Origin of the sequence: Marinobacter halodurans (assembly GCF_004327985.1) — a bacterium.
GTDB classification, from domain to species: domain Bacteria; phylum Pseudomonadota; class Gammaproteobacteria; order Pseudomonadales; family Oleiphilaceae; genus Marinobacter_A; species Marinobacter_A halodurans.
The window spans coordinates 57,672-115,342 of record NZ_SJDL01000009.1; the positions used below are offsets into that span (position 1 = coordinate 57,672).

Consider the following 57,671-nt stretch of genomic DNA (forward strand, 5'->3'; position numbering starts at 1 on the left):
CCAGCCCCAACGCATGCGCCAGCTGGAGCAGGCCGCACGACGCCTGCGTCCGCACCAGATCCGCCAGGCCCTGATCCAGTGCAGCAACATCGACCGCAGCGCCAAGGGCTACGATAGCCTTTCCCCCTGGCACCACCTCCGTACCCTGACCAGCGAACTGGCGGCCGTTCGCCGCTGAATCCTTGATTCAGGACAAGAAATGGTCTGAAAAGCCGGCCAATCATCCGCCACAACCGGGATCCTGTTGACAGGTTCAGGGCACCGGGCGCATCGTTGAATCAGTCCTGAATACTCTGCCGGAGGAACGACGATGGGCTGGAAAGACGATCTGCACAAACTCTCGGATACCCTGAAACAACAACGGGATGAGATACGCCTGCAACTCCATCTTGCCCGCCAGGATGTGCACGATGAGTGGGAGGACCTGGAGGACTACTGGAACCAGTTCAGGCGCAAGCTGGATGACCTGAGGCGGGATGCTTCCGATGCCTCGGACGATGCCTATCGCACCGCGCAGGAGATCGGTGAAGACCTCAAGGAAGGTTACCAGCGGATTCGCTCCCGCATGAAGAACCACTAGTATCCCCACCTCTTGGCCGATCCGGCCATTTCGACGCTGACTGCCGGTTTTTGTGAAAAATGCGGTACCGCCTCACAGACGAGGCGGTCCCATTGCCTAATATTTATACACGTAACCACCCATCCACGGGACAGGCCGATCACACGGCAACTCGAGTCAGGTTGGAAAAGACACCATGAAAGCACGAGCTATTCTGATGACAGTGGCTCTGGTGCTGAGCAGCCAGGCCAGCTCACAAACCACCCTCTCCGATCCGGACCAGGTGGCCAACGATATTTTCTGGAACAGGCTCTATCAGGATGGTGGCAAGACGTTCTTCTGCCAGGAGCCTTTCAATGGCAAGTCGTTCCTGTTGTCGGTGGGCTATATCTACCCGCTTAGCCATGTCCGCAACGCCCTGCATTGCGGGTCACCCACCCAGTGCGAGCGGGAGAGCGATGCTTACCGCTACATCGCCTCGGACCTGCACAACATGATCCCGGTGGAGACTCAGGTGGAGATGCGGCGGCGCAACGCCAAGTACGCGCAGCTGGATGAGCGGGTCAGCGCCAACGAATGCGGTATCCGGGAAAGCCTGCAGAATATCGAGCCACCGGATGCGGTCAAGGGCGATGTCGCCCGGGGTGTGGCCTACATGGTCCAGACCTATGACCTGCCCCTGATCGCGTCACCACAGGTTCTGGCAAGCTGGAATGAGAGCGATCCCCCCGACGACCAGGAACTGGCCCGCAACCGCCGGATCTCGGAAATCCAGGGCAGCGACAATCCCTTCATCAGCCACCCGGAACGGCTCGACGGCAACATCTGACAGCAGGCTGGAACGACGCTTCATCCAATAAAAAAGGGCCGCCTGGCAATCCGGGCGGCCCTTTTTCCTGACAAGGGCGTCGAGGTACGGGTCAGAACTCTTCGGCAGTCAGTGCCATCATCGAGGCACTGCCACTGCGAATGCCTTCCGCCAGGGAGACCGTCTTCGGCAACATCCGGTCGAAGTAGAAGCGCGCGGTCTTCAGCTTGCCGGAGTAGAAGCCGGAGGTGTCGCCTTCGGCCTTCGGTGCCGCGGCCTTGACGATCCGCGCCCACATGTAGGCCAGCGCCGTCAGGCCAAACAGGTCCAGGTAGTCCACCGACGCCGCCCCGACTTCGTTCGGGTTCTCGGCCGAGGCCTCGACAACGCTCTCGGTGACGTCCGCCAGACGTTCCAGGGAAGCCGCCAGCGGCTCCAGGTAAGGCCGCAGGGCGGCGTCGTTCTGGTTGGCTTCGATGAATGCGCCCACGTCCTCGGCGAACAACTCGAAGAAGCGGCCGCCGTTGGCCACCACCTTGCGCCCCATCAGGTCCAGCGCCTGGATGCCGTTGGCGCCCTCATAGATCTGGGTGATGCGCACATCACGGACCAGTTGCTCCTGGCCCCATTCGCGGATGAAGCCGTGGCCGCCGAACACCTGCTGGCCGATCACGCAGGCGTCCAGGCCGCGGTCGGTCAGGAACGCCTTGGCCACCGGCGTCAGCAGCGCCACCATGGCCTCGCCGTGCTGACGACGCTCGTCGTCCTCGGCGTACTTGGCGACGTCCAGCCACTGGGCCACGTAGGTGGAGAAGGCGCGGCCGCCCTCGACATAACCCTTCATGGTGAGCAGCATGCGGCGCACGTCTGGATGGACGATGATCGGGTCGGCGGCTTTATCCTGCTCCTGCACGCCGGTCGGGGCCCGGCTCTGCAAACGCTCCAGGGCGTATTCCCGGGCGCTCTGCAGGGATGCTTCGGCGGCGCCGATGCCCTGGATGCCCACGCCCAGGCGCTCGTAGTTCATCATGGTGAACATGGCAGCCAGGCCCTTGTTGGGTTCGCCCACCAGCCAGCCCCTGGCGCCGTCGAAGTTCATCACACAGGTGGCGGACGCCTTGATGCCCATCTTCTTCTCGATGGAGCCACAGGCCAGGGTGTTGCGCTCGCCCAGGGAGCCGTCCTCGTTGACCAGGAACTTCGGCACCAGGAACAGGGAGATGCCTTTCGGGCCCTTGGGGGCGTCCGGCAGCTTGGCCAGCACCAGGTGGATGATGTTCTCCGCCATGTCGTGCTCGCCCCAGGTGATGAAGATCTTGGTCCCGGTGACGTTGTAGGAACCGTCGTCATTCGGCTCCGCCCTGGTGCGGATGATGCCCAGGTCCGTACCGGCGTGGGGCTCGGTCAGGTCCATGGCGCCGGACCAGGTGCCCGGGTACAGGTTGGGCAGGTATTTCTCTTTCAGCGCCTGGCTGCCGTGGGCGTCCAGCGCCAGGCAGGCACCGGCCGTCAGCATCGGCGCCAGGCCGAAGGCCATGTTGGCGCCCTGGATCATTTCCTCGAACTGGGCCACCAGGGTCTTGGGCATGCCCATGCCGCCGAACTCGGGGTTACCCCCCAGGCCATTCCAGCCGCCTTCCACGATGGTCTGGTAGGCCTCCCTGAAGCCTTCAGGCGTGGACACCTCACCCTCGTTCCATTTGCAGCCCTGTTCGTCCGCTTCGCGGTTCAGGGGGGCCAGCACGCCGCCGGCGATCTTGCCGGCTTCCTCGAGGATGGCGTCCGCCGTCTCGGGATCCACATTTTCCGCCACCTTGGGCAGGGAGGCCCACAGGGTCGGGGCGTCGAAGACTTCGTTCAGTACGAACCGGATGTCACGCAGGGGTGCCTGATAATCTGCCATCAATAAATTCCTCTCTGTACGAGCGTGAACAGACGTAGTCGTTGTTATAGGTCGGGAGTTTAACCGAAAACCGGACCGCCTCTCACGGCCTGATTCCCGTCGCCAAAGCGTCTCTGCGAGCGCCGGACAACGGAAACAACCGGGGACCTACGAAAAAGCCCGCCTCCACGGGAGAACGGGCTTTCCTTGCCTCATGACCGTCGCGTCGCTTAGAACGCGAAGTGCTCTTCCGGCAGGTCCATCAGGCTGTCGGCGCCGGCCAGCATGCTTTCCGCATGGCCTTTGGCGCGCGGCAGCAGGCGCTTGAAGTAGAAGCGCGCGGTCTGGACCTTGGCGTTGTAGAAGGCTTCCTCGGAGGTGCCTTCCGCCATGGCGTCCAGCGCTACCTTGGCCATGCGGGCCCACAGGTAGGCGAAGACCGCATAACCGGAGTACATCAGGTAGTCGACGGACGCCGCGCCCACTTCGTCCCGGTTCTTCATGGCGTTCATGCCAATCTTCATGGTCAGGTCGCCCCACTCCTTGTTGATCGCCTGCAGCGGCTCAACAAATTGCTTCAGCTGTTCGTTGTCGGCGTTTTCCTTGCAGAACACGTGAACCTGCTTGGTGAAGCCCTTCAGCGACTCGCCCTGGGTCATCAGGACTTTACGGCCCAGCAGGTCGAGCGCCTGGATACCGGTGGTGCCCTCGTAGATCATGCCGATCCGGGCGTCACGGACGTTCTGTTCCATGCCCCACTCGGAGATGAAGCCGTGACCACCGAAGACCTGCATACCCAGGTTGGCGGATTCGTAACCAATCTCGGTCAGGAACGCCTTGGCGATCGGGGTCAGGAAGCCGAGCATCTCGTCGGCGGCCTTGCGCTCTTCCTCGGTCTTGCCCTGGTGCACGATGTCCGCCTGCTGGGCGGCCAGATAGATCAATGCACGTGCGGCTTCGGCCACGGACTTCTGGGTCAGCAGCATGCGGCGCACGTCCGGGTGGACGATGATCGGATCCGCCGGGCCGTCCGGGTTCTTGGCACCGTTCAGGGAACGCATGGCCAGACGCTCTTTGGCATAGGTCAGTGAACCCTGGAAGCCCAGTTCCGCCGCGCCCAGCCCCTGGATCGCAGTACCGATACGGGCGGTGTTCATGAAGGTGAACATGCAGTTCAGGCCCTTGTTTTCCGGCCCGATCAGCCAGCCCTTGGCGCCGTCGAAGTTCATGACACAGGTGGCGTTACCGTGGATGCCCATCTTGTGCTCGATGGAACCACAGGAAACGGCGTTGCGCTCGCCCACGGAACCGTCTTCGCTCGGCAGGAACTTGGGCACGATGAACAGGGAGATGCCCTTGGTGCCTTCCGGCGCGCCCGGCAGGCGCGCCAGGACGATGTGGACAATGTTCTCGGCCATGTCGTGCTCACCGGCCGAGATGAAGATCTTGGTGCCGGAAATGCTGTAGGAACCGTCGGCGTTCGGCTCAGCCTTGGAGCGCAGGATGCCCAGGTCGGAACCACAATGCGGCTCGGTCAGGCACATGGTGCCGGTCCACTCACCACTGGTCAGCTTGGTCAGGTACACCTGCTTCTGCTCTTCGGAACCGTGCTGCTCGATGGTGTTGGTCGCACCGTGGCTCAGGCCCGGATACATGCCCCAGGACCAGTTGGAGGTGCCGACCATCTCGCTCATGACGATGCCGATGGAGCTCGGCAGGCCCTGGCCGCCGTAGTTGGGATCGGCGGTCATGGAAGGCCAGCCGCCTTCCACGTACTGCTGGTAGGCTTCCTTGAAGCCGGTCGGCGTCTTGACCCCGTCCTCGCTCCAGGTACAGCCTTCCTGGTCACCCACCTGGTTCAGCGGAGACAGGACCTGCTCACAGAACTTGGCACCTTCCTGGATAATCGCATCAACCATATCCGGAGTCGCGTCTTCGGCACCTTCCAGGTTGGCGTAATGCTGTTCGCTGTCCAGAAGCTCGGACATTACAAATTTAATGTCACGCAGGGGCGCTTTGTACTCAGGCATGGGTTACACCTCATTCTCGGTCGTGTCCGGCGGGATCCGCGGGAGCACCGGCCTTCGGTTTGGCACGTGGGTGGGCACAGATGCCCAACCCGTTAATTAAACAGTTGTTTGAAACATACGTTTGTAAGTGGGCGCGTGTCAAGAGTCCGGTGAGCAATTTATGCGATCCGTATCATGCGTTGGAGAGAGCGCCCGCCGGGCCGGCAGGCCATGCGGGGAGGGATCAGGCGGTTGCCTGGAACGCCGTGGCCGGCGTGTCCGATTCGAGACCGGTCAGCCCTTCGACACGGCGGTAGGTGGCCCCGGCGGCACGGCTGGCAGGCGCCGGACTGTCGCCGTCCTCAGCGCCCGCCGGCGATGTTGCGCGACCGCCTTCCTGCGCCCTTTCGACCTGGGCCTGCAGCAGGATCTGCATAGCCTGCGCTGCTACCTGCCGATCCTGGGACGACGGCTGTGCCGGTGCCAGGGCCGCCGCCCGGACCGTGCGCATTTTGTCGATGGTCGCCTGGGGATCGCCGGAAACCGGCGCGATATCGATGGGGACTTCGCCTTCGGTGGCGTACTGGGCACCGTCCGGCCCGCGGGTGTAGGTGAAGCTGGCGGCTCCGGCATGCTGGCCACCCGCCGACTGGTGCGCCGCTTCGTGGGCCCGGACTTCCCGGTCGCGCGCTTTCAGGTCACGCAGTTCGGCCAGATCCGAATCATCCAGCGATGCGTCCGATTTGGTGCCCCGGGCGCGAGCTTTAATAGCTTCTGAAGGAGGATCCGCCTGGGCGGGGCGGGAATCCGCCGGATCCGACAGCGCTCCAGAGCGTTGGCCGGATGCCGACGACACGGCGTAGGGGAGCAAGGCTCCAATGGACGCGAGAGAAGCGGTCACCGCAGGCCTCCATCAGCTGTGCGGATCAGGCCATAACGTCGAGCAGTGTCCCGAGGGTCTCGTCGGCGGTTTTCACCACCTGCGCGGAAGCCTCGACATTGCGGGCATAAAGCTTCATGTCGACGATGGGTTCGATCAAGTCGTTACTGCTTTCGGCACTGCCCTGCGGGCCATCCGTACCGGCACGGGCGATCTTGCGGGCGGACATTTCCATCCCCGCCATGCCGTCCTGAACACCCTGAACACCGATTGCGAAACTGTTGTTGCTGATCATCATGGTGACCGCCTATTGGACCATGCCTGCATTGAAGCAGAGCACTGGTCAATTATCAATCAACGGTTTCAAATCGATACAATTTATCAGCGCTTCAATATCGGGCTCCTCCTGCCAGGGCAGTTCCCCCAACAGGGGTGCCGGCACATGCTCGCGCAAGTAGACCAGGTTTTCGGCTTCAACCGGCATGGGCTCCGGTGCCAGCCGGTTGGCGACCCAACCCGCCAGGGGCAGGCCATCGGCGCGGATGGCCTCGGCGGTCAGCAGCGCATGGTTGATACAGCCCAGTTGTAAAGGCACCACCATGATCACTGGTGAATTCAGTTCCTGGGCCACCCGGGAATAGGTTTCCCGGTCATTCAGCGGCACCCGCCAGCCGCCGGCCCCTTCGACCAGCATCAGGTCGGCCGGCCGCATCTGCATTCCCCGACACAATCCGGCCAGACGCTGGGCCGTCAACTGGCGCCCGGCCTGGACCGCCGCAATATGGGGCGCAATCGCCGGCGCCAATGCGACCGGGTTGACCTGGTCGTAAGGCAAGGCCTCGGTCATTGCCGCCTGCAATGCCAGGGCGTCTTCATTGCGCAACCCTTCGGGCGTCTCCTCACAGCCGGAGGCCACCGGCTTGATGGCGACGGTGCGCAGCCCGGCCTGGGCCGCCGCGCGCAGCAGAACAGCGGATACCAGGGTTTTCCCGACACCGGTATCGGTGCCGGTGACAAAAAAGGTACGTTTAGCCATGGTTTGATCTGAATCCTAGTCAGCGGCGCCTGGCGGTCGCCGGGCCATCAGGTAGCCGGCCTCGTAGCTGGCCACCACATGCCCCCCGCCCTGGCGCGGATAGCAGCGATAGAGTTGTTTGAGACGGCGCGCCCCGGTCAGCGACCGCCGCCGGTCCGGCGCCTTGTGGTGGGCGCCAAGGTCCTTGAGCTCCCGCAGCAGGTCGGCCGGGTGCGGGTAATCCAGGACAACGCTCTCCTGCCGGACTTCACCTCCGCCAAAGACACGCACCAGTGCGTGACGCATCGCATCCGGCGTTTCAAAGTCGTTGATGTGGGCACGCCCGGGATCCACCGCCTGCCAAGCCGCATCGAGCTCACCCAGCGTGCCGTCAAGTAAGGTGGAACACACCAGCCAACCGCCAGGGCGCAGAACCCGGAAACACTCGCGCAGCACCGGCTCCGGGTCATCGCACCACTGGATCATCAGGTTGGAAAACACCACATCCTGACTGGCGTCCGCCAGTGGCAGCGCTTCGGCATCCGCGGCCAGCCAATGCGCATCCAGGGCGCGATGGGCGCGGGCGTAGTCCAGCATCTCCGGCGACAGGTCGACGGCGTTCAGGCACTCCGGTTGAAATCGTTGCTGCAACGTCTCGAGGAACAGGCCCGTTCCGCAGCCCAGATCCGTCACCGAATCCGCACGGCAAGCCGGCAACAGCTCCAGCAGACGACGCCCCATGTGCCTCTGAAGACGAGCGGCCCGATCATAGCTCGCCGCCGCAGCGCCAAAATCCCGGGCGATCGTCGACCGGGTACCGCGACGCGGATCGGTCACCTTATTGTGGTCAGGCCGCCTGGCCAGCGCGGTATTCATCCAGAAACGCCTCGATTTCCCAACGAACTTGTGTTGCCGTATCGCCGAAGGGCCAGTGGAAAAGGTCATCAAGCTGACGGGCATCGCCCCCTTGCGCCCGCAAGCTGTCGGCGCAGGCCGGATCGACCAGCGGGTCGCGACGGCCGAACAGGTGCCGCACCGGCACCTTCCCATTCACATCGGCCCAGGTACGGCGCTGGTCCACTTGCGCGAGCCACTCCAGGGTCCTGGACAGTACGGCTTCACTCGCCGGCGCCCCCGACTCAAGCCAGGGCGCCAACTGGCGCCGCCCATCCGGTGTCCCGTGCACCTGCAACCGCATGAACCGCTGCCACTGCCGGTCCGCGTGGCGTTCGAGGCCTTCCCGGAATCCGGCAAAGGTACCCGGCGCCATGCCGGTATCGCCGTCGTCCCGGGACACAAAACAGGGATGGGTGCAGACCGTGATCACACCGGCCACCCGCTCCGGGGCCCGCTGCGCCATCGCCATGGCCAACAGCCCGCCCAGTGACCAGCCAACCAGCCACTGGCGACCGCAGGTGCGGGCCAGGAGGGTATCGACGGCGGCATCGAAGGTGGGGCTATCGGCCAGCAGGGCATCGTCGAGGGACAGCGCCGCCACTTCAGCCGCCAGTCCGTCGACCCAGGACTCGATCATGCCGACCGGCGCGCCCCAGCCACTGATCAGCGTCAGTTGGTCAACGGGCGTGCTCATGCGGCGGTGCCGGCGATCGCTTCCCGGCATTCGGACAGGGCCCGCAAAAGCCGGTCCAGATGGGCTTCCGTGTGGGCCGCGCTGAAGGTTACCCGCAGGCGGGCCTCCCCCTCGGGGACCGTCGGCGGCCGAATCGCCGTCACCCAGATGCCACGCGTTTCCAGTGCCTGACTCAGGGCCAGGGCCGACCAGGCATCGCCCACCAGGATGGGCTGGATCGGGGTATCCGAGGGCATCAGCGTATAGCCCATGGCACTCGCCTCCCGGCGGAACCGGGCGATCATTCGCGCCAGGTGGGCACGGCGGTCGTCGCCCTGCTCCACCAACTGCACACTGGTACAGCTGGCCCGGGCCACCGCCGGCGGCATGGCAGTGGTGTAGATATAGGTCCGCGCCTTCTGGACCAGGTAATCCATCATCAACTGCGATCCGGCCACAAAGGCACCGCTGGTTCCAAAGGCCTTGCCCAGCGTACCGATGACGACGGGAACGTCCTCGGCGGACAGACCAAAGTGATCAATACTGCCCCGGCCTCCGGCGCCGATACAGCCGAAACCATGGGCATCGTCCACCACCAGCAGGGCCTCGTGCCGGCGGCAGGCGGCGGCAATCTCCGGCAGCGGCGCCACATCGCCGTCCATACTGAAGACGCCGTCGGTGACCACCAGCTTGTGGCCCTCGGTCTCGGCCAGCATCGCTTCCAGGAAGGCGACATCGGCGTGGGGATAGCGCCGCACGCGGGCCCGGCTGAGGATGCAACCATCGATCAGGGAGGCGTGGTTCAGGCGATCGGAGAAGATGGTGTCACCTCGCCCCGCCAGCGCGCTGATCACGCCCATATTGGCCATGTACCCCGTAGAGAAGAACAGCGCCGCCTCACGGCCGGTAAAACGCGCCAGCGTCTCTTCCAGCTCATGGTGGGCGCTGTGGTGGCCGCAGATCAGGTGAGAGGCGCCGCCACCCAGGCCCGTTTCCAGCAACGCATCGCGAGCCGCGGCTACGCTGTCAGGATGATTGGCCAGCCCCAGGTAGTCATTGCTGCAGAACGAGAGTACGGACCGGCCGTCGACCACCATGTCCGGTTGCTGGGGCGTCTGCACCTCGCGCCGCCAGCGGTAGAGGCCATTCGCCTGACGCTGCTCCAGTTCAGCCCGAAAATCACGCACGGGACACCTCAGGCGGTTTGACGCTCGGTCGCGTCATAGAACAGGTGGCGATTACGTTCCTTTTCCAGCGCGTCGACGAGACCAGCCTCCCGCTCTTCGTCGGTATGGGCCTCACCGCGCTGCTCCGGACGGATGCCGAGGCGCTTGAACAGTTGGCGATCGTGATCCGCTTCCGGGTTGGCGGTGGTCAGCAGCTTCTCGCCGTAGAAGATGGAATTGGCGCCGGCCAGGAAGCACAGGGCCTGCATCTGGTCGTTCATGTTTTCGCGACCGGCCGAGAGGCGGACGTGGGATTCCGGCATGACGATCCGGGCAACCGCGATGGTGCGCACGAACTCGAACGGATCCAGGTCCTCGACGTCCTCCAGCGGTGTGCCGGCCACCTTAACCAGCATGTTGATGGGCACGCTCTCGGGATGGTGTGGCAGGTTGGCCAACTGCATGATCAGACCGGCACGGTCATCCTCATCTTCGCCCATCCCCATGATGCCGCCACAGCAGACCTTCATGCCGGCCTTGCGGACGTTGTCCAGGGTGTCGAGGCGGTCCTGGTAGGTCCGTGTGGTGATGATGTGGTTGTAGTACTTTTCAGAGGTGTCGAGGTTGTGGTTGTAGTAGTCCAGTCCGGCCTCGGCCAACTGGTTCGCCTCGTCCTGCTGGAGCATGCCCAGGGTCATGCAGGTTTCCAGGCCCAGGGACTTCACCTGCCGCACCATGTCCAGCACGTAGGGCATGTCCTTCCGGGACGGGCTGCGCCAGGCTGCCCCCATGCAAAAGCGGGACGCACCCTTGTCTTTTGCTGCACGGGCCTCAGCCACCACTTTCTCGATTTCCAGCAGCTTTTCCTTTTCCAGCCCCGTGTTGTAGTGGCCACTCTGAGGACAATACTTGCAGTCTTCGGGGCAGGCCCCCGTCTTGATCGAGAGCAGCGTGCTGACCTGTACTTCATTGGGATCGAAATGCTCCCGGTGTACGCTTTGCGCCTTGAAGACCAGGTCATTGAAAGGCAGGTCAAAGAGGGCGCGGATCTCGTCCAGTGTCCAGTCGTGGCGGATCGGGGATGCTGTCATGGGAGTCGGTCCTGTAAGATTCTCACCAGGGCGGGTCGGTGCCGGCCCGTCTTTCTGTTCAAGGATTGAACGCATGATAAATTGCCTGACCGCGCTGTCAACCTTCATACAACGAAAGGTTAACAGCTGGCCGCGTTCCGGCCACCCCTGCATCACCTGCCTTGCCACGACCCGGGAACCCGGGCTATGCCCGGACTGCGCGGCCGACCTGCCCCGCAATTCGCTGGCCTGCCGCCGCTGCGCGCTGCCCCTGGTCAGCCCCGGTGTGGTGGTCGGCGATGAACTGTGTGGCCGCTGCCTGACCAGCCCCCCGGACTTTGAGGCCACCGTCGCGCCGTGGCTCTACGGCTTCCCGGTAAACCAGTTGATCAGTGGTTTCAAGTTTGGCGGACACCGCGCCTATGGACGACCGTTGGCGGAGATGCTGGCCACGGAGTTGGAAGCGGGGATCATCGATCGCCCGTCCTGCCTGATCCCGGTACCGATGCATCGCCAGCGCCTGCAGGCGCGGGGATTCAACCAGGCTGAGGACATTGCACTGTGGCTGTCGGACCGTTTGGGTATTCCGGTGTGTACGGATATCGTCAGGCGCCGACGGGAAACCAGCGCCCAGTCCGGCCTGAACCGACGCCAGCGCCTGCAGAACCTGCGCGGGGCCTTTGAGGTCGACTCAAGTGTCCCGGACCATGTCGCCATTGTGGACGACGTCATGACCACCGGTGCCACCGTGCAACAGATGGCGCGGGCCCTGAGAAGGGTCGGTGCAGCGCGGGTGCAGGTCTGGGCGCTGGCGCGGACGCCACAGGTGCCCGAGCACGCTATGTAAGGCGCGCCGCCACATCTTTCGCCAACGCCAGGCAGGCTGTCAGCCCCGGGGACTCGATGCCGAGAAGCATGACCGCGCCCGGCAGCCCGTGATTCCGCTCGTCCTGGATCAGGAAATCGTGGAAGCCGGTACCGGGACCGCCCAGCTTGGGACGGATACCGGCATAGGCCGGCTGCAATCGGTCCGGATCCAGTGCCGGCCACCAGGTGCGGATGGACGCGGCGAAGCGCTCGCGGCGGCCGGGATCCACCCGGTAATCGATGTCGTCGACCCACTCCACATCCGGTCCGAAGCGCGCCTGGCCCGCCATGTCCAATGTCAGGTGAATGCCCAGACCGCCGGGCTCGGGTACCGGATACACCAGCGTGCCGAATGGATGGCGCCCCGAATAGCTGAAATAGCAGCCACGGGCAAACCAGGCTTGCGGGCGTGCCGCCACCGGGTAACCGGCCCAGCGATCCAGCAAGGCAATGGCATCGAGACCGGCGGCATTGATCACCCTGGGTGCCATCAGCTCGCAAGGCGAGTCGCCGCCGACCTGTACCCGGTGCTCACCGTCACTGGTGACCACCACTGCCGGTGCCCGGCAGATCACGTAGCCTCCCGCGGCCTCCAGATCGCCCAACAACGACAGCATCAGCGCATGGCTGTCGACAATGCCTGTGGTCGGCGAAAACAGGCCGGCATGAGCGGAGACATCTGGCAGCGCCTCCTCCAGCGCCCTGCTGGTCCCCCGCTGCAGGGGCACGTCGCAGGATCGGGCCCGCGCCTCAATGTCCGTCAGCGCGCCAGCCTGCTCGGGCTCGGTGGCGATAATCCACTTGCCGGTGCGGCGGCAGGGAATCCGGCGCTCCTCACAGTACCGGTAAAGGTTCTGCTTGCCCTCGATGCAGAACCGGGCCTTGAGCGAGTCCGGCGGATAGTAAAGACCGGCGTGGATCACTTCGCTATTGCGCGATGACGTACCCTCTCCCCAGTGATCGCCGGCCTCCAGGACCACAACGCCCTGTCCGGCCAGGGCCAGCTCCCGGGCGCAGGCCAAACCGACCACACCCGCCCCGATCACCACCGCGTCCACGGAAAATTGTTCTACACTCATGGGCCTTGCCCGAACCTCGCTGTTTGACCTGTCGGGTTATCCATACAAGCATCGGCGCATCTTCCTGACAATGCTACTATGCGCCGTTACCGAGAGTGATAGAGGGGAATGGTGTGATCAAGTCTGGGCGGCAATGGGCCATGGCAGGCCTGGTTTTGACGACGCTGTTCTGGGCCGGCAATGCGCTGGTTGCCCGCGGCACATCGGAATCGATACCGCCGTTTGCACTGTCGTTCTGGCGCTGGCTGATCCCGACACTCTACCTGGCCCCCTTCACCTTCCGGGCGGTGCAGCGCTACCGGGAGACCCTTCGCGCCCACTGGATCCAGGTTATTGCCCTCGCTCTCTTCAGCGTGGGCGCCTACAACACCATCCTCTACCTGGCGGCCCAGAGCACCGGCGCGATCAACATTGCCCTGGTCAGTTCCACCATGCCGCTGATGATCGTCCTCTTCTCCGCCATCATCCTGCGGACATTGCCCCATCGCCGGCAACTGGCGGGCCTGGTTCTCGCCTTCGGCGGGGTGCTGACGATCCTCACCCGGGCCAACCTGGACACCCTGCTGCGAGTCGACTTCAATCCCGGCGATCTGCTGATGATCCTGTCGATCAGCAGTTGGGCGCTGTATTCGGTGCTGCTGAAGCGCTGGCCGCTGGATATCCCGCTGTTCCCGCTGCTCTGCATCCTCATCACGCTGGGCACACCGATGATCCTGCCGTTCTACCTTTGGGAACTGCATCGCGAAGGTGGCTTTACCCTCAACGCAGGCAACCTGTCCGCCCTGCTCTACGTCGGCACCCTGCCGAGTGTTGCGGCGTATTTCCTCTGGAACAACGGCGTTCGCACGCTGGGCCCCGGCATGGCGGGACTGTTCGCCTACCTGATCCCGGTCTTCGCGGCGCTGATCGCAGTGCCGGTATTGGGGGAATCCATCGAAGGCTACCATGCCATTGGCGGCCTGCTGGTGCTGGCGGGGTTACTGGCGGCGTCCCGACGCCCGAAGTCGGAAATCATCGCCGATCGACTGACCCACCCCTGAGCCACAGGATTGGACATTCACACACAACAGGCGGCCAAGCCGGTATACTCTGGGTTGAGTCCATACGGCCGTAACGACGCCAATGGATGCGTATGCAAGGAGTGCAGTATAGATGTCGGATCGTAAGCAGTTCCTGATCGTGATGCTGGTCGCTGCCATCTTTATCGGATGGCTGAGTTGGCGCGGTATCGAAGTGATCTCACTGAATAACCATTTGCAGGACGACCCGAAGCTGAGCGGCTATCCCTACCAGTTCCGGGTACTTCGGGTCGAAGGCGACACGGCCATCATGTCGTCACCGCGCTCCTACGAAGTCAGCACCCAGGATGCCCTGCGGGCGCTGTTCCCCAGCTTGCGCTCACTCAGCGACGACCACCGGGACTGGCAGCGGGCCGAACGGGAGTTCGCCCACCTGCAGGCCCACGCCGGCAATCTGGTCCTGGCTGACGAGCGTATTGACAAGATCCGCTGGGAGTTGGACAGGAACTGGTACCACCTGAAACAGATGGATCCCAGTGGAAAGCCAGCCTACTGATCCGGGCAGCCGAATCACTGTGAGCCGGCCTGCCCTGTGGTATATTGCCACGCCATACTCCACGATCCGTTGATTTATGTCTGACACTGGACACGACACTACTGGACACCCTTACGACCACCTGACGCCCGACGTCTTGCTGGACGCGATGGAAGAGGCCGGCTTCCATATCAATGGCCGCATCTTCCCGCTCAATTCCTACGAGAACCGGGTCTATCAGGTCGGCATCGAGGACAGCCCCTCCGTTATCGCCAAATTCTACCGCCCGGGCCGCTGGAGCCGGGAGCAGATTGCCGAGGAGCACGCCTTCTCGCTGGAACTGGTGGAGGCCGAAGTGCCCATCGTGGCGCCGCTCACACTGGCGAACGGCGATACCATCGGCGAACATAACGGCTTCTGGTTTGCGGTCTTTCCACAGCGCGGCGGCCAGGCGCCAGACACCAGCGAGCCGGACATGCTCTGGCGGCTGGGGCAGTGGCTGGGGCAACTGCATAACATTGGCGCCCGCACCCCTTTCCGGCACCGCCCGACCCTGGACCTGATGACGGGCCTGGAAAACGAAGCCCGCTACCTCACCGAGAGTGGGCGGATTCCCGACGATTTGCGACCGGCCTGGGACTCGCTGATTCCCGATCTGCTGACCCACGCCGGGCAGCGGGTGGACGACGCCGGCCAGGTCGACACGGTACGGCTGCACGGCGACTGCCACGCCGGCAACATCCTCGTGCGCGACGAGCAGATGCTGTTTGTCGACCTGGATGACTGTCGCCAGGGACCGGCGATCCAGGATCTCTGGCTGCTGCTCAACGGGGACGAGAAAGAACGCGCCCTGCAGTTCAGCGAGTTGATGGAAGGCTACGAGACCTTCCGCGATTTCAACCGTCGCGAGCGCTACCTGATCGAGCCATTGCGCTGCTACCGCCAGATCAGCCACGCCGCCTGGCTGGCGCGCCGCTGGGACGACCCGGCCTTCCCCAAATTCTTTCCCTGGTTCGCCCAGCCCCGGTTCTGGTCCGACCAGATCCTCGCGCTGAGAGAGCAGCTTGCGGCCCTGCAGGCGCCGCCGATCAATCCCAGCGGGCCTTACTGACATGCCACAAGACGAGCGCCGCTACAGCATCCGCGCCCTGTTCATCGTCGCTTTCGTGGCCATACTGGGCACCGTCCTGGCACTGGAAACGGTCGGGCTGATCGCCCATACCCGGGACAAGGACAAGGTGCAGGTCGGCGACTTCCGGGCCATCTACGTCGGTCCCCGCGAGGACTACCGGATGTCGCCCAAGCCCTCGGAACTGCATGCCGAATGCTACGACGGCTACCTGGCCGTGGGCTCCGATACGGACGTCACCCTCAAGGGCGTACTGGTGGATTACAGGAACCGGGGCATCCGCTGCACCGTGGCACCGCGCCCGCCGCAGGTCGCCCCGGAAGCACCTAACCCGGACACCTCCCCAGAGACGGGAGGCAGCGATGAGCAAAACCAATAATCCGAAATCCCGCGAGCCCCTGTTCGAGGCGGACCGCATCTACACCGACACGACCTCCGAGGGAGGCGATTTCCGCTTTGATGCGGCCGTCGCCCGGGTCTTCCCCGACATGATCCGGCGCTCGGTGCCCGGTTACACCACCCTGATTCCCATGATCGGCATCATCACCGCGCGTTTTGCCCAGGATGGCACCCGCTGTTATGACCTGGGTTGCTCTTTGGGCGCATCGACGCTGGCCATGCGCCATGGCGTGGGCGACCGGGACTGCCAGGTCATCGGCATCGACAACTCCCCGGACATGATCGAGCGGGGCCGTCACTTCGTCGCCCTGGACGATCATCCCGCTCTGGTGGAGCTGCGCTGCGAGGATATCCTGGACACCCAACTGGAGAATGCCTCGGTCACCACCCTCAACTTTACTCTGCAATTCATCGAGCCCGGGCAACGGCCGGAGCTGCTCAGCCGAATTGCCCGGGCAACGCAACCCGGTGGCGCGCTGATCCTGTCGGAAAAAATCCGCTTCGAAATGGACTGGGAACAGACCCTGCAAACGGACCTTCACCACGACTTCAAGCGCGCCAACGGTTATTCGGACCTGGAGATCAGTCGTAAACGCTCGGCCATCGAGCAGGTGCTGATCCCCGAAACCATCGGCACCCATCGGGAACGCCTGCTGGATGCCGGTTTTGACCGCGTCACCCTGTGGTACCAGAGCTTCAATTTCGTATCCCTGCTGGCCCTTAAACAGGCCTGACCCGCCGGAGACTGCACCCCGTGTTCGACTGGAAACATCGCTATCAGCCTTTGCTCAGCGACCTGGAAGCCAATGACCAGGAGGACTGGGCCAGCCAGATCGCCGACCAGCTTTATCGGCGCTTCGAATCCAATCCCCACGGCGACTTGGCGCGCTGGAACGCCGCCCTGTCGGCACTCCCCGTCCTGCACGAGGTGGAAGCGGATCTCAACGCACCCGCCGTCACCCTGCAGACCCAGGCGCCGCTGAACCCGACCCAGCAAAAGGATCTGGAAACGGGGTTGCGGGGCCTGATGCCCTGGCGCAAGGGACCCTTCGATTTTTTTGGCACCTATATCGATACCGAGTGGCGCTCCGACTGGAAATGGGACCGGGTGGTGCCCTATGTCAGCCCCCTGGATGGGCGGCGCGTGCTGGACGTGGGCTGCGGCTCGGGCTACCACCTCTGGCGCATGGCGGGCGCCGGCGCCGAGGAAGTGATTGGCGTCGATCCGGGCCTGCTTTTCCTGATGCAGTTCTTCAGCGTCAAGGACTACCTCAGCGAACCCCGGGTGCACATGCTGCCGGCCCGTCTGGAAGACCTGCCGCCCCAACTGGCCTGCTTCGATACCACCTTCTCCATGGGCGTGCTGTATCACCGCCGCTCACCCCTGGATCATTTGCTGGAACTGCGGGATACCCTGCGTGACGGCGGAGAACTGGTGCTGGAAACCCTGGTGGTCGACGGCCCCGAAGGCTATAGCCTGATGCCCGAGGACCGTTACGGCATGATGCGTAACGTCTGGTTCCTCCCTACCTGCGACACGCTGCTGCGCTGGCTCGATCGCACCGGCTTCCGGGACGCGCGCGTCGTCGACGTCTCCGTGACGACCACCGAGGAACAGCGCTCCACCGACTGGATGCGATTCCAGTCCCTGCAGGACTTCCTGGATCCGGACGATCCCACCAGGACGGTCGAAGGCTACCCCGGCCCCAGGCGCGCGACCCTGGTGGCCAGCAAAGGCTGACCCCAATAGCGCGCCCACAGAAAAGGCGAAGCGCCGAACGCTTCGCCTTTTCTGTTTCGATTCACCCGTTACGGGTCAATCTCAGTTCTCGCCAAACGGATGCCGCATGACGATGGTTTCCACCCGGTCCGGACCGGTGGAAATGATGTCGATCGGCGCCTCGATCTGCTGCTCCAGGAAGCGGATATACGCCTTGGCGTTGTCCGGCAGCTGGTCGATGCTGGTCAGGCCCACCGTACTCTCCTTCCAGCCCGGCAGTTCTTCGTAAACCGGCTCGATATCGCCGTAGTTGTCGCAACCGATCGGCGGGCGCTGGATTTCCCCATTGGGCGTCTTGTAGCCAATGCAGACCTTGACCGTTTCCAGACCGTCCAGGACATCCAGCTTCGTCAGGCAGATCCCGGACACACTGTTGATCTGGATGGCATGGCGCAGGGCGACGGCATCAAACCAGCCACAACGGCGCGCGCGGCCCGTGGTGGTGCCAAACTCGCGCCCCTTCTCGGCCAGGTGGCGCCCGAAATCGTCGAACAGCTCGGTCGGGAACGGGCCGGACCCGACGCGCGTGGTGTAGGCCTTGGTGATACCCAGGACGTAGTCCAGGAACAGCGGACCAAAGCCACTGCCGGTCGCGGTGCCGCCGGCGGTGGTGTTGGAGGACGTGACATAGGGATAGGTTCCCAGATCGATGTCCAGCAAGGAGCCCTGTGCGCCCTCGAAGAGGATATGTTCGCCCTTCTTGCGCAGGTCGTGAAGGATGTCGGTGACGTCGGCCGCCATCGGCAGGACTTCCCTGGCCATGGCCAGCAGGTCGGCCAGCGCCTGATCCACGTCCACCGCTTCCTCACCGTAGTAGTCGGTCAGCACGAAGTTATGGAACTTCATGATCTCGCGCAGCTTGGTTTCGAAGCTGGCGGCATTGCACAGATCGCCGACCCGCAGGCCACGGCGGGAGACCTTGTCTTCATAGGCCGGGCCGATACCACGTCCGGTGGTGCCGATTTTGTCGTTACCGCGGGCCTTTTCACGGGCCAGGTCGATGCGGATGTGGGTTGGCAGGATCAGCGGGCAGGCGAGGCTGACACGCAGACGGTCGCGTACCGCCACACCGCGTTCTTCCAGCTCACGCACTTCCTTGAGCAGGGCCTCCATGGACAGCACCACGCCGTTGCCGATCAGGCAGGTCACATGTTCCCGCAGGATGCCGGAAGGGATCAGGTGCAGGGCGGTTTTCTTGCCTTCAATCACCAGTGTGTGGCCCGCATTGTGACCACCCTGGAATCGCGCGACCGCAGCCGCCTGGTCCGTCAGCAGGTCGACAATCTTGCCTTTTCCTTCATCACCCCATTGGGTGCCGAGTACAACGACGTTCTTACCCATGATGTTCTCTCAGTACGCCCGTTTCGGGGCGATCGCCCCTATCCGTTAAAGTGACTCGACGACCCACTGGCCGTCCCGTTGAATCAGTTGCCGAGTGCAGCCCCGTGCCTCCGGCGTCGCGCCGGAATCGTCCGGCAGGGCCTGTAGCACCGTCTCGGTCCGGCGCAGGTCGGCAATGGCATCAGCCAGAGCCGGGTCATCGCTGACCGGCGCCCAGATCATGTTGCGTCCCGGCACGCCCGCCCGGTCGCCCAGCGCCACCAGGGCACGGACATCGGCACTGAACCCGGTGGCCGGGCGGGGGCGGCCGAAATCACGGCCAATGGCGTCGTAACGTCCGCCCTGGGCCACGGCCTGCCCGTGTCCCGGTGCATAGGCCGCGAAGACCAGGCCCGTATGGTAGTTGTATCCCCGCAGCTCGCAGAAATCGAAGCCCAGCTCCACGTCCGGGAAACGCGTCGAGATGCCCCCCGCCACGCGGGCCAGCTCATCCAGGGCCTTGAGCGCCTGCGCCGAGGCACCCTGCAATACATCGCGGGCTTCATCCAGCACCTCGATGCCACCGCTCAGGCGCGCCAGATTACGCAAACGTCCGGCCGGCGTTGCGGCCGCGCGGTCGCCCAGCAACTCATCGAGTTCGGGAATGGACTTGCGGCGCATGGCGTCGAAAATCGCCTGTTCGGTCTGCGTGTCAAAATCCGCTTCCGACATCAGGGACTGGTAGATGGCGACATGCGCCAGATCCAGGTGAATCCGTGGAATCCCGGCAATGCGCAGGGTCTCCAGCATCAACCGGATGACTTCCTGATCGGCCGCTTCCGAGGCGCTGCCGAACAGCTCGCAGCCGGCCTGGATTGGCGTGCGCCCGGTCAACATATGCTGGGGCCGGGTATGCAGGACATGCCCCGCATAGCACAAGCGTGTCACGCTGTCCTGGCGCAGGGTATGCGCATCAATACGCGCCGCCTGCGGCGTCATATCCGCACGCACTCCCATCATGCGCCCCGTCAACTGGTCGGTCAGCTTGAAGGTTTGCAGGGCCAGATCGTTGCCGGTACCGGTGAGCAGGGATTCGAGGTATTCGATCAGGGGCGGGATCACCAACTGGTAACCCCAGCGCTGGTAGGTGTCCATGATGTCGCGGCGCAGGGATTCGATTCTGCCAGCCAGCGGCGGCAGGATATCCTCCACACCATCAGGCAGTAACCAGCGGTCGGAAGCAGTCATGAGTCGCTAAAAACCCGTTCTTGGCGCCTGCCCTCGGGCAGACTTCAGAATTTAGAAGGTCCCGGCATGCCCGACCCCAAACGGCCCGCACATCGGGATTTCCGGAGGCCCTCGTCAGGCAAACGAAAAGGAACCACAAAACCCGGCAATTCTACACATTTGGGGAACACAAAAAAACCGGAGCATGGCCTCATGCTCCGGTTTATTTTACCTTCTTCGTGGGTCGGCCCCAAAGACGCCTTTACTGGCCGGCCCCGACACCACTCAGGTTTTCCATATAGCGCATGAAGTCGCTCTTGGCATCAATCACCATCATGTCGCTCTTGTCGGCGAAGGACTTCTCATACGCCGTCAGGCTGCGATAGAAACGGTAGAACTCTTCATCGCCCTGGTAGGCCTTGGCGTAAATCTTCGCGGCCTCACCGTCACCTTCACCACGGGTCGTTTCCGCCTTGGCGTAGGCCTCGGCCAGAACCACAGTGCGCTGGCGATCAGCATCGGCCCGGATGCCTTCGGCCAGTTCCTTCCCCCGGGAACGGAATTCCTGGGCGAGTTTTTCACGCTCGGTACGCATCCGGCGATAGACGTTGTCACTCACCGACTGCGGCAGCTCGATAGCCTTGACGCGGATGTCCATCACCTTGACGCCCAGCTCATCGATCACGGTATTGTCGATGCGGTTGACCAGCTTTTCCATCAGCTCGTCACGCTGACCGGAAACCACCTCGTGCATGGTGCGAATACCGAATTCGTCACGCAGCCCGTTGTCCACCCGGGACGACACCAGCGAGATGGCCCGCAGTTCGTCTCCGCCGGTCGCCCGGTAGAACTCGTCCACGTCCTGGATGCGCCAGGCGATGTAGGAGTCGACGTCGAGCGGCTTCTTCTCGATGGTCAGGTACTGGCGGGTCGGCAGGTCATTGGTCATCACCCGCACGTCAAACTGACGCACCTTGTCGATTACCGGCACCTTGAAGTGAATGCCGGCCGGGATATCGGTCTCAACCAGTTCACCAAAGCGCAGCAGCACGCCGCGATGGGTTTCCGGGATAATGTATACGCTGGACGTCACGAGCAGCACAACAATCAGTGCGCCAGCCAGTCCGAGAACAGCTTTAGGACTCATGATTAACGCCCCCTCCGCGCAGTTGAAGTGTTGTTACGCTGCCGGATTTCATCCAGTACCTGGTCCGTCAGCTTCTGGATATCGGTATCCGGTCCGGAGTAATCCGAAGAGGAGCTGTCACCGGCACTGGTGCTGCCCTTGCCAACCAGGCGGTCAAGCGGCAGGTACATCAGGTTGTTGCTGCCCTCCGTATCCACCATGACCTTGCTGGTGCTGGAGAAGACTTTCTGCATGGTGTCCAGGTACATGCGGTCACGGGTCACCACGGGCGCGTCCTTATAGACGTTCAGCAGCTGGACAAAGCGGGCGGTTTCACCCTTGGCGCGTTCGATGACTTCCTGCTTGTAGGCGTTCGCCTCCTCCACCAGACGCTGGGCGCGACCACGGGCTTCCGGCACGACCTTGTTGCGGTAGGTTTCGGCCTCTTCCACCAGACGCTGTTCGTCTTCCTTGGCCCGCTGCACTTCACGGAAGGCTTCCTGCACCTCGGCCGGCGGCTGGGTGCTTTCCACGTTGACCTTCACGATCTGCAGCCCCGTGCCATACTTCTTCAGGAAGCTCTGCAGGCGCTGCTCGACGTTGATGGCCAGCGCGGCCCGCCCTTCCGTCAGGACATCGTCCAGACCGGCACTGCCCACCTCATGGCGCAGGGCGCTGTCGGTGGCAAAGGCCAGGGCCTGGTTGGAATCCCGGACGTTGAGCACGTAATCACGGGCATTTTCCACCCGATACTGGACCTGCAGGTCCACGGACACCAGGTTCTCGTCCTGGGTCAGCATCTGACCCTCGGATTCCGCAGTGCGAACGTTGGTAACGCGAACCTTGGTGACACTGTCAATGATGGGGATCTTGAAGCGCAGCCCCGGATTCTCGGTCGTGTGGTACTTACCGAAGCGCAGCACGACAGCGCGCTCCTGCTCGTCCACCGTGTAGAACGACTGGTAGATCACGTAACCAACAATCAGGATGCCGAGGATGGCCAGGACGGCCCCGAAGCCGCTGCTGCCATCGCCGCCGGAGCCGCCGCCGGTGCCACCACCCTTCTTGCCGCCGAGCAGCTTGTTCAGCTTGTCGAGCCCCTTGCGCAGCGCCTCATCCAGATCGGGCGGTCCCTGATCATTACCACGACGCCCCCCACTACCCCAGGGATCGTTGTCGTTCCGGTTACCACCCGGTTCATTCCAGGCCATATTCTTCTCCGTTCGCAAACTCATCGAATGGCTGCAAATACTAGGGATTAATGCGGCCCCGGGCAACAGTAAGGCGCCCGAATCCACCCCTTTGCAGACGTGCTCAGACCGATAGGCTGTACTGTAGCAGGCTTGGACCGGCAACTCTCTGTTATACGAAGCAATTATTCCACCGGTGCATAGCGCACCTGATCCGGCCGCACCCCGGCGCGACTCAGCAACTGGTGCCAGTCACGGGTCTGCAGGCGGGCTTCCACCTGCGCGTCGCCATTGTCCAGGTACTCCTCGCTGAGCACACTGCCCGCCTCGTGCAGCAGGGCCCGCAGCTTGCCGTCGTGGGGGCCGAGCAGCAGCGACAGGTTCAGGACATCTTCGGCCAAGCGCTCGACAATGGCATCAAACAGGGTATCGATACCCTCACCGGTTACCGCGGACACCCACACGCGAGCGGGCACACCGTCCTCGCTGCGATCGATCCGCGGCCTGAAATCGTCAAGCAGGTCAATCTTGTTGTAGACCTGGAGCACCGGCACTTCGTCGGCGCCGATTTCCAACAGGACGTCATCCACCTGCTCCATGTTTTCTTCACGGCGCTCGTCCGCACAATCGATCACATGCAGCAGCAACGAGGCCTCGGCGGTCTCCTCCAGCGTCGCTCGAAAGGCTTCCACCAGCTTGTGCGGCAGATGGCGGATAAAGCCCACGGTATCCGCCAGGACGACCGGGCCGATATCGGGCAGTTCCAGCCGCCGCAGGGTCGGATCCAGGGTGGCGAACAGCTGGTCCGCCGCGTACACATGGGCCGTGGTGATCCGGTTGAACAGGGTGGATTTGCCGGCGTTGGTATACCCCACCAGGGAAACGGTCGGAATGTCCGCACGCTTACGGGCACGACGTCCCTGGTCCCGCTGGCGGCGCACCTTGTCCAGGCGCTTGTGGATGGCCTTGATGCGCGCACGGAGGAGCCGGCGGTCCGTCTCCAGCTGGGTCTCACCCGGCCCTCTCAGGCCGATACCGCCTTTCTGGCGCTCAAGGTGGGTCCAACCCCGGACCAGCCGGGTGGCCATGTGGTCGAGCTGTGCCAGCTCGACCTGCAGCTTGCCCTCGTGAGTCCGGGCCCGCTGGGCGAAAATATCGAGAATAACGCCGGTACGGTCCAGCACGCGGCATTTCAGCTCCCGCTCCAGGTTTCGCTCCTGACTGGGGCTGAGGGCATGGTTGAACAGCACCACATCCGCTTCACTGGCCAGGACCGACGAACGGATCTCGTCCAGCTTGCCCTCGCCCACAAACAGCCGCGGGCTGGGTTGATTGCGGCTGCCGGTCACCGTATCAACGGCTTCGACACCCGCAGAACGGACCAGTTCGACGAATTCGCCGAGATCCTCGGGCTCGTTGTGGGACGAAATTTCAAGGTGAACGATCACCGCACGCTCACCCACATCAGGGCGTTCGAACAAAGAGAGAAAACTCCGGGTGTAAAAATGAACGATGCCCACCGGGGCTGATCGGACGATCAACCCTGGCAGGCAGCAAAAGATGCAGGCTGTCGGCCAGCCTCATCATGAGCTCCGACCGGTCAAACCGGCAACACGTCAGGATCAGGCTTCGCCCTCACCCTCGCCGGCACTCTGTTGAGGGATACGGACATTTCGGGCAGGCACAACCGTTGAAATGGCATGCTTGTATACCATCTGGCTCACCGTGTTCTTCAACAGGATCACGAACTGATCGAACGACTCGATCTGTCCCTGCAACTTGATCCCATTGACCAGGAAGATGGATACCGGAATGCGCTCCTTGCGCAAGGCATTGAGGTAAGGGTCTTGTAACGAATGCCCTTTTGACATATCAGTTCTCCTGTTTTTTTTAATCGCAGATCGTCTGGTAGAAGCGGAGTTCCACTGCGTTTACCGCCTGCAGGGATTCCAGTCAGGGAGGTTATGAGCACGCCGTTGGCCATCCCTGAACAATGAAACCGGCCACTCTTCAAGACCGGCATGTGTAACCCGGGCCACCGTAGCCCACGGCTATTTAATCAATGTGGTGCGAGACTGGAGGATTTTCAAGGCGCGGGACAAAGAACCTGATGCTTCGCTGTCGATCCAGTGAAGATCCGGCCATTTCCGCAACCAGGTGAGCTGGCGTTTGGCCAACTGCCGGGTTGCCGCAATCCCTTTCTCGACGAACGTTTCGTATTCCACATCGCCGTCCAGCCATGACCACGCCTGGCGATACCCCACGCACCGCACCGACGGCAATCCGACATGCAGGTCACCGCGGGCACGCAGGGCTCGGACCTCATCGATAAAACCCAACTCCAGCATCTTCAGGAAACGGAGCCGGATGCGATCGTGAAGGACCGATCGGTTGCCCGGTGCAATCGATAGCTGGATAACATTATACGGCAGGTCCGCCGACGCGTCTGCCTGCCACTGGGTTAAATACGGGTAATCCACGTTATTCCCGTTACCGCGGTCCGCCCAGGCCTCGGAAATCGGCCGTCCCGAGACCAGGACCACCTCCAATGCCCGCAGCACCCGTTGCCGGTTATTCGGATGGATAACTTCGGCAGCCACCGGGTCCAGCCTCCCGAGCTGCTCATGGAGCGACACCCAACCTTCGCGATCCGCCCTCGCCTCCAGTTCAGAGCGTAACGCCTGATCGGCGGCGGGCAGATCGGCCATGCCGTGCAACAGAGCCTTGTAATACATCATAGTGCCGCCGACCAGCAGCGGAATCCGGCCCTGGCGACTGATCGCCTCCATCTCGCGGAGCGCATCGACCCGGAAATCCGCTGCCGAGTACCGGTCAGCAGGGTCGCAGATGTCGATAAGACGGTGCGGGGCGTGGGAAAGTTCCTCCGCCGAGGGTTTGGCAGTGCCGATATCCATCCCGCGATAGATCATCGCCGAATCCACACTGATGATATCGCAGGGCAAGGCGTCACAGAGATCGAGTGCCAGGTCCGTCTTGCCGGCCGCGGTCGGCCCCATCAGGAAGATGGCCGTGGGCCGGCCACCCTCATCATGCCGGCTCATCAGCGACCACGCAGGAACAGCTTGTCCAGTTCGCCCAGTGTGACCAGGGTCCAGGTCGGACGGCCATGGTTGCACTGACCGCTGCGCTCGGTCGCCTCCATATCCCGCAACAGCGTATTCATCTCCGGGATCGTCAATTGCCGGTTGGCCCTGACGGAACCGTGGCAAGCCATGGTGCCCAGCAACTCGTTGGTGACGGCCTTGACCCGGTCGGACTGGCCATGCTCCATGAGGTCGGACACCACATCCCGCACCAGTTGCTCGGTATCCGCCCCCCGCAGCAGCGCCGGAATCTGACGGACCACCAGGGTTTCCGGCCCCATCCGCTCGATCTGCAGCCCCAGCGCCTGCAACTCCTCGGCATGGGTTTCCGCAACGCTGGCTTCGCGCTGGCTGACGGCCAGGGTGACCGGCACCAGCAGCGGCTGACTCTTGAGGTCCTGGGCCTCCAGCGCGACTTTCATCCGCTCATAGGTAATCCGTTCGTGGGCGGCGTGCATGTCCACCACGATCATGCCCTGCCGGGTCTGGGCCAGGATGTAGATGCCATGGAGCTGGGCGATGGCGTATCCCAGCGGGGGTTCGGCTTCGCTGTCCTGGGGCGGCGTGGGCATCGGCTGCGCCAGATCCCGGGGGGCTTCGGCCACGGCGGCTGCCGGCGCAGGTGTCGTGGTCTCCGCGGTACCACCGCCGGCATTGAGTGACTGGTAGAAGGCCATCTGGTCCTGGGCCTCCCAGGCGACTGGCTTTTGACCGCCATAAGCCTGGCCACCGGCACCCGCGCTATAGGGACTGACGGCGACCGGTGCGGGCTGGACGCCGTCATTCCCCGCGTAGCCCGCCTCGCGGCTTAGCGACTGGGCCACCGCGCCGTGCATGTGATCCTGGGGTTTTACCTCACCCAGCGCCCGGTGCAGCGTCCGAAATATAAAGTCATGCACCAGCCGGCCATCGCGGAAGCGGACTTCGTGCTTGGTGGGGTGCACATTGACATCCACATTCGCCGGATCCAGTTCCAGATAGAGCACAAACGCCGGGTGCCGGTTGTTGTAGAGTACATCCCGATAGGCCTGCCGCACGGCGTGGGCCACCAGCCGGTCACGGATCACACGGTGGTTCACGAAGAAATACTGCAGGTCCGCCTGGCTGCGGGAAAATGTCGGCAGCGCCACCCAGCCCCACAGACGCAGGCCTGAGGCTTCCGCGTCGATGACCACGGCGTTGTCGATGAACTGCTGGCCGCACAGGGCGCCGATACGACGCTCCTGGTCCAGTGGCGTCATCGCCGGACGCAGGCTCTGGATGGCGCGCTGGTTGTGGCGCAGGGTAAAACCGGTCTCGAAACGCGCCAGGGCCTGACGCCGCAGGCACTCCTCGATATGACCAAACTCGGTTTTTTCCGTGCGCAGGAACTTGCGCCGCGCCGGGGTGTTGAAGAACAGGTCACGCACCTCGACCGTGGTTCCGACGGGATGGGCTGCCGGCGAGATCCGCGCGTCCATATCCCGCCCTTCGACTTCCACCCGGGAGGCGGCGTCGGTGTCTTCCGTGCGGGACGTCAGTGACAGCCGGGAGACGGAACTGATACTGGCCAGGGCTTCCCCGCGGAATCCCAGGGACGCCACGGCTTCCAGGTCTTCCAGGTCGACGATCTTGCTGGTGGCGTGGCGGCTCAACGCCAGCGGCAGGTCCGACTCGGCAATCCCGGACCCGGTGTCCCGGACACGAATCAGCTTGACGCCGCCTTGTTCGATGTCCACCTCGACCCGATCGGCACCGGCGTCCAGGGCGTTCTCGACGAGTTCCTTGACCACCGAAGCAGGCCGTTCGACGACTTCACCGGCGGCGATCTGGTTGGCAAGGCGGGGGCTGAGTAGTCGGATCTCGGGCATGGGATGCGATGCGCCTTTCGCTGGATACGTGAGGGCACATCATAGCAAAGTCGGGCCCCGGATCTCAGGCCCGCCTTGCTATCTTTTGTCGTCTTACGACGTCGGGATTTTCAGCATCTGGCCGATCACCACCTCGTCGCTGGAGAGATTGTTCAACTCCTTGAGGCGATTGACCGTCGTTGAATTACGCCGTGCCACGCTCGACAGCGTATCGCCCCGACGAATACGGTAGGAGGCGACCGTGCCGTTGTGCCGTTTCTGCCAGGCCAGTAGCGTTCCCGGCGGCGGGGTTTCCTCAAAGTACGACGACACTCCCTCCCAGATGGCATGGGCCAGCTTGTTGCGATAGCTGGCCGACTTGAGGTTACGCTCCTCCTGCGGGTTGGAGATGAATCCCGACTCCACCAGGATCGACGGGATGTCCGGCGACTTCAGCACCACGAACGCCGCCTGCTCGACACCCGGCTTGTGCAGGTGCGTGACGTGCCGGAGATTCCTGAGGACGTGATCGCCCACCCCCACCGAGGCATTGATGCTGGCTGTCATGGACAGGTCCAGCAACACCCCGGCAAGCACTTCGTTCTTGTCGTCCAGCGAGACACCACCCACCCCGCCGATCAGGTCCGACTGGTTCTCGTTGCGGGCCAGCCAACGGGCCGTTTCACTGGTGGCGCCACGCCGTGACAGGGCAAAGACCGACGCGCCTCGCGGCTGGGGTGACCGGAAAGCGTCGGCATGAATCGACACGAACAGGTCCGCATTCTCCTTGCGCGCCAGGAGCGTACGCTGGCGCAGGCCGATGTAGTAGTCGCCATTGCGGGTCAGCTTGGCGGTGAAGCCGGGCTGGGCCGAGATGATCGCCTGCAGCCGCCGTGCCAACGGAAGCACCACGTCCTTCTCGTGGGTCCCGTCCGGGCCACTGGCCCCCGGGTCCTCGCCGCCATGCCCGGGATCCACCATCACGATAATGTCGCGCTTGCCATTGGGGTCTTCGGAGAGCACCGGTTTACTGGGCGCCTCGTCCGTCCGGGCGCCCGGTTCCAGCAGATCGACAACAAGACGGTTGCCGTACTCCTCGTTGGGTGCCAGTTGGAAACTGCGCGGCTCGACATGATGCTTGAGGTCGAGGACGACCCGCAGGTCATCGCCATTGCGGGGCGCGCTGCGAATACGCTGAATCGGGCTGCCGGAGAGATCCAGCCGCCCCAGGCTGGTGTTCAGCCGCGTGTCCTTGATGTCGATGACCAGACGCGAGGGGTTCTTCAGCGTGAAGATCGAATGATCCACCTCGCCCCCCATGTCCAGCACCAGCCGTGTGTGATCCGGCGCCGGCCAGATGCGGGCCCCCTTGACGCTGGTCTCGGCGTGGACACTGCCCGCCAGGAGCCAGAGCGCCAGGACCTGCAAGACTGTGATTCTGGTCAGGAGATGCTGCATACCGCGATTCACCCTGCTCAATCCCTTCAAAAGCTTCAGGCCAGCCAACCGTTGGTCAGACTGGCACGTAAACGTTCCAATAACTGCTGCCCTGCCGGCGTTGACGCCGTGAGCCGGGCCTCGCGACCTTCACCGGCCAGCGACAGCGCAATCACGCCGTCCGGTTCCGGGAGCACGCCAGCGCCCCGTTCGGGCCATTCGATCAGACAGATGGCTCCCTCGGCTAGGTAATCGCGGATGCCCATGTACTCCAGCTCTTCCGGATCCCCCAGGCGATACAGGTCAAAATGATAAACGGGCGGCTCCAGTTCCTCGTAGGGTTCGACCAGCGTGTAGGTTGGACTCTTCACCGCGCCGGCATGCCCCAGCCCCTGGATGAAACCGCGGCTGAATGTGGTCTTGCCGGTTCCCAGGTTGCCGGTCAAATGCAGGACCACCCCGTCGCCTGCGGCGCGGACCGCCTGAACCACCAGGGCCCCGAATTGCAGGGTGGCTGCCTCGTCCGGCAGACGCACACTGATCCGGCCATCCTCCTGTACCGTGCTTCCCACCCTGCTCACGCCCTCCAAACCCCTTGTTACTCTCTTGCTTACGATGTCCCGTACGACCTATTGATCGCCCGGGGGTCTCCGTACGCCTTCGACCTCACCGAGCACCGATGGCAACCGGTCGATCAGATCCATCGGCAACAATCCCATAAACCCTTTTTCCAGAGAAGCCCGGTCCGCCGCTTCGGCGTGAAGGCTCGCTCCCATCACCGCCGCCCGGGACGGGCTCAGGCCCTGTACGGCGAGCGAACCGATAATGCCGGACAGCACGTCGCCCATGCCACCCGTCGCCATTCCCGGATTACCGCCCTGCACCAGCGCGGGTCTTGCCATGTTCCCGGACAGAACCAGCGTGCCCGCTCCCTTGAGCAGGACAACGCCACCGTAGCGCTGTTCCAGTTGGGCGATGGCATCCATCCGGTCGCGACTGACCCGATCATTGGCCACCCCAAGCAGGCGGGCCGCCTCGCCCGGATGGGGCGTCAGGATCCAGTTGTCATGTTTGCCCGGTGCTCGCGAGGACAACATATTGAGAGCATCGGCATCCATCAGCACAGGCCCCTCGAACGCCATCACCCGCTGCAGCATCTGCTGGCCCCAGGCACCCTGCCCGGCACCCGGGCCGAAAACGATGCCATCGGCCTTCGCCAGCAGTGCATCCAGTTCATTGCCATGGGTCAGGCCGTGCACCATCAACGACGGACACCGCGACAGCGCCGCACTGACATGTTCCGGTCGGGTCGCCAGCGTCACCAGCCCCGCTCCGGTACGGGCAGCGGCTTCCGCCGCCAATAGCGCCGCACCGCCAAAGCCCCGTTCGCCGGCGATCACCAGCAACCGGCCACAATCCCCTTTATGGGCACCGCGGCGCCGCACCGGCACATGACGTGCCTCGGTATTCCAGTCGGCGCGGCAGGCGACAGCGGGAACCCGGTCATAGGTCGCGGGATCCACCCCCAGGTCGTCGAAGACCACCTCGCCAGCCACATCCGGACCCTGGCCGGTGAGCAGTCCCGTCTTCAACCCGATGAACGTCACGGTAACCGCGGCACTTACCGCATCGGTCTCGATCCAGCCGGTGGTGGCATCAAGACCTGAGGGCACATCGATAGCCAGGACCGGCCTGGCACTCTCTCTAACCGCGGCAATTGCCTGGTCAAAAGGCGAGCGCAAGGCACCGGTAATTCCGGTCCCCAACATCGCATCCACCACCACATCGGCTTCAGCCAGGGCGTCACCAAGCAGCGCCGGTGATGAACCGTCATAACGCTCGATGGCCACGCCGGCCTCCCGGGCCGACTCGTGGGCCGTCGCCGCATCGCCCTTGAGCCTGGCGGGGTCCGCCACCGCCAGGCAGCGCACCGAAAGTCCCTGGCGCCGGGCCGAGGCAGCGACCAGATAGCCATCGCCTCCATTATTGCCCGCGCCGCAAAGTACCAGCACCTGCCGGGCATCAGGCCAGTGACGGGCCAACTGGCGGAACGCCGAGCGTGCCGCCCGTTGCATCAATTCGAATCCGGGCGTGCCGAAATCGTCGATGACACAACGGTCGAGCGCCCGCACCCCATCCGCAGCGTACAGGCTCTCTGGTAAACTGGCGTTAGCAGCACACATGGGGCTATCCGTCACCTCATGATCCAATAAACAGAATCCGGTTGAACTCATCCGGCCAGACGCCTGTTAAGCATAGCAAAATGAGCCGAAAGGTCATAACTTAATCAATGTTAACCGCAACCCTCGACAACCTGGCCGACCGGATACGGGACTGGGCCCATGAACTCGGCTTCCAGGCCGTCGGCATCAACGATGCCGATACCGGCCCCCATGGCGCGCGGCTGAAGGCCTGGCTGGACGCCGGGATGAACGGTGAAATGAGCTACATGGCCGACCACGGCTCCAAGCGTTTCCGGCCCGATGAGCTGGTACCCGGCACCCGACGGGTCATTTCGGTGCGCATGGATTACCTGCCTTCGCCGGACAGTCCGGCAACGGTGCTGCGGGACCGTGAGAAAGCCTACATCTCCCGCTACACGCTGGGACGCGACTACCACAAACTGGTCCGCAAGCGCCTTGCCCAACTGGCCCACCGCATCGACGAGGCGCTGGCCGGCCACAACCACCGGGCATTCGTCGACAGCGCACCGGTACTGGAACGGGCCCTGGCACAGCGCGCCGGGCTGGGCTGGATCGGCAAGAACACCATGCTGATCCACCCGAAGGCGGGTTCGTTCTTTTTTCTTGGGGAGATTTTTACCAGCGCGCCACTGCCCGTCGATGAACCCTTTGCAACGGAACACTGCGGTAGCTGTTCGGCCTGCCTGGACGTCTGCCCCACCGCCGCGTTCGACGGCCCCTACCAACTCGACGCCCGGCGCTGCATCAGCTACCTCACCATCGAGTTGAAGGGGTCGATTCCCGAACACCTGCGCGCCAAAATGGGCAACCGGGTGTTTGGCTGCGACGACTGCCAGTTGGTCTGCCCCTGGAACAAGTTCAGCAAACCCACCGACAAGGACGACTTCCAGCCACGGCATCACCTCGACAACAGCGAGCTGGCCGAGCTGTTCCTGTGGACCGAGGAGGAGTTCCTCAAACGGACCGAAGGCTCGGCCATCCGCCGCACCGGCTACGAGGGCTGGCTACGCAACCTGGCAGTGGGCTTGGGTAATGCGCCCACGACCATCCCGGTCGTCGAGGCGCTCAGGAAACGGGCCGACCATCCGTCCGCCCTGGTCCGGGAGCACGTACACTGGGCACTGCGCCGCCACGACGTCGAGCCTCACTGAAGGCGGAAGAAATGCTCCCGGTAGTGCCGCAGCTCCTCGATGGAGTCGCGGATGTCGTCGAGCGCCAGGTGCGCCCCCTTCTTTTTAACCCCCTCCAGGACGTCCGGCCGCCAGCGACGGGCCAGCTCCTTGATGGTGCTGACGTCGAGATTGCGGTAATGGAAGAAAGCCTCCAACGCCGGCATGTAACGCACCAGGAAACGACGGTCCTGGCCAATGCTGTTGCCACACAGGGGTGACTGCCCCCTTTCCAGGTGCTCGGCCAGGAATTCCAGCGTCTGCTGTTCCGCCTCGACTTCCGACACGGTGCTGTCCTTGACCCGCTGGGTCAGGCCGCTCTCGCCGTGGGTCCGGGTGCACCATTCGTCCATGGCGTCGAGCACGCTATCCGGCTGATGGATGGCAATCACAGGCCCTTCGGCAATCGTGTTCAGATCGGCGTCGGTGACAATCGTCGCGATCTCGATAATGCGCTCCTTGTCGGGATCCAGCCCGGTCATTTCCAGATCGATCCAGACCAGCCGGTCGGTTGCAGCCATGAGGGATACTCCTGCAGAAAGTGCGATGACAGTGTGAATGCGACGCCCCGGCCCCGTATAATCGGCGCCATCCAGGCGCTGCTATGATGGCACACTTGCCCGGACAGGCAGAAATCCAGCGGACAAAGACGGACTCCATGGCAAAACGTCGGCTTAACAGGCAGCAGAAATGGCGCATCGAGAAGATCCAGGGAGAGCGTGCGGCGCGGGCCTCGCGGCGGGATCGGGATATCGACCGCCAATTGCAGGCCGGCGAACTCGGGGACGAGCAAAGCGGCCTGATCATCGCCCACTTCGGCAAGCAGATTGATGTCGAGGCGCTTGAAGGCGAACACCGGGGCGAGGTGATCCGCTGCCATGTCCGCGCCAACCTGGGATCGCTGGTCACCGGGGACCGGGTGATCTGGCGGCCGGGCTCCAACGACCTGGGCGTTATCGTCGCCCAGCAGGAGCGGGACAACCTGCTGCAGCGCCCGGACAAGTTCGGCCAGCTCAAACCGGTCGCGGCCAATATCGACCAGATCATCCTTGTCATTGCACCGGAACCGGAGCCCCACGACAACCTGATCGACCGCTACCTGGTGGCCGCGGAAAACTGCGACATCAGGCCAGTCCTGCTGCTCAACAAGACCGACCTGATCAACGACACCAACCGGGCCAGCGTCGCGGCACTGCTCGACCGGTATGCCCGCCTCGGCTATCAGATCGAGCAGACCTCCGCCCACCGGGCACCGGAAGACGATCACACCATCGACAACCTGCTGAAAACCCGGACCAGCGTCTTCGTCGGCCAGTCCGGCGTCGGCAAATCCTCCATTATCCGGCGACTGCTGGGGGACGAGAGCATACGGATCGGGGCGGTGTCGGAGAGCACCGGCAAGGGCGTCCACACCACCACCACAGCCCGCCTGTTTCACCTGGACTGCGGCGGCAACCTGATCGACTCGCCGGGTATCCGCGAATTCGGACTCTGGCATATGGGTGTGGAACACCTGGAATACGGCTTCCGGGAAATCCGCCCCCTGATCGGCACCTGCCGCTTCCGCAACTGCCGCCATCAGGCAGAGCCCGGCTGCGCCCTGCTGGAAGCCGAGGAAAAAGGGGAGATCAGCCCGGAGCGCATGCAGAGTTTCCGCCGCATCTATACCGAGATAGAGAATTCGGACTGGTAAGGATTACCAGTTCACTTCGCCGGCATCCGGTTCCGGTGGCTGCTTGAACCAGTCGCCGGATTCCAGTTGCTTCTGGGCGTCCTGGGACTCTTCCTCGGTCGGCGCCGTCAGATCGATTATCGGCGTGGCGTTGGCGCCGGAGTCGGACTGGATTTCCTGCGCGGTCTTCTTGTTCAGCACGATAATGGCAATCCGGCGGTTAACCGGCGCCTGGGGATGATCCTTGTCGAACAGCACCGAATCACTCAACCCCACCACACGGCCAATCTGTTCCGGCCGCACGCCACCGGCCACCAGGGCACGCCGCGCCGTATTCGCCCGGTCTGCCGACAGCTCCCAGTTGGTGTAGCCCGGTCGTCCGACAAACGGTGTGGAGTCGGTATGGCCGGTAATACTGAGCTTGTTATTGACCTGGCTTAGGGGCTTGGCCAGCTCGAACAGGATGTCCTGGGAATAGTATTTCAGGCGGGCGCTACCGCTATCGAACATGGGTCGCTTGGAGCGGTCGACGATCTGGATCCGCAGCCCTTCGTCGGTAATGTCGATCAGGAGCTGGTCCTTGAACTTCTGCAGGGTCTCGCTTTTTTCAATCTGCTCCTTGAGATCCTGGAACAGCTGCTGCATCTGCTTCTGCTCAAGGGTATCGGCCATCTCCTCGATGGTCTGGTCTTCCAGCTTGATCTGGGAATCCGCCACATCCTCGCTGGTCGACTCCACCACCGATGCGCTGCCCCCAAGATCGATCGGGTTGCGGCTGGCCGCCTCCATGTAACCCACAGGGTCCTTGAAGTATCCGGAAATCGCCCGCTTCTCTTCGGGCGTCGCCGTCATGGTCAGCCACAACACCATGAAGAAGGCCATCATCGCGGTCGCAAAATCGGCAAAGGCGACTTTCCAGGCGCCACCATGATGCCCGCCGGACACCTTCTTGACGCGTTTGACGATAATCGGCTGCTCTTCCACGACTGACCTCAGTGCCCCGTTCCGGCGGATGCCGTATGGTTACTTGGAACGCACATGATCGTTCAGTTCCTGGAAACCCGGGCGTTTGTCGCTGGGCAATGCCTTGCGGCCGAACTCGATCGCCATCTGCGGTGCCTGCCCGGCGACCGTCGCCAGGATCGCCGCCTTGGCGCATTCATACGCCCGCAGCTCGTACTGGGCCTGGTGCTCCATAGCGGTGGACGTCGGTCCGACGAAACCGTAACCCATGAAAATACCCAGGAACGTCCCGACCAGCGCCGCGGCCACCTTGTGCCCGATCATTTCGGGCGGCCCGCCCAGCAGACTCATGGTGATCACGATCCCCAGCACCGCCGCCACGATACCCAGCCCCGGCAGGGCATCGGCTACCTTGGCCAGGGCGTGGGAGGGCTCATGGAGTTCGTGCTCACGATTGTCCAGTTCGTTGTCCATCAGGCCTTCAAGTTCATGGGGCGCCATGTTGCCGGCACTGATGATGCGCATGTAGTCGGTCACGAAGGCGAGCAGCTTGGGCGATTTCATCACCGCCGGGTAGCGCGTGAATATCTGGCTCTCGCCGGGGTTGTCGATGTCCTCCTCAATGGCCATGACCCCCTGCTTGCGCGACTTGTCGAACAGGTCGTACAGCATGCTGAGCAGGTCCAGGTAGAACGCTTTATTGAACGGTGACCCGGTGATCAGGCGCAGGATACCGGTTATGGTTTCCTTGATGGTATGCATCGGGTTGGAGATGATGAAGGCACCGGTCGCCGCCCCGAAGATAATCAGGATTTCCAGCGGCTGCCACAGCGCCATCAACTGGCCCTTGGCCAACACGAATCCGCCCAGCACACAGGCGGCAACGATAATCGCACCGAGTATTAAAGCCATATCGGTTAAAACTGCTCCCTGAACTGCCTGCCCGCCGGCACAAACCGCTCCGCCTGGAGACTGGTTCCACCTCCAAACAGGACGCGCTTAAAAGTCGACTGAGATGTTTCTGGTTTTCGGGAATCATAGCAAGAGCCTGAAAGTATCGCGAAAAAAACGGCGTACCCAGTCCGGAATGCCGCCCCACCCGTCGTGCGTTCAATCTGTTAAGATGCGCCCAACCCCCTCAACGGCCGAACGAGACGCCTATGCCGACGCCGCCCCTGATCATCGAACCGGATGCCCTGGAGTCCCTGCTGGAAGCCGGCGAAAACCTCCTGCTGATCGACTTGTGCCATCCGGAGCGCTATGTGGGCGGACACCTGCCGGGCGCCGTCTACGTCCACCCCCAGGAAACGCTGCTGGGCTACCCGCCGGCACCGGGCAAGCTGCCGACCGTCGAGGCGCTGCAGGCGCTGACAACCCGCATAGGCATGACACCGGACACCCACGTGGTGGTCTACGACGACGAAGGCGGCGGCTGGGCCGGACGCTTCATCTGGTTGCTGGATTGCATCGGCCATGCCCGCTACAGCTACCTGAATGGTGGTTGGCACGCCTGGGACGCCGAAGGACGGCCGCTGACCACCGACATTCCCGAACCGGCCCCGGGCCACTACCCCATTGTCGTGCGACCGGAGCCGACGGCCACCCTGGAGGAAGTCCTGAACGGCCTGGACGCGGAAGATCGCGTGATCTGGGACGCCCGTTCACCCGAGGAGTACCACGGCACCCGTATCGCGGCCGCCAAGGCCGGTCATATTCCCGGAGCCCGTAACCTGGAGTGGACCCGGGTGATGGACCCGGCCCGTCATCTTCGCCTGCGCCCGGCCAATGAAATACGCGCCCTGCTCGATAGCCAGGGTATCGGGCCGGCGGACACCCTGATCACTCACTGCCAGACCCATCACCGGTCCGGCCTGACTTACCTGGTGGCCAAGATGCTCGGCTATCCCGTGGTGCGCGCCTATGCGGGCTCCTGGGCCGAATGGGGCAACCATCCAGACACACCTGTGGAGATCTAGAACCAATGCGAGACAAGCTCTTTGTGATGAGCCAGTACCTGACCCCCCAACTCGGGCTGTCACGGCTGGCCGGACGACTGGCCGACAACGATCAGGTGCCGGCCCTGAAGAACCGGGTCGTCCGCTGGTTCATCGAGCGCTATGGCGTCGACATGAGCGAAGCGGTCGACGCCGATCCCGCATCCTACGCCACCTTCAACGCGTTCTTCACCCGTGCCCTGAAGCCCGGACTGCGCCCGGTCGATGACGCGCCGGAAGCGCTGACCAGCCCGGTAGACGGCGCCATCAGCCAACTCGGCACGATCGAGGAGGGACGCATCTTCCAGGCCAAGGGCCAGTCGTTCAACCTGACCGAGTTGCTGGGCGGCGACGAGCAGCGCGCCAGGCCGTTTGCCGGCGGTGCCTTCGCCACCATCTACCTGGCACCAAAGGATTACCACCGCATCCACATGCCCCTGGCCGGCACCCTGAAGGAAATGACTTACGTACCCGGCCGCCTGTTCTCCGTGAATCCGGTGACGGCCGCCAACGTGCCCAACCTGTTTGCCCGCAACGAACGCGTCGTCACCCTGTTCGATACGGCATGGGGCCCGATGGCGATGGTGCTGGTGGGCGCAATGATTGTCGGCAGCGTCGAGACCACCTGGGCCGGGGTGGTGGCACCGGGCACGGACGGCGTTTCCAGCGTGGACTACAGCGCCGACAAGCCCATCCGGTTCGACAAGGGGGATGAGATGGGACGTTTCCGGCTGGGCTCCACCGTCATCCTGTTGCTCCCGAAGGATGTCATGCGGTGGTCGGACGGATTGGGCCCGGAAACGCGACTGCGCATGGGCCGGCGGATCGGCTCGAAGGCCAGCTAGGCCCGTTCAATCGGGAACGCAACGACATCCCGGATGTCCCGCGTTCCCAGCTTGCACATCAGCAGGCGATCCAGCCCCAGGGCCACCCCCGCACAGGCCGGCAAACCGTGCCGGAGCGCCGACAGCAAGTAGTCATCCGCAGCCATCTCGGGCTTGCCGCGTGCCCGGCGCAGGGCGTTATCCACATCAAAGCGACGAGCCTGCTCTGCCGCGTCCGTCAGTTCCCAGTACCCGTTGCAAAGCTCCAGCCCGTCCAGGTACAGCTCGAACCGGTGAGCCACCGCGTATCCGTCAACATCCCGGGTACGCGCCAACGCGGCCTGACTGGCCGGATAGTCGTGAATGAACACGGCGCCCTCACCCGCCAGCGCAGGTTCAACCGCATGGCTCATCAGGAAATCCAGGCAGGTATCCCGGTCGAAGTCGTCCGCAAAGGCCGGGTTACCGGCTCGGCCGGAAACCGCATCGCGCAGCTCCTCCAGCGGCAGCGTGAAAGGATCGAGACCGACGTGCCGCAGGAAGGCCTCGCGATACGTCAGCCGCCCCGGCGCATCGATGCCCAGCCAGCCGCATACCAGCGCACCGACTTCGTCCATCAGGGCCTGGTCGTCAAAATCCGGCCGATACCATTCCAGCAGTGAGAATTCCGGATTATGGCGCACGCCGCGCTCGCCATCGCGAAAGGCACGGAACACCTGGTAGATGGCCCCGCTACCCGCCGCCAGCAGGCGTTTCATATGGTATTCCGGAGAGGTCTGGAGATAGGCCATACCGCCCGTAAAATCGGACGCCGGGCCAGGCTGCGCGGTGATACAGTCAAGGTGGAGATCCGAGACGCCGTGACGGGCCAGCAGCGGAGTTTCCACCTCCAGCACACCACGGGCCGAAAAGAACTGCCTCAGGTAGGACAGCAGCCCGGCCCGCTCACGCAGGGCGGCCAGGGAAGCCGTAGGCTGCCAGTCCGTTTCCCGGGACATAACCGGATCAGCTGGTTTTGACCCGGCTGACATACTCGCCGGAACGGGTATCCACTTTCAGCACTTCGCCGATGGTAATGAACAGTGGTACGTTGACCACGGCGCCGGTGGACAGGGTTGCCGGCTTGGAGCCACCCTGGGCGGTATCGCCCTTCATGCCCGGATCGGTATCCACCACTTCCAGTTCGACAAAGTTGGGTGGCGTGACGGACAGGGGCGTGCCGTTATAAAGCGTGACAGTGTAAACGTCCTGCTCCTTGAGCCACTTCATAGTGTCACCCACGGCCTTCTCATCGGCCGGGTGCTGCTCGAAGGAACCGTCGGTCGCCATGAAGTGCCAGAATTCGCCGTCGGTATAGAGGTATTCCATCTCCTGGTCGATGACGTCCGCCGCTTCCAGGCTTTCACCGGACTTGAACGTACGCTCCCAGACTCGGTTGGTCATGAGGTTGCGCAGTTTGACGCGGTTGAAGGCCTGGCCCTTGCCGGGCTTGACGAACTCGTTCTCGAGGATCACGCAGGGGTCGCCATCCAGCAAAACCTTAAGACCACCGCGGAATTCATTGGTAGAATACGAAGCCATGAAAATCTCACCTGAAAAATCGCTGTTGGAAATTCAAAGGGGCTCATGATACAGCGAACCCCCACCCCGGTAGAAGCCCGGGACGTTACCGAATCGGCACTCTCCTGGCAGCAGGAGCTGGCGCGGGCGATCGACCATCCGGAACACCTGCTTCGGGAACTGGGTCTGCCGGCCTATCTGCTGGATGGGGCCCGCGCGGGCGACCGGCTATTTGGCATCCGGGTTCCCCGGCCGTTTATCCAGCGCATGACCTACGGTGACCCGGACGATCCACTGCTGCGCCAGGTCCTGCCGCTGGACGCGGAAAGCCGGCCGGCGCCGGGTTACGTTACGGATCCGCTGGCGGAGGCCGAGCACACCCTGCAGCAGGGTCTGATCCGGAAATACCGCAGCCGGGCACTGCTGATGGTCACCGGCACCTGCGCCGTCAACTGCCGCTATTGCTTCCGGCGCCATTTCCCGTATGCCGACAATCGGCTGTCGCCCGATGCGCGGGCAGAGGCCCTGGCAACCCTGCACACAAGCCCGGAAATCAATGAAGTCATCTTCAGCGGCGGCGATCCCCTGGCCATGAACGACAACCGTCTGGCCGACTGGGCCGCTGACCTGGCCGCCATCCCGCACCTGAAGCGCCTGCGCATTCATACCCGCCTGCCGGTCGTCATTCCGCAGCGGGTCGATGACCGGCTGCTGGCCTGGCTGACTCGCCTGCCGCTGCAGAAGGTCGTGGTGGTCCACATCAACCACCCCCGGGAGATTGACGACGCCGTCCGGCTGGCCATGCGCCGGCTGCAGGAGGCAGGTGTCACACTGCTGAACCAGAGCGTGATCCTGCAGGGGGTCAACGACGATGCCGATACGCTGGCCGAACTCAGCGAAACCCTGTTTGCCGCCGGCGTTCTCCCGTACTACCTGCATGCCTTTGACCCGGTTGCGGGCGCGGCGCATTTCGATGTCAGCGACGAACGGGCCCGGCGACTGGTTCGCGCGCTGCTGACGCGCCTGCCCGGTTTCCTCGTTCCCCGACTGGTTCGGGAGATTCCCGGCGAGGCGAGCAAGACACCGCTGAATCTGTGACTCTTGTCGAAAAATCGACAATCGGATACGCGTTTCAACCGCCGGGAGTGTACGCAAAAGCGTCGCAAAACCCTTGAATCATGGGCATTCGGAGCAATGCACCAACTTTTTTGTCAAACAATGTCAACTTGCACGATTCTGGCTTTGTGAAAGGCCTTTGCTATTTTAAAGTCGTGGTGAGGTATATAAAGATATGTATTTCCGGTCTTTTTCTCGCCGCTCATCAAAGCTGAGAAACGCCAACAAAAGCGACGCATCAAAGGACGGTGCAAACGCCCATACGCCCACGGCAGGGGGGCAAACGGAAGGTATGACTTTAAAACCCGAGCTTACGCTACCGGAACAGAAGATAGCCAATCTGTCCTTCTGCGATGCAACGCCCAAGGCCTTCGGCAAGTGGGTCGGCGCCTTGCCTGTGGCCAACATCGGCGAGACGTCCCGCCAGCTGTATCACGCCATCATCGAGCTCAACCAGCTGATCATTGCGCCCCAGCAGCGGCTGGCCCTGCTCGAACTGATTCGCCACCGGATCAATTTCGTGTGCAAGGAACTGTCCCGGCATTATCTGGGGCTCGCCATCGCCCTGCCCGACAAGCAGCGCAAGATTGCCAACCTGTCCCAGGCATTGCAACTGCACCTGGCCAACGGCTACAAGACAACGCTGATCGAACTGCTGGACAGCGGCGCTATCGACAGGAACCGCAAGACCGTTGCCACCGCCTGCCACAGGATCATTACCGACCTGGGCCAGACCATCCTCCGCGCGCACCAGCTCTACTGCCCCAGCCCAACCCGAAGCTGGCTCGAATGCCACCGGGTCTACCGGTTTGCGCTGCGCAACAAGCTGCAGGATGAGCAGGTCGAGGACGAGAACCTGATGCATCGCCAGTCCAGCAGCATTGCTGACGCCTACAAGCGGTTGCTGTTGCTGGGATGCGCCCGGCCCAATCAACTGCGCCAGAACGAACTGGTCCAGGCGTACGAACTGTTCGAGTGCTGGACCGACCGCACCGCCTGCACCCAGGAAGCCACTGATGACGCCCTGTTCGTGGTGAACATGGAACGGGACGCGGCACCGATCTACGCCAGTCTGCTGGGACCGGAAGAACGCACCGGCGACTGTTTCGGCTTCAACACGGTTGAACTGTCCGCGGATATCACCGAGTACCAGAACCGCCGTAACGAGAAGGACAGGCCTGCAGGCAACGCGTTGCCGGTACCGTCCAGCGTTTCAGAGAACCTGCTTGCGCACCTGTCCCAGGCCTTCGGCGTGCTGACCAAGCGCAACTTCAAGCGCATTGCGACTCAGGGCGAGCTGCAGGTGGCCGTGGGTCTCAGCGCTGCACACTACTATATTGCCGGCGAAGAGACCTTCAAGACATTCATCGAGAGTGGCGCGAGCATGGAGGACGACGAGAACTACTTCATCGCCCGGGCCAAACGCAACAACGACGCCTGGGCCGGCGCCCATGATGCGGCGCCGACCGGCGACTTCATGCCCTCGGCGGACACCCCCATCAACTTCAGGACCCGCGCCGGCACCCGTGACGAGGGCGGCAGCGCCCCGAAAACCTACAGGACGCCGCTGATCAACACCAGTCCCGGCGGGTACTGCGTGTCCTGGACCAGCGATATGCCGCCATCCCTGCAGGCCGGCGAAGTACTGGCCGTGCGTGAACAGCCGTCTCATCCCTGGAGCGTGGCCGTGGTCCGCTGGATCCGGCAGTTGCGCCAGCAAGGCACCCAGATCGGCGTCGAGTTGCTGGCACCGAGCGCCACGCCCTGCGGTGTGCGCCTGATCCAGAAAGTGGGTAACAGCAGCGAGTTCCTGCGAGGCCTGCTGCTTCCGGAAGTCGCCGTTATCGGTCAGCCGGCCACGCTGATCACGCCGCGCCTGCCGTTCCAGCAGGGCAGCCGGATTGTCCTGCGCCAGGGGGACAGGGAAGACAATGGCCAGTTGTCCAAACGAATCTCGGCAACGGGTAGCATCAGCCAGTTCGAACTGCGCCTGCAGAGCGTCGACACCCCGACCACCGGCCGCTCGGGCCCGAATACCAGCGAAGACGAATTCGACTCTCTCTGGCCTTCCCTGTAAGCTGCACAATCGGCAAGTCTGCTCCCGACAGGCCGTTCCCCGGAGTATTGGGCTGGTACCCACCGGGGTGCGGACGGGGCGCGGGGCAACGCTTTCAACAACGTCCGGTTACGCTCGGCAACACAATCACCGACGCGAACGGCTCCGGCCAATGCTACCCTGAGTGTTATTGCCTGACGTCACTGGAACCGTGCCGTCGCTCTGCGACAGGCTTGCCTTGAGCGCTGAGTCACCCGAATTAATTACCGCTCTTTCCCAGGGATCGCGGAAGAGCGGGCTGTGCGAGATGGTTAACGAATGCAGAAGAAGAATACGACGGTTCATCTGCTGATCCTCGACCCTTCCCAGAATGACGCCGAATCCCTTGTCAGCCTCCTCAGGAACTCCGGCCGGGCCACCCGGGCTCACCGGGTGACCTCCGAAGAGGATCTTGAAGAGGCACTGCGCACCGCCAATTGGGACCTGATGCTGGCACGGGACCTTGAGCAGGCCGTATCTCCGGATACCGCCCTCTCCCTGATCAAACGCCTGGACAAGGACATCCCGTTCATCCTGATTACCCCGGAGTTCAACAGCGACCGGGCCATCGAAGTCATGAAAATGGGGGCGAAGGCTGCGGTTCCGGATAGCGGGAACGACCTGGTCATGCTGACGGTGAACCGTGAACTGGCCAGTCTCGACGCGCGCAACCAGCGCCGCATCCTGGAATCCCACCTGCGCGAGTCGGAGCAGCGCTGCCAGTTACTGCTGGAAAGCTCCAAGGACGCTATCGCCTACATCAACGATGGCATGCACATCTACGCCAACCAGTCCTACATGGATTTCTTCGGCTACGACGATATCGACGAGATGATCTGCATTCCGATCCTGGACACGCTCGCGCCGTCCAGCCATGAGGACTACAAGATCTTCATGAAGGCGTTTGCCGAGCACCAGGAAGACGGCATGGCCCTCAACTGTGTCGCCAAGCGTAGCGATGGCACCGAACTCAATATCGTCATGCGCGTGTCGGCCGCCACCTATGATGGCGAGCCGTGCACCCAGATTGTGGTCCAGCCCGAGCAGAACAACGCCGAACTGGAGGAGAAGCTCAAGCAGATCAGCACCCAGGATCTGCTGACCGGACTCTACAACCGCCAGCACCTGATGGACGAACTCGGACGGGTGATCGTCAGCGCCGGCGAGTCCAAGGAAACCGGCGGCCTGGCCTACATCGCCCTCGACAACTTCATGCAGGTCCGAGGTCAGGTCGGGATTGCCGGCGCTGACCTGATGCTGGGGGATGTCGCCAATATCCTGCGCGACAAGGTCGACGACAACATGACCCTGGCCCGACTGAGCGACGATGCGTTCTGCCTGCTGGCGCTGCCCTGCCAGGAAAACCGCATGGCGGATGTCTGCGAGTCGATTCGCAAGGCCATCGAGGATCACCTGTTCGAGATTTCCGGCAAGACGGTCCAGATCACGGTCAGCATCGGTATCGCAGCCATTACGGAGAATGCCCCCAAGGCACCGGATCTCCTGGGCCGGGCCCATACCGCTTCCTCCGACGTGCGCAAGCAGGCCGGTCATGAGAGCGGCAACGGCATCGTCGTCTATCACCCGGCCGTCTATGAAAGCCTCAACGACAACAACTCCGTCGAAGCCATCCAGAAGGCCCTGGATGAAGACCGTTTCCGCCTCCTGTTCCAGCCCATCATCAACCTGCGTGGCGAGGGCGAAGAGCACTACGAGGCCTTTGTTCGCATGCTGAACAAGGACAACGAGGAAGTCTCGCCTTATGACTTCCTGCCACCCACCGGCCCCTCCGACATGGCCGCCAAGATTGACCGCTGGGTGATCCTGCAGACCATCAAGCACCTGGCCAGCCATCGTTCCAAGGGGCATGACACGCGGCTGTTCCTGAACGTGACCGCCGAGACGATCCAGGACAAGACCTTTACCCCCTGGCTCAGCGTGGCGCTCAAGGCGGCCCGCCTGCCCGGCGACTCACTGATCTTCCAGGTCCGCGAAGGCGATGCCAACAACTATATGAAGCCGGCGCGGGAGTTTGCCAAGTCCCTGCGCGAGCTGCACTGCAAGGTGTCGATCTGCCAGTTCGGCTGCGCGCTGAACCCGTTCAACACCCTCAAGCATGTGGATGTGGACTACGTGAAGATCGACGGCTCGTTCACCGAAGAGATCCAGAAGAACGAGGACGTGAAGGAAGAGGTGAAGGAAATGGTCGCGTCGCTGCAGAACAGCGGCAAGCTGACCATCATCCCGCTGGTGGAAAACGCCTCCGTGCTCGCCACCCTGTGGCAGGCCGGGGTCAACTACATCCAGGGCTACTACCTGCAGGCACCGGTGCCGGAGATGGATTACGACTTCGGGGACCAGTAAGCGGTCCCCGACCTGCCCCGGTGTCGTCCCTTTGACAACCCCGCCAAATGATATGGGGCCGTGTCGATCGCGATAGCACTCTGAGCTTGATCGAAGCCAATGGATATCATCGCTGGAGAAAAGGACACGGATGTCCTTGACCGCAATAGCGGGCCAGGGATGGCCCTCTAGGGCGGCGGAAGCGATGGCATCCATTGGCTTCCGCCACCATCACTTGCCGTGATTCCCCGACCTTATTCGATCGCCTGATCAGACAGGGTGTTAGGACTGTCCCGCCTTCAAAGTATGGGCCGCATCACTCTCCCGGAAACCAATCAGGTACAGGATGGCATCCAGGCCCAGGGTTGAGATGGAGTGGCGGGCCGACTCCTTGACCAGCGGCTTGGCGCGGAAAGCCACACCCAGACCGGCCTGACTCAGCATCGGCAGATCGTTGGCGCCGTCACCAACGGCGATCACCTGCTCCGGCGACACACCTTCCCGGGCCGCGATCTCGAGCAGGAGCTCTGCCTTGCGTTGGCCGTCGACGATACGGCCGGAGACCTGCCCGGTCACCTTGCCATCCACGATCGCCAGTTCGTTGGCGTGTATGAAGTCGATCCCCAGCCGCTCCTGCAGGTAGCGGGCGAAGTAGGTAAAGCCACCGGACAGGATCGCCGTGCGATAGCCCAGCGCCTTGAGCGTACGTATCAGGTGCTCGGCCCCTTCGGTCAGTTTCAGGCGCGCGGCGATCGATTGCAGGACGGCTTCATCCAGCCCCTTCAACAGGGCCAGCCGCTCGGCAAAACTCTCGCTGAAATCGAGCTCGCCCTGCATCGCGCGCTCGGTGATGGCAGCCACCTGATCACCAACGCCGGCTTCCCGGGCCAGCTCGTCAATCACCTCGGCCTCGATCAGCGTGGAATCCATGTCGAAGACCACCAGACGGCGGTTGCGGCGGAAGATCGAATCCTCCTGGAAGGCGATGTCCACGTTCAGCTCGCCGGCGATCTTGAGGAAATCCGTTCGCAGGGTCTCCAGATCCTCGGGCGTGCCGCGCACGGAGAACTCCACGCAGGCAATGCGGTTATCCGCTGGATTCAGGGACGGACGGCCCGACAGGCGGGTGATGTTGTCGATATTCAGACCGTGGCGGGCGGTGATAGCGGACACCCGGGCGATGTGCTCGGCCTTGATGTCCCGAGCCAGCAGCGTGACGATGTAGCAGGCCCGGTTACGACCGGCCGCCCACTGCTGGTATTCACTTTCCGTGATGGGCGCAAAGTGCACCTGCAGATCCAGTGCGTGCAACCGGAACATGACGTCGCGGATCACGTGTGGGGCGTTCGCCTCATCGGGGATTTCCACCAGGATGCCCCAGGTCAGGTGGTCGTGGATAACGGCCTGACCAATATCGAGGATCCGCACATCGTAGCGCCCCATGATCCCGGTAATTTCGGAGGTGAGTCCGGGCTTGTCACGCCCGGATACATTGATCAGAACCAGTTCACTCACGCTCGTCCATCCCCTCATCCGACTGTGCCAGCGCCGTGCCGACGACTTCCAGCGAGTCGACCCGCTGCAGCCCCCGGGGCAGTTTATGGCCACGCCGGCCGCGCTCGCCAATGTAGTGTTCAAGATCGCTGAACTGGAGCGTCATCTTGCGCTTACCGGCCTGGACCTGCAGCTGGTCCGAAACACTGAACACACCAACGGCGACCACATATTCCTCCCGGTTCTGGACGCGGGCGGAGGGAATGCTGATGATTTTGTTGCCCTTGCCCTTGGCCAGCTCCGGCAACTCTTCCAGCGGGAAGACCAGCATACGGCCTTCGTTGGTAATGGCGGCCACATGCTGATTCTCGCCATCCGGAACCGTCACCGGCGTCATGATGCACGCTCCCTTGGGCACACTGACCACGGCCTTGCCGTTGCGGTTCTTGCTGATCATGTTCTCCAGGTTGGTGACGAAGCCATAACCACCATCGGTAACCAGCAGAACACGCTGGTTGGGCTCGCCCATCAGGACCCCGGCAAACCCGGCGCCCGGTGGCGGGTTGATCCGCCCGGTCAGCGGTTCGCCCTGACCACGGGCCGATGGCAACGAGTGCGCCATCAGCGAATAGGCCCGACCGGTGGAGTCCACGAAGATCGCCTGCTGGTTGTTGCGTCCGCAGGCCGACAGGGCGAAGCGGTCGCCGGCCTTGTAGCTCAGTCCCTCCGGATCGATGTCGTGACCCTTGGCGGCGCGCACCCAGCCTTTCTCGGAGAGCACCACCGTGACGGGGTCGTTGGAGACCAGATCCACTTCACTGAAGGCACGGGCTTCCTCCCGCTCGACAATGGGCGAGCGGCGCTCGTCTCCAAAGGTCTCGGCGTCGGCTTCCAGTTCGGTCTTGATCAGGTCGCGCAGCTTGGACTCCGAGCCCAGCACGGATTGCAGGTAGTCGCGCTCCTCGGACAGTTCGGCCTGCTCGCCCTTGATCTTCATTTCCTCGAGCTTGGCCAGGTGGCGCAATTTCAATTCCAGGATGGCTTCCGCCTGATCGGCACTCAGACCAAACCGGCGAATCAGCTCATCCTTGGGCTTATCCTCATAGCGGATGATCTCGATGACTTCATCGATATTGAGGAAGGCAACCAGCAGGCCTTCCAGGATATGCAGGCGCGAGAGCACCTTGTCGAGGCGGAACTGCAAACGGCGGCGAACGGTGGTGGTCCGGTAGCTGAGCCACTCGGTCAGCATGGTGCGCAGATCCTTGACCTGCGGCCGGCCATCGATGCCAATGACGTTCAGGTTGACCCGGTAGGTCTTCTCCAGATCCGTACTGGCGAACAGGTGGGTCATCAGGCCATCCAGGTCCACCCGGTTGGACCGGGGCACGATCACCAGCCGTGTCGGGTTCTCGTGGTCGGACTCATCACGCAGATCCGCCACCATCGGGAGCTTCTTGCCCTGCATCTGCTGGGCGATCTGCTCCAACACCCGGGCGCCGGATACCTGGTGCGGCAATTCGGTGACCACGACTTCGCCGTTTTCCCGGGACCACTTGGCCCGCATGCGCAGCGAGCCGCGACCGGTCTCGTACATCTGGAGCAGGTCCTTACGCGGCGTGATGATCTCGGCGCGGGTCGGGAAATCCGGCCCCTTGATGTGCTCGCAGAGCTGCTCGACGGTCGTCTCCGGCGCGTCCAGCAGGCGAATGCAGGCCGAGGTCACCTCCCGGGCATTGTGCGGCGGAATGTCTGTGGCCATGCCCACGGCAATACCGGTGGTGCCATTGAGCAGTACGTGCGGCAGTCGGGCCGGCAGGCTGGCGGGTTCGTCCATGGTGCCGTCGAAGTTGGGCACCCAGTCGACCGTCCCCTGACCCAACTCGCTCAACAGAACTTCGGAGAACGGGGCCAGCCGCGATTCGGTGTACCGCATGGCCGCGAAGGACTTCGGGTCATCCGGAGACCCCCAGTTGCCCTGGCCGTCGATCAGCGGATAGCGATAGGAGAACGGCTGGGCCATGAGCACCATGGCTTCGTAGCAGGCGCTGTCGCCGTGGGGATGGAACTTACCCAGGACGTCGCCCACGGTACGGGCCGACTTCTTGTACTTGGCGGTCGCCTTGAGGCCCAGCTCGCTCATGGCGTAGATAATGCGCCGCTGAACCGGCTTCAGACCGTCGCCCACGTGGGGCAGTGCGCGATCCAGGATGACGTACATGGAGTAATCGAGATACGCCTTCTCCGTGTAGTCACGCAGCGATACGCGCTCAAATCCTTCGTCGGTCGTCTGAAATTCAGCCATAGTGGCCCCTTCTCCTGAACAATGTTCGGCCGGACATGCCAACCGTTTCCACAGCAAGCGGCCATTATAGAAAGGCCGCCGCAAACACACCAACCCTATGACCGAAACAGCAGGAACAAAGGTCCGGAACAACGGCCTCGGCCCTCAGAATCGATCAATTCGCATACAGATTATCCGCAATGCGGCCCCAGGACGCGGCAACCGGCAACGCCGCGCAATGCGGCATAATCACTGGGTTTTACACGCTTTTTCAGGGGTAAAACCAAAGATGGAATAGCGGAATCCACGAATGGAGGCCCCAGGGGGTGCTCTTTATTCTCGATTCGTTGATGTCGCCGGATGAGAACATTCGGCGCGCGGCAGGCGCCACTTGCGGCGCGCTCCACTTTGACTACATCAGGCGCAGCGGACGCGTCGTCTACAGAGAAGGTATTCGTTGTCCCTATGCAGACACTTACGCTGAAACTGACGCTCAAGGCTTGTGGTCGCGCCATGATGGCCGCCACCATCAATGCCGGCCTGGCCCTGGTACTGATGCTGCTCGTCGAATTTGCCATCAGCGGGGGCCTGCATCTGGCCGAAGCCTATCTGTATGCCGGCCTGCTGATCTGGATCGTGGTGTTCAGCGGGCAGATGTTCCGCCAGTACCGACTCTGCCAGTGCCAGCGCCACGGACACCACCAGTCATAACACCGTCTTTCCCAATATCAACGCCCCATAACATCCATCCCCCCCCTTCCCTGCTATTCTGATATAAGCCTGTTAGCCATTGATGCCAGGGGAAAATAACAATGAATATCATCCGCAGACTGGGGTTGAAAACCAAGATTGTCCTACCGTTCGCCCTGACGGCGCTGGCCATTATAGCGCTGGGGGTCGCCAACCTGATCACCACCCGTGGGTTAATCAGCGACACGGGCCGCATTTCCCACAATTACGTGCCGGCAGTCAGTGCTGCCCTGAACGCCGACCGCGACCTGTACCAGGCCTATACGGCTCAACAGAACCTTATCCTGGCGGCCCAGGATCAAGAGGACATATCCGGCTTCCTGGCGGACTACGATGAAAACGCCAAGCAGGCCCTAGACCGTATGGAAGTGGCGCGCAAACTCCTGGCCGAAGATGGCGTGGACAATGAGCTGGAGGGCTTTGAAACCGCCTACCGGACGTGGAAAGCGGCCGCCGACAAAGTCAACGCCATGGTGACTGACGGCCAGGTTGACGAGGCGCGGCAGGCCATCGGAAAAACCGTTCTCCCCCTGTTCTCATCGCTGCGGGACTATTACGACGTCGCCGGCGCTTTCGCTGACAAGAATGCCCTGGCAACCTCGGAAGACGCGACCGCAATCGGCCAGCAGAGCATGACCACCACGGTTGTCGTGACCGTGATCGTGCTGGCCATCAGCGGCCTGATTTTCTTTGTCGCCACGCGCCTGATCATTCAATCCATCAACGAACTCCGCACACGGCTGGACGATATTGCCGAAGGTGGAGGGGACCTGAGCAGTCGCGTACCGGTGGAATCCAACGACGACCTCGGACGCCTGGCCACCAGCTTCAATGCCGTGATCGGCAACCTTCAGGGCATGGTGCGGGAGATCAAAGATCTCTCGCTCGAGCTCAAGGAGGGCGCCGAAAAGCTCGACCGGGCGGCGGCGGACAACCGCGACGGGATTACCCAACAGACCGATGCCATCACCCAGGTCGCCACCGCCATCAACCAGATGCAGAGCGCGATAGAAGAAGTCGCGGCCAACGCCGGCACGGCCGCCGACGTTACCCGCAGCGCCCAGACCAATACAGAAACGGGTGCCCGTATCATTCACAATGCCTCGGAAGAGGTGAACCGCCTGTCCGACCAGATCGAGACCGCCGTCGGCGTGATCCGCAAGCTGTCTGAGGACTCCGGCAACATCACCTCGGTGCTGGATGTCATCCGCGGCATCGCCGAGCAGACCAACCTCCTGGCGCTGAACGCCGCCATCGAGGCGGCCCGCGCCGGCGAACAGGGCCGGGGCTTTGCCGTCGTGGCCGACGAGGTACGTACCCTGGCCCAGCGCACGCAGGAATCCACCTCGGACATCCAGTCCATGATCACCACCTTGCAGACCGGTGTCTCCGAAATCGTCTCGGTCATGGAAACGGGCAACGAGCAGGCGGAACAGACCGTCAAACTCTCCGCGGAAGCGGAGCAGAAACTGAATGAAATCCTGGGCGCCATGAACAGCATCAGCGACGTCAACGCCAGCGTGGCGTCCGCAACGGAAGAACAGACTCAGGTGGTGGACGAGATAAACCGGAGCATCACACGGATCAACGACCTCGCCCAGAACAGCGACGCCCGCTCCGTGGAAATCGACCAGATCAGCCAACTACTGGCCGGTTACGCGCAGACATTAACCACCCAGGTCGGACGTTACCGGGTCTAGGAAAAGCCGGTGAAAGCCCTGACCACCAAACGGTGTCCAGGGCCTCGCCTGCCCCTTACCGAGCCTCAGGCAGAAAGGCCGGAGGCATTCGCCACGACCAGCGCCAGCAGCACCAGCGTCATACTGACCGTCACGAAGCGAAGGGACCGATTGCGCCTGACGCGCTCCATAAAAGGTATCCTGACAACGAAAAACACCGCCATATTAAACCAGGCGGTGTTTTTTCATCTACCCCTTTCAAGCGGGTACGTCACACCCTACTGACGAACCCCCTCGACTGAGATGATCATCTCGACCGTCTGGGACTGCGGCCCCAGGTCCATCGGGATGCCGAAGTCCTTCAGGCGCAGCTCCGTCTCGGCTTCAAAGCCCATGCGGTAACCGCCCCAGGGGTCCTTGCCGTGACCAACCATGTCCGCGTCCAGCGTAATTTCCCTGGTCACACCGCGCAGGGTCAGATCCCCCACGATCTTTGCCTCGTCCCTGTCGTCACCATCAAAGATAACTTTCCTGCTCTTGAAGGTGGCCTGGGGAAATTCATCCACAGCCAGGAAGTCGTCGCTGCGCAGGTGCTTGTCACGCTCCGCGTGATTCGAATCGACGCTGCCCGTGTCGATCGTTACCTGGACCGAGTTACTGGCGGGGTCTTCGGCGTTGTAGGTGAACTGACCATCGAACTCGTTGAAACGGCCATAAAGGTAGCTGTAGCCCAGATGTGAAATCTTGAACATGATGAACTGATGGTTGCCCTGGGTATCGAAGGCGTAGGTACCGTCCCCTTCGGCAGCCTGGACGCCACCCGCAAGAACCGCCATGGATACCGCAGACGAAATGGCCAGTTTCCTCAACATAATACTCTCCTTAACATTATGCCCTTTCGGGCCTTACCGGTTTATATCGAATCATTCCGTGGCCGGATGACCGGGCGCGCCTTAAGCCCCATCATGCGGCGCAGGGTCTCGTCGCGATCGATGACATGGTGCTTGATGGCACCGATGGCATGGATCACCGCGAGAATCACCAAACCCCAGGCGACCCAGTAATGGATGTCTCCGGCAACGCTTTCCAGTCCCTTCTGCTGTCCGGTGACCGATGGCACCGTGAACCAGTTGAAAACATCGACACCGGAGCCGTCGGCCGTCGGGATCAGATAACCGGACACCAGTACGGCGAACAGCAGCAGATACATGCCAAAGTGCGCAACATGAGCGCCCGCCTTTTCCCAGGGCCTGTGGGAGGGAAGCGAAACCGGGGGCGGCGAAACCAGGCGCCAGGCGACCCGGAAGAACATCGCCAGCAGCACAAGGATGCCAATACTCTCGTGGATGTGGGGAGCTTCATTATACCAGGCGTCGTAGTAGGTCAGCTCGACCATGTAGAGCCCGAGCCCGAACAGCCCGAACACGGCAACAGCGACCAGCCAGTGAATCAGGATCGTGACCCAGCCAAATTGCTGCCGGGAGTTCATCAGGGGAAACGCCATACCGATCGGGCCTCCGATGCCGACCGTGACCCTCGCGGTCACGAGTATTCCAGATCAATAAAGCATCATAGAAGGGCATCCTGCGACGGCAAACCAAAATGTTTTGTTGGCTTTGTTCAAAATTATTGATGGATGCGAGCAGCTTCAGTGCAGCTTAGCACCCTGACGTCCCTGAAAATGGGCCTTTCAGCGACACGCCACCTTGGTCGAATACGGGTTTTACTGATTGTTGCCTATGCTTATTAACATCATAGTTAATGAACATCGCTTGATTCCGCCGAGCGGAATTGAGCACAGCAGCAACACAGGAGCAGAGCAATGGAAGTCGAATTCGACGAAGACGTTGTTATCCCGAGCAACAACTGATCCCGTATTCCAGCACAGCCGGCAGGATGTATCGACTGGTCCCGCCATGTACCGGTGATGCCGCCTCCCACGGCGGCCACCCCTCAGGCTTTCCGCTCAAACGTCGACCGGTTTTTAACCATTTTGCGTTTCCCTCTGGCATCCTTTTGTAATATTTGGCATTCTGCTCACAACTGAACACACGGTCATTCTTAGCGTTCAGCGAACCGCCTGTTGCGAATTCTGAAATAACTCGACCGGTTCAGCCGGCAACGCACGGGTCAGCTTTTAATGCGCGCGCAGTAGTCTCGATGTCAAAAAGCGTTGTCAACCAAAGCAGTGAACCCGAGCTGGATCTCCTGACGCCCCTGCTCGATCACGCAGAATCGGGCTGGACGGCCAGTTTCCAGGGCCTCAGGCTACACACAGCGTTACAGCCGATTTTCAGCATTTCCCACAAGCGCATCATTGGCTACGAAGCACTGATCCGGGCATTCGATACCGACAACGCCAGCGTACTGCCGCTACACCTGTTCCAGCTTCCCACCAGCGACCCGGAAGATGTCCTCCTGGACCGCCTCTGTCGTTACCTGCATGTGCAGAATTTCGCCACGCTCGACGACGATGTGAACTGGCTGTTCCTGAACGTTTCACCCCGGGTCGTCGCAACGGGTAAGCAGCACGACTCCTTCTTCGGTCAGTTGCTTTCCCGCATCGGTTTTCCCTCCCACCGCATCGTCGTGGAGATCGTCGAGCAGCCGACGGACGACGCCGAGCAGTTGCGGGACACCGTCAACTACTACAAGCAACTGGGCTGCCTGACGGCCATCGACGACTTCGGTGCCGGCCATTCCAACTTTGAGCGCATCTGGAACCTGGCACCGGACATCGTCAAACTGGACCGCCAGATCCTGACCCGGGCCACCAACGACAAACGCGCCCGACAGATTCTCAACGGCATCGTCTCGCTGCTGCACCAGTCCGGCTGCCTGGTGCTCCTGGAAGGCGTGGAGACCCGCGAACAGGCCATGATCGCCATCGACGGTGGGGTGGATTTCGTACAGGGCTTCTACTTCCGACGACCGGGACTGGAACTGGCCGACATCACCCGGACGTCAACCGACCTGGATGCGCTGCTGAACGACTACAAGAAGAGCAGTCAAACGGAGCTCGACCCGACCCACGAACTCAGCCGCTACTTCCGGGACCGCTTCCAGCAGGCCACGGCCTCCATTCGGGCCGACATCCCCTTCGCAGCCGCCTGCCGCCCGCTGACCCGCCACCACACCGTTTCCCGCTGCTACCTGATCAATGACAAGGGCGTCCAGACAGAGGACACGCTGCGCTCGGACAACATGATCGAGTGCCTCGATCCCCGTTTCCGCCCCCTGGAAAACACCCACAACGCCGACTGGTTCCGCCAGCATTACCTGAGACAGGCCCTGAACCAGCCCAATCGCCTCCAGGTCACCCGACCGTACCTTTCCGTCACCGGCGCCTACATGTGCGTCACCCTGTCCCAGGCGTTCCAGCACGATGGAACGACCAAGGTACTGTGCTGCGATATTATTTCCCGGTAGTGTTTCGGCTTGAGCCTGCGGGGAAGACGGCAATACGGTGGGGATGTCCTGGGCGCCTTCGGCACCTCAGAAGCTGGAGAGGGTGTTGCAAAAGGCCTGATCGAAACCAGTGGATGCCATCGCTGGAGCAGAGGACAGGATGTCCTCGTCGAATAAGAGGGCATGGACGGCCCTATTAGGCGACGGAAACGATGACCTCCATTGGTTTCAGGCTCCGGGGCCTGTTTAAGGCTCCTCTTTCCATCGTTCCGCCTTCTGGAACATGAAGGTATACCCCCCTTCTTAAGCCCCCGGAGCACCTTGCAAGGAGGCTCCTTTGCCAAAGATCAGCAACAGGCGGAGAGGAGGAAGCAGGGTCAGACCGGAACATCCGCCATGTTGCCATAGGCTTCGAGCCACGAACGGCGATCCGACGCCCGCTTCTTGCCCAGCAGCATATCCATACGCTCGTCCGTGCCGTCGTTGTCTGCCAGGGTCAACATGACCAGACGTCGGGTATCCGGAGCCATGGTGGTCTCACGCAGTTGCAGCGGGTTCATTTCACCCAGCCCCTTGAAGCGGGTGACTGATATCTTGCCCTTGCGCTTCTCCGCCTCGATGCGATCCAGGATGCCCTGCTTCTCGTGCTCGTCCAGGGCATAGAAGGTCTCCTTGCCCAGGTCGACCCGATAGAGTGGCGGCATGGCCACGAACACATGGCCGGCAGCAACCAGCGGGCGGAAGTGCTTGACGAACAGGGCGCACAGCAGCGTGGCGATGTGCAGCCCGTCGGAATCCGCATCCGCCAGGATGCAGATCTTGTCGTAACGCAAACCTTCCAGACGATCCGAGCCGGGATCCACACCAATCGCCACAGCAATATCGTGCACTTCCTGGGACGCCAGGATCTCACCCGAATCCACTTCCCAGGTATTAAGGATCTTGCCCCGCAGCGGCATGACCGCCTGGAACTCCCGGTCACGGGCCTGCTTGGCGGAACCACCCGCCGAGTCCCCTTCCACCAGGAACAGCTCAGACCGATTGGCGTCCGCACCGGAACAATCCGCCAGCTTGCCCGGCAATGCCGGCCCCTGGGTAACCTTCTTTCGCGCCACCTTGCGGCTGGCCTTGAGACGACGCTGGGCATTGCTGATGAACAGGTCCGCCAGGGCTTCGGCGATGTCGGTGTGCTGGTTCAGCCACAGACTGAACGCATCCTTGACCACACCGGAGATGAACGCCGCCGCCTCGCGGGACGACAGCCTCTCCTTGGTCTGGCCGGAGAACTGCGGATCCTGCATCTTGAAGGAGAGCACATAGGCACAGCGGTCCCAGATGTCCTCCGGCGACAGGCGTACGCCCCGCGGCAGCAGGTTCCGGAATTCACAGAATTCGCGCATGGCTTCCAGCAGGCCGGTCCGCAGGCCATTGACGTGGGTACCGCCCTGGGCCGTCGGGATCAGGTTAACGTAGCTTTCCGCCACCGCCTCGCCGTCTTCAGGCAGCCACTGGACCGCCCAGTCCACTTCCTCGGTATTGCCCGTCATGCGACCGGTGAACGGCTCGCTGGGCAGCAACTCGATGTCCGCCAGGGCGGAACGCAGATAGTCACGCAGGCCGTCTTCGTAGAACCACTCGTCCTTCTCGCCCGTCGACTCCTGCAGGAAGGTGACGGTCAGGCCAGGACAGAGCACCGCCTTGGCGCGCAGGTTATGACGCAGGCGACTGACGGAAAACTTCGGGCTGTCGAAGTAGCTGACATCGGGTGTGAACAGCAGACGTGTGCCGGTGTTGCGTTTACCGACGGTATCGACCACCGCCAGGTCACTGGTCTTGTCGCCATTGGCAAACGTCATACGATGCAACTGGCCGTCCCGCTTGATGGAGACTTCCAGGTGCTTCGACAGCGCGTTGACAACGGAGACCCCAACGCCGTGCAGACCACCGGAAAAGTTATAGTTGCCCTTGGAGAACTTGCCGCCGGCATGCAGCCGCGTCAGGATCAGCTCGACACCGGGAACGCCATGCTCCTTGTGGACATCCACCGGCATCCCGCGACCGTCGTCCTCGACGCTCAGCGAGCCGTCCGCATAAAGAACCACGTCGATCCGCTTGGCGAACCCGGCCAGGGCCTCGTCCACGCTGTTATCGATGACTTCCTGGGCCAGATGGTTGGGACGCGAGGTGTCGGTGTACATCCCCGGCCGCTTTCGGACCGGATCCAGACCACTGAGGACTTCAATCGCGTCGGCGTTGTAATCTTTCTGGCTCATAGGGTGTCTGTTGCTCTCACTCAACGACTGTCAGGACGATCGGCAAAGCCGCCGGGCAGTCTCGATGGGCCCGGCGGTTTGCCAAATACCGCCCATAGCTTAGGGATTCAGGGGCAAAGATCAACGGTTCTTTTGTTGCCCGGCATCAGGGGTGCGGCCGTGTCATGGGAAAAGGTGCCTCGCCGTTTACGCGGACCTGCTTCCAGCCACTGGCTGGAATCGCCATCACCAGGCAGGGCGAGGTAATCATCTGGGCCACCATCGCATCGGGTGCCGGATGAGTTACCTTCACCTCAATGGACAGATCCTGCCCGTCGCGGTCGGCGGAGATAAAACCAATACCGTGACCGCCTGTCGCCTGATGGCCCAGTGACGCCACCAGCAGCCACTGATTGGCAACGTCCGGCCAGTCCGGCAGTTGCCCGTCCACCGAGCCGATCAGCGCCTGCCACTCTGCAGCATTACGTGCCAATACCAGTCCCGGTGCGGTCAGGCCGCATCGAGTTTGGCTGGCAATCACCTGTACTTCAGCGCCGTCGGCGACAGGAGGATCGGCTACGCAGCCCGAAAGCAAAATCAGTGCAAAAACCAGGGAACCCGTCCGCATCATCGCGTCATCTCCTTGGTTGTCGCCGATGGATGACGAACACGGTAGACCTGTGTCGCACTGTGGGGCAAGCCCGTGGAACTGAGTGCGGCCCGGCGGAAACTGGTGGTCAGCGTTAAACCGGTCAGATCGCCTTCCCCCTTACTGATAGGCTGCGGCAGGCCATTGGTGGGATATTCGGCACAGGCTTCACCCTGCTCGCAGATCAGGCCGTTGTTATCCATATCCGTCCCCGC

53 protein-coding genes (2 of these 53 cut by a window edge) are annotated in these 57,671 nt (G+C 62.5%); 20 read left to right on the forward strand and 33 right to left on the reverse strand.

Annotation, left to right across the window (positions count from 1 at the left end; genetic code table 11):
- From holA to EZI54_RS07780, 3 genes are all read left to right on the forward strand, one after another.
- On the forward strand, window positions 1-178 hold the 3' end of the coding sequence (holA, locus tag EZI54_RS07770; protein WP_131480715.1) for a DNA polymerase III subunit delta. The gene continues 833 nt to the left of window position 1, outside the view; only the last 178 of its 1,011 coding nucleotides appear in the window; its start codon lies beyond the left edge, outside the window; its stop codon occupies window positions 176-178.
- Window positions 179-310: 132 nt separating this feature from the next.
- The gene (locus EZI54_RS07775; RefSeq protein ID WP_131480717.1) at window positions 311-580 is read left to right on the forward strand and encodes a hypothetical protein; all 270 of its coding nucleotides are present in this window, start codon (window positions 311-313) and stop codon (window positions 578-580) included.
- A 175-nt stretch (window positions 581-755) separates the two neighbouring features.
- Window positions 756-1,388 carry an endonuclease gene (locus EZI54_RS07780; protein ID WP_131480719.1) on the forward strand — a complete coding sequence of 211 codons (633 nt, stop codon included), beginning with the start codon at window positions 756-758 and terminating at the stop codon, window positions 1,386-1,388.
- A 91-nt stretch (window positions 1,389-1,479) separates the two neighbouring features.
- On the opposite strand, the gene EZI54_RS07785 is transcribed toward EZI54_RS07780, so the two are convergent.
- The 9 genes from EZI54_RS07785 to bioB all read right to left on the reverse strand — a co-directional run bounded on the left by EZI54_RS07785 (window position 1,480) and on the right by bioB (window position 10,980).
- Window positions 1,480-3,270, reverse strand: coding sequence for an acyl-CoA dehydrogenase C-terminal domain-containing protein (locus EZI54_RS07785; protein ID WP_131480720.1), 1,791 nt, complete (start codon window positions 3,268-3,270; stop codon window positions 1,480-1,482).
- A gap of 209 nt (window positions 3,271-3,479) precedes the next feature.
- Window positions 3,480-5,279, reverse strand: a complete 1,800-nt coding sequence (locus EZI54_RS07790) for an acyl-CoA dehydrogenase C-terminal domain-containing protein (RefSeq protein WP_131480722.1) — start codon at window positions 5,277-5,279, stop codon at window positions 3,480-3,482.
- 223 nt (window positions 5,280-5,502) lie between these two features.
- Entirely contained in the window at window positions 5,503-6,159 is a 657-nt protein-coding gene (locus tag EZI54_RS07795) for a putative metalloprotease CJM1_0395 family protein (RefSeq protein ID WP_207389178.1), read from the reverse strand.
- 25 nt (window positions 6,160-6,184) lie between these two features.
- A complete protein-coding gene (locus tag EZI54_RS07800; protein WP_131480850.1) occupies window positions 6,185-6,433 on the reverse strand; it encodes a flagellar basal body rod C-terminal domain-containing protein in 249 nt (82 codons plus the stop codon).
- A gap of 48 nt (window positions 6,434-6,481) precedes the next feature.
- Window positions 6,482-7,174 carry a dethiobiotin synthase gene (gene bioD / locus EZI54_RS07805; RefSeq protein ID WP_131480724.1) on the reverse strand — a complete coding sequence of 231 codons (693 nt, stop codon included), beginning with the start codon at window positions 7,172-7,174 and terminating at the stop codon, window positions 6,482-6,484.
- Window positions 7,175-7,189: 15 nt separating this feature from the next.
- Window positions 7,190-8,029 (reverse strand): malonyl-ACP O-methyltransferase BioC, encoded by an 840-nt coding sequence (gene bioC, locus EZI54_RS07810; protein ID WP_165495714.1) that lies wholly within the window; start codon window positions 8,027-8,029, stop codon window positions 7,190-7,192.
- Window positions 8,001-8,744 (reverse strand): alpha/beta fold hydrolase, encoded by a 744-nt coding sequence (locus EZI54_RS07815; RefSeq protein ID WP_165495715.1) that lies wholly within the window; start codon window positions 8,742-8,744, stop codon window positions 8,001-8,003. Before EZI54_RS07815 ends, bioC begins: the two co-directional genes overlap by 29 nt.
- Window positions 8,741-9,910 carry an 8-amino-7-oxononanoate synthase gene (gene bioF / locus EZI54_RS07820; protein ID WP_131480730.1) on the reverse strand — a complete coding sequence of 390 codons (1,170 nt, stop codon included), beginning with the start codon at window positions 9,908-9,910 and terminating at the stop codon, window positions 8,741-8,743. Before bioF ends, EZI54_RS07815 begins: the two co-directional genes overlap by 4 nt.
- Before the next feature lie 8 nt (window positions 9,911-9,918).
- Complete coding sequence (gene bioB / locus EZI54_RS07825) at window positions 9,919-10,980, reverse strand: biotin synthase BioB (RefSeq protein WP_131480732.1); 1,062 nt, start codon at window positions 10,978-10,980, stop codon at window positions 9,919-9,921.
- Window positions 10,981-11,053: 73 nt separating this feature from the next.
- Between bioB and EZI54_RS07830 the strand changes: the two genes are divergently transcribed.
- Window positions 11,054-11,806, forward strand: coding sequence for a ComF family protein (locus tag EZI54_RS07830; RefSeq protein WP_131480734.1), 753 nt, complete (start codon window positions 11,054-11,056; stop codon window positions 11,804-11,806).
- Here the strand turns inward: EZI54_RS07830 and EZI54_RS07835 are convergent.
- Entirely contained in the window at window positions 11,799-12,905 is a 1,107-nt protein-coding gene (locus tag EZI54_RS07835) for an NAD(P)/FAD-dependent oxidoreductase (RefSeq protein ID WP_131480736.1), read from the reverse strand. The two genes, EZI54_RS07830 and EZI54_RS07835, sit on opposite strands and share 8 nt — an antisense overlap.
- 140 nt (window positions 12,906-13,045) lie before the next feature.
- On the opposite strand from EZI54_RS07835, the gene EZI54_RS07840 reads away from it, so the two are divergent.
- The 6 genes from EZI54_RS07840 to cmoB all read left to right on the forward strand — a co-directional run bounded on the left by EZI54_RS07840 (window position 13,046) and on the right by cmoB (window position 17,728).
- Complete coding sequence (locus EZI54_RS07840) at window positions 13,046-13,945, forward strand: DMT family transporter (protein WP_131480738.1); 900 nt, start codon at window positions 13,046-13,048, stop codon at window positions 13,943-13,945.
- 112 nt (window positions 13,946-14,057) lie between these two features.
- Window positions 14,058-14,480, forward strand: a complete 423-nt coding sequence (locus EZI54_RS07845) for a hypothetical protein (protein WP_131480740.1) — start codon at window positions 14,058-14,060, stop codon at window positions 14,478-14,480.
- A gap of 76 nt (window positions 14,481-14,556) precedes the next feature.
- Window positions 14,557-15,570, forward strand: a complete 1,014-nt coding sequence (locus EZI54_RS07850) for a serine/threonine protein kinase (RefSeq protein ID WP_131480742.1) — start codon at window positions 14,557-14,559, stop codon at window positions 15,568-15,570.
- Between the two features lies 1 nt (window position 15,571).
- Entirely contained in the window at window positions 15,572-15,967 is a 396-nt protein-coding gene (locus EZI54_RS07855) for a PA3694 family proteiin (protein WP_207389179.1), read from the forward strand.
- Window positions 15,951-16,721 (forward strand): carboxy-S-adenosyl-L-methionine synthase CmoA, encoded by a 771-nt coding sequence (gene cmoA / locus EZI54_RS07860; protein WP_131480744.1) that lies wholly within the window; start codon window positions 15,951-15,953, stop codon window positions 16,719-16,721. The genes EZI54_RS07855 and cmoA overlap by 17 nt, the downstream gene beginning before the upstream one ends.
- Window positions 16,722-16,741: 20 nt before the next feature.
- Window positions 16,742-17,728 carry a tRNA 5-methoxyuridine(34)/uridine 5-oxyacetic acid(34) synthase CmoB gene (cmoB, locus tag EZI54_RS07865; RefSeq protein ID WP_131480746.1) on the forward strand — a complete coding sequence of 329 codons (987 nt, stop codon included), beginning with the start codon at window positions 16,742-16,744 and terminating at the stop codon, window positions 17,726-17,728.
- Between the two features lie 81 nt (window positions 17,729-17,809).
- On the opposite strand, the gene EZI54_RS07870 is transcribed toward cmoB, so the two are convergent.
- The 11 genes from EZI54_RS07870 to EZI54_RS07920 form a co-directional block, all read right to left on the reverse strand.
- Window positions 17,810-19,108, reverse strand: a complete 1,299-nt coding sequence (locus EZI54_RS07870) for an adenylosuccinate synthase (protein ID WP_131480748.1) — start codon at window positions 19,106-19,108, stop codon at window positions 17,810-17,812.
- Between the two features lie 45 nt (window positions 19,109-19,153).
- On the reverse strand, window positions 19,154-20,335 hold the full coding sequence (locus EZI54_RS07875) for an ATP phosphoribosyltransferase regulatory subunit (protein ID WP_131480750.1): 1,182 nt from the start codon (window positions 20,333-20,335) through the stop codon (window positions 19,154-19,156).
- 241 nt (window positions 20,336-20,576) lie between these two features.
- On the reverse strand, window positions 20,577-21,461 hold the full coding sequence (gene hflC / locus EZI54_RS07880) for a protease modulator HflC (RefSeq protein ID WP_131480751.1): 885 nt from the start codon (window positions 21,459-21,461) through the stop codon (window positions 20,577-20,579).
- A 2-nt stretch (window positions 21,462-21,463) separates the two neighbouring features.
- On the reverse strand, window positions 21,464-22,651 hold the full coding sequence (hflK, locus tag EZI54_RS07885; RefSeq protein WP_131480753.1) for an FtsH protease activity modulator HflK: 1,188 nt from the start codon (window positions 22,649-22,651) through the stop codon (window positions 21,464-21,466).
- 164 nt (window positions 22,652-22,815) lie between these two features.
- Complete coding sequence (gene hflX, locus EZI54_RS07890) at window positions 22,816-24,111, reverse strand: ribosome rescue GTPase HflX (protein WP_131480755.1); 1,296 nt, start codon at window positions 24,109-24,111, stop codon at window positions 22,816-22,818.
- Window positions 24,112-24,252: 141 nt separating this feature from the next.
- Window positions 24,253-24,501 (reverse strand): RNA chaperone Hfq, encoded by a 249-nt coding sequence (gene hfq / locus EZI54_RS07895; protein WP_123632609.1) that lies wholly within the window; start codon window positions 24,499-24,501, stop codon window positions 24,253-24,255.
- Between the two features lie 180 nt (window positions 24,502-24,681).
- Window positions 24,682-25,692 (reverse strand): tRNA (adenosine(37)-N6)-dimethylallyltransferase MiaA, encoded by a 1,011-nt coding sequence (gene miaA / locus EZI54_RS07900; protein ID WP_131480757.1) that lies wholly within the window; start codon window positions 25,690-25,692, stop codon window positions 24,682-24,684.
- On the reverse strand, window positions 25,692-27,584 hold the full coding sequence (gene mutL, locus EZI54_RS07905) for a DNA mismatch repair endonuclease MutL (protein WP_131480759.1): 1,893 nt from the start codon (window positions 27,582-27,584) through the stop codon (window positions 25,692-25,694). The genes miaA and mutL overlap by 1 nt, the downstream gene beginning before the upstream one ends.
- A gap of 93 nt (window positions 27,585-27,677) precedes the next feature.
- Window positions 27,678-29,021 carry an N-acetylmuramoyl-L-alanine amidase gene (locus tag EZI54_RS07910; RefSeq protein ID WP_131480761.1) on the reverse strand — a complete coding sequence of 448 codons (1,344 nt, stop codon included), beginning with the start codon at window positions 29,019-29,021 and terminating at the stop codon, window positions 27,678-27,680.
- Between the two features lie 35 nt (window positions 29,022-29,056).
- Window positions 29,057-29,572, reverse strand: a complete 516-nt coding sequence (gene tsaE, locus EZI54_RS07915; RefSeq protein WP_131480852.1) for a tRNA (adenosine(37)-N6)-threonylcarbamoyltransferase complex ATPase subunit type 1 TsaE — start codon at window positions 29,570-29,572, stop codon at window positions 29,057-29,059.
- A 57-nt stretch (window positions 29,573-29,629) separates the two neighbouring features.
- Window positions 29,630-31,183, reverse strand: a complete 1,554-nt coding sequence (locus EZI54_RS07920) for an NAD(P)H-hydrate dehydratase (RefSeq protein ID WP_131480762.1) — start codon at window positions 31,181-31,183, stop codon at window positions 29,630-29,632.
- A 107-nt stretch (window positions 31,184-31,290) separates the two neighbouring features.
- Here EZI54_RS07920 and queG point away from each other — a divergent pair, with 107 nt between their 5' ends.
- Entirely contained in the window at window positions 31,291-32,355 is a 1,065-nt protein-coding gene (gene queG / locus EZI54_RS07925) for a tRNA epoxyqueuosine(34) reductase QueG (protein ID WP_131480763.1), read from the forward strand.
- Here queG and orn read toward each other — a convergent pair.
- Complete coding sequence (gene orn / locus EZI54_RS07930; RefSeq protein WP_131480765.1) at window positions 32,349-32,894, reverse strand: oligoribonuclease; 546 nt, start codon at window positions 32,892-32,894, stop codon at window positions 32,349-32,351. The two genes, queG and orn, sit on opposite strands and share 7 nt — an antisense overlap.
- Window positions 32,895-33,031: 137 nt before the next feature.
- Between orn and rsgA the strand changes: the two genes are divergently transcribed.
- Window positions 33,032-34,066, forward strand: coding sequence for a small ribosomal subunit biogenesis GTPase RsgA (rsgA, locus tag EZI54_RS07935; RefSeq protein ID WP_131480767.1), 1,035 nt, complete (start codon window positions 33,032-33,034; stop codon window positions 34,064-34,066).
- A gap of 3 nt (window positions 34,067-34,069) precedes the next feature.
- Here rsgA and motB read toward each other — a convergent pair whose 3' ends face one another.
- Together motB and motA are read right to left on the reverse strand one after the other, a co-directional pair.
- Entirely contained in the window at window positions 34,070-35,029 is a 960-nt protein-coding gene (motB, locus tag EZI54_RS07940) for a flagellar motor protein MotB (RefSeq protein WP_131480769.1), read from the reverse strand.
- 39 nt (window positions 35,030-35,068) lie between these two features.
- Window positions 35,069-35,920 carry a flagellar motor stator protein MotA gene (motA, locus tag EZI54_RS07945; protein ID WP_131480771.1) on the reverse strand — a complete coding sequence of 284 codons (852 nt, stop codon included), beginning with the start codon at window positions 35,918-35,920 and terminating at the stop codon, window positions 35,069-35,071.
- Window positions 35,921-36,168: 248 nt separating this feature from the next.
- Between motA and EZI54_RS07950 the strand changes: the two genes are divergently transcribed.
- Window positions 36,169-36,984, forward strand: coding sequence for a sulfurtransferase (locus EZI54_RS07950; protein WP_131480773.1), 816 nt, complete (start codon window positions 36,169-36,171; stop codon window positions 36,982-36,984).
- A 5-nt stretch (window positions 36,985-36,989) separates the two neighbouring features.
- Window positions 36,990-37,847: an archaetidylserine decarboxylase gene (asd, locus tag EZI54_RS07955; protein ID WP_131480775.1), complete on the forward strand. Its 858-nt coding sequence runs from the start codon at window positions 36,990-36,992 to the stop codon at window positions 37,845-37,847.
- On the opposite strand, the gene epmA is transcribed toward asd, so the two are convergent.
- Window positions 37,844-38,824 (reverse strand): EF-P lysine aminoacylase EpmA, encoded by a 981-nt coding sequence (gene epmA / locus EZI54_RS07960; RefSeq protein ID WP_131480776.1) that lies wholly within the window; start codon window positions 38,822-38,824, stop codon window positions 37,844-37,846. The two genes, asd and epmA, sit on opposite strands and share 4 nt — an antisense overlap.
- Before the next feature lie 7 nt (window positions 38,825-38,831).
- Complete coding sequence (gene efp / locus EZI54_RS07965) at window positions 38,832-39,407, reverse strand: elongation factor P (RefSeq protein ID WP_131480778.1); 576 nt, start codon at window positions 39,405-39,407, stop codon at window positions 38,832-38,834.
- A gap of 45 nt (window positions 39,408-39,452) precedes the next feature.
- Here efp and epmB point away from each other — a divergent pair, with 45 nt between their 5' ends.
- From epmB to EZI54_RS07980, 3 genes are all read left to right on the forward strand, one after another.
- Window positions 39,453-40,484 carry an EF-P beta-lysylation protein EpmB gene (epmB, locus tag EZI54_RS07970; protein WP_131480780.1) on the forward strand — a complete coding sequence of 344 codons (1,032 nt, stop codon included), beginning with the start codon at window positions 39,453-39,455 and terminating at the stop codon, window positions 40,482-40,484.
- Between the two features lie 310 nt (window positions 40,485-40,794).
- Window positions 40,795-42,579 (forward strand): GTPase, encoded by a 1,785-nt coding sequence (locus EZI54_RS07975; RefSeq protein WP_131480782.1) that lies wholly within the window; start codon window positions 40,795-40,797, stop codon window positions 42,577-42,579.
- 297 nt (window positions 42,580-42,876) lie between these two features.
- A complete protein-coding gene (locus tag EZI54_RS07980) occupies window positions 42,877-44,961 on the forward strand; it encodes an EAL domain-containing response regulator (RefSeq protein WP_131480784.1) in 2,085 nt (694 codons plus the stop codon).
- Window positions 44,962-45,222: 261 nt separating this feature from the next.
- Here the strand turns inward: EZI54_RS07980 and serB are convergent, their stop codons facing one another.
- Window positions 45,223-46,455 (reverse strand): phosphoserine phosphatase SerB, encoded by a 1,233-nt coding sequence (gene serB, locus EZI54_RS07985; RefSeq protein WP_131480786.1) that lies wholly within the window; start codon window positions 46,453-46,455, stop codon window positions 45,223-45,225.
- A complete protein-coding gene (parC, locus tag EZI54_RS07990) occupies window positions 46,448-48,739 on the reverse strand; it encodes a DNA topoisomerase IV subunit A (RefSeq protein ID WP_131480788.1) in 2,292 nt (763 codons plus the stop codon). Before parC ends, serB begins: the two co-directional genes overlap by 8 nt.
- 444 nt (window positions 48,740-49,183) lie before the next feature.
- Here parC and EZI54_RS07995 point away from each other — a divergent pair, with 444 nt between their 5' ends.
- Both EZI54_RS07995 and EZI54_RS08000 read left to right on the forward strand, forming a co-directional pair.
- Window positions 49,184-49,429 (forward strand): hypothetical protein, encoded by a 246-nt coding sequence (locus EZI54_RS07995; RefSeq protein WP_242674378.1) that lies wholly within the window; start codon window positions 49,184-49,186, stop codon window positions 49,427-49,429.
- Window positions 49,430-49,530: 101 nt separating this feature from the next.
- Window positions 49,531-51,168, forward strand: coding sequence for a methyl-accepting chemotaxis protein (locus EZI54_RS08000; protein WP_131480790.1), 1,638 nt, complete (start codon window positions 49,531-49,533; stop codon window positions 51,166-51,168).
- 257 nt (window positions 51,169-51,425) lie between these two features.
- Here EZI54_RS08000 and EZI54_RS08005 read toward each other — a convergent pair whose 3' ends face one another.
- Both EZI54_RS08005 and EZI54_RS08010 read right to left on the reverse strand, forming a co-directional pair.
- On the reverse strand, window positions 51,426-52,019 hold the full coding sequence (locus EZI54_RS08005; protein WP_242674379.1) for a YceI family protein: 594 nt from the start codon (window positions 52,017-52,019) through the stop codon (window positions 51,426-51,428).
- A gap of 41 nt (window positions 52,020-52,060) precedes the next feature.
- Window positions 52,061-52,651: a cytochrome b gene (locus tag EZI54_RS08010; RefSeq protein WP_131480792.1), complete on the reverse strand. Its 591-nt coding sequence runs from the start codon at window positions 52,649-52,651 to the stop codon at window positions 52,061-52,063.
- Between the two features lie 656 nt (window positions 52,652-53,307).
- Between EZI54_RS08010 and EZI54_RS08015 the strand changes: the two genes are divergently transcribed.
- Window positions 53,308-54,576, forward strand: coding sequence for an EAL domain-containing protein (locus EZI54_RS08015; protein WP_131480794.1), 1,269 nt, complete (start codon window positions 53,308-53,310; stop codon window positions 54,574-54,576).
- A 356-nt stretch (window positions 54,577-54,932) separates the two neighbouring features.
- On the opposite strand, the gene parE is transcribed toward EZI54_RS08015, so the two are convergent.
- From parE to EZI54_RS08030, 3 genes are all read right to left on the reverse strand, one after another.
- Window positions 54,933-56,828: a DNA topoisomerase IV subunit B gene (gene parE / locus EZI54_RS08020; protein WP_131480796.1), complete on the reverse strand. Its 1,896-nt coding sequence runs from the start codon at window positions 56,826-56,828 to the stop codon at window positions 54,933-54,935.
- 145 nt (window positions 56,829-56,973) lie between these two features.
- The gene (locus tag EZI54_RS08025; RefSeq protein ID WP_131480798.1) at window positions 56,974-57,438 is read right to left on the reverse strand and encodes a protease complex subunit PrcB family protein; all 465 of its coding nucleotides are present in this window, start codon (window positions 57,436-57,438) and stop codon (window positions 56,974-56,976) included.
- A protein-coding gene (locus EZI54_RS08030) for a S8 family serine peptidase (RefSeq protein WP_242674384.1) crosses the window boundary here: on the reverse strand, window positions 57,435-57,671 show its 3' end. Its footprint extends 2,397 nt past the window's final position; 237 of the gene's 2,634 nt are visible here — the last part of the coding sequence; the start codon falls outside the window, past its right edge; its stop codon occupies window positions 57,435-57,437. Before EZI54_RS08030 ends, EZI54_RS08025 begins: the two co-directional genes overlap by 4 nt.

Bases quoted from the DNA above. Each gene is read 5' to 3' on its own strand.
- EZI54_RS07775 (WP_131480717.1), top strand. From the start codon at position 311: ATGGGCTGGAAAGACGATCTGCACAAACTCTCGGATACCCTGAAACAA.
- EZI54_RS07875 (WP_131480750.1), bottom strand. From the start codon at position 20,335: ATGACTGCTTCCGACCGCTGGTTACTGCCTGATGGTGTGGAGGATATC.
- EZI54_RS07830 (WP_131480734.1), top strand. From the start codon at position 11,054: ATGATAAATTGCCTGACCGCGCTGTCAACCTTCATACAACGAAAGGTT.
- EZI54_RS08000 (WP_131480790.1), top strand. From the start codon at position 49,531: ATGAATATCATCCGCAGACTGGGGTTGAAAACCAAGATTGTCCTACCG.
- epmB (WP_131480780.1), top strand. From the start codon at position 39,453: ATGATACAGCGAACCCCCACCCCGGTAGAAGCCCGGGACGTTACCGAA.
- EZI54_RS07850 (WP_131480742.1), top strand. From the start codon at position 14,557: ATGTCTGACACTGGACACGACACTACTGGACACCCTTACGACCACCTG.
- bioB (WP_131480732.1), bottom strand. From the start codon at position 10,980: ATGACAGCATCCCCGATCCGCCACGACTGGACACTGGACGAGATCCGC.
- mutL (WP_131480759.1), bottom strand. From the start codon at position 27,584: ATGCCCGAGATCCGACTACTCAGCCCCCGCCTTGCCAACCAGATCGCC.
- EZI54_RS07950 (WP_131480773.1), top strand. From the start codon at position 36,169: ATGCCGACGCCGCCCCTGATCATCGAACCGGATGCCCTGGAGTCCCTG.
- epmA (WP_131480776.1), bottom strand. From the start codon at position 38,824: ATGTCCCGGGAAACGGACTGGCAGCCTACGGCTTCCCTGGCCGCCCTG.
- hfq (WP_123632609.1), bottom strand. From the start codon at position 24,501: ATGTCAAAAGGGCATTCGTTACAAGACCCTTACCTCAATGCCTTGCGC.
- efp (WP_131480778.1), bottom strand. From the start codon at position 39,407: ATGGCTTCGTATTCTACCAATGAATTCCGCGGTGGTCTTAAGGTTTTG.
- motA (WP_131480771.1), bottom strand. From the start codon at position 35,920: ATGGCTTTAATACTCGGTGCGATTATCGTTGCCGCCTGTGTGCTGGGC.
- EZI54_RS07845 (WP_131480740.1), top strand. From the start codon at position 14,058: ATGTCGGATCGTAAGCAGTTCCTGATCGTGATGCTGGTCGCTGCCATC.
- bioC (WP_165495714.1), bottom strand. From the start codon at position 8,029: ATGAATACCGCGCTGGCCAGGCGGCCTGACCACAATAAGGTGACCGAT.
- miaA (WP_131480757.1), bottom strand. From the start codon at position 25,692: ATGAGCCGGCATGATGAGGGTGGCCGGCCCACGGCCATCTTCCTGATG.
- EZI54_RS07870 (WP_131480748.1), bottom strand. From the start codon at position 19,108: ATGGGTAAGAACGTCGTTGTACTCGGCACCCAATGGGGTGATGAAGGA.
- hflC (WP_131480751.1), bottom strand. From the start codon at position 21,461: ATGAGTCCTAAAGCTGTTCTCGGACTGGCTGGCGCACTGATTGTTGTG.
- orn (WP_131480765.1), bottom strand. From the start codon at position 32,894: ATGGCTGCAACCGACCGGCTGGTCTGGATCGATCTGGAAATGACCGGG.
- EZI54_RS07995 (WP_242674378.1), top strand. From the start codon at position 49,184: ATGCAGACACTTACGCTGAAACTGACGCTCAAGGCTTGTGGTCGCGCC.
- EZI54_RS07780 (WP_131480719.1), top strand. From the start codon at position 756: ATGAAAGCACGAGCTATTCTGATGACAGTGGCTCTGGTGCTGAGCAGC.
- EZI54_RS07910 (WP_131480761.1), bottom strand. From the start codon at position 29,021: ATGCAGCATCTCCTGACCAGAATCACAGTCTTGCAGGTCCTGGCGCTC.
- parE (WP_131480796.1), bottom strand. From the start codon at position 56,828: ATGAGCCAGAAAGATTACAACGCCGACGCGATTGAAGTCCTCAGTGGT.
- hflK (WP_131480753.1), bottom strand. From the start codon at position 22,651: ATGGCCTGGAATGAACCGGGTGGTAACCGGAACGACAACGATCCCTGG.
- EZI54_RS07815 (WP_165495715.1), bottom strand. From the start codon at position 8,744: ATGAGCACGCCCGTTGACCAACTGACGCTGATCAGTGGCTGGGGCGCG.
- EZI54_RS08005 (WP_242674379.1), bottom strand. From the start codon at position 52,019: ATGTTGAGGAAACTGGCCATTTCGTCTGCGGTATCCATGGCGGTTCTT.
- EZI54_RS08025 (WP_131480798.1), bottom strand. From the start codon at position 57,438: ATGATGCGGACGGGTTCCCTGGTTTTTGCACTGATTTTGCTTTCGGGC.
- EZI54_RS07835 (WP_131480736.1), bottom strand. From the start codon at position 12,905: ATGAGTGTAGAACAATTTTCCGTGGACGCGGTGGTGATCGGGGCGGGT.
- EZI54_RS07785 (WP_131480720.1), bottom strand. From the start codon at position 3,270: ATGGCAGATTATCAGGCACCCCTGCGTGACATCCGGTTCGTACTGAAC.
- queG (WP_131480763.1), top strand. From the start codon at position 31,291: ATGTTAACCGCAACCCTCGACAACCTGGCCGACCGGATACGGGACTGG.
- EZI54_RS07920 (WP_131480762.1), bottom strand. From the start codon at position 31,183: ATGTGTGCTGCTAACGCCAGTTTACCAGAGAGCCTGTACGCTGCGGAT.
- EZI54_RS07855 (WP_207389179.1), top strand. From the start codon at position 15,572: ATGCCACAAGACGAGCGCCGCTACAGCATCCGCGCCCTGTTCATCGTC.
- EZI54_RS07790 (WP_131480722.1), bottom strand. From the start codon at position 5,279: ATGCCTGAGTACAAAGCGCCCCTGCGTGACATTAAATTTGTAATGTCC.
- EZI54_RS07840 (WP_131480738.1), top strand. From the start codon at position 13,046: ATGGCAGGCCTGGTTTTGACGACGCTGTTCTGGGCCGGCAATGCGCTG.
- EZI54_RS08015 (WP_131480794.1), top strand. From the start codon at position 53,308: ATGTCAAAAAGCGTTGTCAACCAAAGCAGTGAACCCGAGCTGGATCTC.
- EZI54_RS07980 (WP_131480784.1), top strand. From the start codon at position 42,877: ATGCAGAAGAAGAATACGACGGTTCATCTGCTGATCCTCGACCCTTCC.
- parC (WP_131480788.1), bottom strand. From the start codon at position 48,739: ATGGCTGAATTTCAGACGACCGACGAAGGATTTGAGCGCGTATCGCTG.
- EZI54_RS07975 (WP_131480782.1), top strand. From the start codon at position 40,795: ATGACTTTAAAACCCGAGCTTACGCTACCGGAACAGAAGATAGCCAAT.
- EZI54_RS08010 (WP_131480792.1), bottom strand. From the start codon at position 52,651: ATGGCGTTTCCCCTGATGAACTCCCGGCAGCAATTTGGCTGGGTCACG.
- rsgA (WP_131480767.1), top strand. From the start codon at position 33,032: ATGGCAAAACGTCGGCTTAACAGGCAGCAGAAATGGCGCATCGAGAAG.
- cmoA (WP_131480744.1), top strand. From the start codon at position 15,951: ATGAGCAAAACCAATAATCCGAAATCCCGCGAGCCCCTGTTCGAGGCG.
- EZI54_RS07800 (WP_131480850.1), bottom strand. From the start codon at position 6,433: ATGATCAGCAACAACAGTTTCGCAATCGGTGTTCAGGGTGTTCAGGAC.
- bioD (WP_131480724.1), bottom strand. From the start codon at position 7,174: ATGGCTAAACGTACCTTTTTTGTCACCGGCACCGATACCGGTGTCGGG.
- asd (WP_131480775.1), top strand. From the start codon at position 36,990: ATGCGAGACAAGCTCTTTGTGATGAGCCAGTACCTGACCCCCCAACTC.